This window comes from Parasphingopyxis sp. CP4 (genome assembly GCF_013378055.1).
Taxonomy (GTDB): domain Bacteria; phylum Pseudomonadota; class Alphaproteobacteria; order Sphingomonadales; family Sphingomonadaceae; genus Parasphingopyxis.
This window is the reverse complement of sequence record NZ_CP051130.1, coordinates 2894548-2948344: the sequence shown is the minus strand read 5'-3', so window position 1 is coordinate 2948344 and position 53797 is coordinate 2894548. Positions and strand designations below refer to the sequence as shown.

Sequence of the window (53797 nt, the reverse complement as noted above, 5' to 3'; positions counted from 1 at the left end):
TCACGACACCCTCTTCAATTGCCGCCGCCATGGTGATCGGTTTGAACGTTGAGCCGAGCTCGTAAAAGCCCATCGTCGCCTGGTTGAAGCGCGCGCGATCGCTCGATTGGTTGGCGGCATTGGGGTTGAAATTGGGCAGGGATGTCAGCGCCAGAAGTTCACCGGTGTTGGCATCAAGAACAATCCCGGCCGCACCGATCGCATTGAACCGCCGCATAGCGGTTGCCAGTTCGACCTGCACAGCAGCTTGGACACGGCTATCGATTGATAAGGCGACGGGTTCGGTCCGCTGCGCGGGATCCATCAGGCGATCTTCGAGCACGGCCTCCATGCCGGTAACACCCTGGCCATCGAGATTGACCCAGCCCAGGACATGGGCGGCCAAATTGGTCTGCGGATAAAGGCGCTCCGGCTCGCGCAGATATTCCATCGCGGGTTCGCCAAGCGCGTTCACCTGCGCAACAAGCTCAGGCAGCGCCCGCCTCCGCAGATAGGAGAAACTGCGATCAGAGGTGAGAATCTCGGTATAGTCTTCGGCGCTGCGCTCCGGCATCAGATCATGAAGATTGGCTGCAAGCTCTTCGGGATCACTGATGATGCGATCAGGATGGACGGCGATTGACCAGGCATCGATTGTGCGGGCCAAGGTCACTCCATTGCGGTCGACGATATCGGCACGCGGCGGAATGTTGGGGTCTGTGCTGGCGGCATAGGCTTCACCGCCTGTCATCATGGTCAACCAGCCAATGCGAACCGTCACCGCCATTACGCCAAATAGCAGCAACAACATGACGACCATCAGTCGCTGTTGGACGACCGGCTGCATTTGCCGCCGCAGGCTAACCTTGCGTACTTCAGCCGGTTTGGCGACGGGCCGGTTCATTGATCTGCGCTGGCCTCCTCGCCTTCTTCACGGGCGGCTTCGCCGGCGATTGCTCCGCGCAGCTGATCGTCAAGGAATGCAATACGTTCCCCCCGCGCGCGGTCGGCAATCTCTTCCGGGACAAGATAGGCAGCCTGCTGGATGCGCGGAATGTCTGCGGCATCAAGCTCGGGCGCCTCGAAAATTTCATCTTCAGGCAAATCTTCGCGCGTCGATTCATCGCTCGCCGAGGCCTGGCGGACCGGATCATCCGCGACCGGCCGATCAAGCAAGCCGGCCAAGGCGATTTCGCCGTGAACGAATTGGCTGGCACCAGGCACCTCGAGCACGAAATCACGCCGGTTCCACATTTCTATCTGGCTCATCCGGCTGCGCGTCTGGAATTCAGTGTTGAGCGAAAGGATATCGTCGCGTGCCTGTTGGATATCGCGCTCGACGCTCGCCAGTGCGGTGCGCTCCGCGGCCACACGATGCGATATCAGGTAACAGCTGAGCGCCGCCGATGCGACGGCGGCAGCCCATGTCACGGATCGGAACTTGCGAGTGATCGTCATGCGGCACCCCTTTTCTGCATTGGCCAGGGCGGCGCGCTGCTGCGGCGCGCGCTTCTCAACGTGGCCGACCGTGAACGCGGATTGCGATCACGCTCTTCCGTGCTGGCCCGCTTTGGCTTTGCGGGCTTGTCAAAACTGGGCGAAGGGCCATCGGCAGCAGTTTCAGGCAAATGGCGGGAGCCACCCGGGGTCCGCCCGCTCCGTTCGCGCAAAAACTGTTTCACAATGCGATCTTCAAGGCTGTGAAAGGTGACAACAGCGAGCCGTCCGCCTGGCGCAAGTACAGCCTCGGCCGCAGCGAGCCCGTCGCGCAACTCATCAAGCTCTCGATTGAGATGGATGCGGATAGCCTGGAATGTCCGGGTTGCCGGATCCTTGGGCGCGCCCAGCCGATGGCCAACCGCTTTGCGAACAATGGAAGCCAGCTCGCCGGTTGTCTCAATCGGGCGCGCTGCGACAATGGCGCGTGCAATCCGGCGTGAGCGATGCTCCTCGCCATATGCATAGATTGTATCGGCAATCATGCTTTCGTCAGCGGTGTTGATGAAATCAGCGGCGCTTTCGCCGTCCTGTTCCATGCGCATGTCGAGCGGTCCGTCCGCCTGGAAGGAAAACCCACGCTCCGCGCGATCAAGCTGCATGGAAGAAACGCCGATATCCATCGCAACGCCGTCAACCTGATCGACACCACGCTCGCTCAGCGCTTCGTGCATTTCCGAGAAACGCTGTGGGACGAGATGCAGATAGCCGTCGCTCTGGTCGACCATCGCCTGGCCTTCGGCAATCGCGTCTGGATCGCGATCAAAGGCATAAACGGTGGCTCCGTTCGCCAGCATCGCCCGCGAATAACCACCAGCACCAAAGGTCGCATCGACATGAATTTCATCGGTCGCGATATCAAGCGCAGAAATAACCTCATCCAGCAGGACAGGATCGTGGCGAGGGTCGGTCGCGGCTGTCACAGCGCCATCCCCTTTTCACGGCACAGATGCTCAAGCACCCGGAGCAAACGTTTGTCGCCCATCGCGGCATAATGGGAATGCGCCCGGGCCGGAGACCAGATATCGAAATAGGGACCATTGCCGGTAAAGAAGGCGAAATCCTCAATCCCGCCAATTTCGCGAAGCAAGCTGGACAGGACCATCCGACCGGCCTTGTCGAACACCACACGCTGCAGCGGCGCAAAAGTTTCGGTACCGCCGCCATCGCGCCGGATCAGACTCTTGCGCCCACCGCCGCTCGTCTCGCGGGATCGCTGCTCCCGCAATTCGCCAGCCAACGCAAAATACTCGGTCTCGTCGAAGCCCGTTAGGCAGGGCAGCTCTTCGTCTTCGGCGATATAGAGTAGTTTGTCGTCGACCGGCATATTGGCATTGAGGGCCTGGGCAGCACGGCGATCGACGGTGGCACGCAGATCGGCCGGCAAGGACACGCGTCCCTTCCCGTCAACAGCATTTAGCGCCTGTCCGCCAAAAGGAATTGAAAATTCCACGCCGATCCTCTCCCCCGGCGCAAAACGATCCCGTTCGCTGAATCATGAAAATTCAACGTCAAACTTCGATGTCGGGAACGCCCTGCCCCTCTACAGGGCGATTTGCGTAACAAGGTTAACAGTGGGTATCAATACCATTTCATGGGTATTTTATGGGAATTCATACCACTCGCTAGACAAGCGTGTCAGAAAAGCCGCACAAAAGTACCGTTGTTCCTCATTTGTTTCAGATGCTTGAGGAGCGGCTAAATGATTCCGAAACTAGGGGGAAAACCCGGTCCGCGCGGAATTCTTCGTTACAGCAGCACGAGTCGTAAGGGAATCGGCGCTCTAACCGGCGCTCGAGTCGCGAAAATCAGCTGTCGTCGCCTGGGTCTTCGATGACAAGTTCGGGATCTGGCTCAGCCTCGGTTTCTTCAACCGGGCCGGTTCCGGGGGCCACGCCCAGTTCCGCGAGCGGCTCTTGGGGCAACTCTTCTTCCGCGTTGAGATTGGAATCCGGCTGAATCTGCTCAGCCATGGCCTCGGGTGTCAGTTCTGGCTCATTACTGGCAGTACCGGAGAAGGTGGCGGCGAGAAGCACAATCACGACAATGCTCGCAAGGCCGGTTGCACCAATGCGAATACGATTATTGCGTTCCTGTCGTGCGTCGACGAGATTGTCAGCAGACGGATCTGTCACCATTGCTCTCCTGCGCCAGCCAGGGCGGTACGCTCAGCCCCTTCTCGGCTAGCCACTCGGCATTATACAGCGTCGAAAGATAGCGCAAACCGCTGTCGCAGAGGATCGTAACGATCGTCTTGCCCGGCCCGAGCTCTTTCGCCAGCGCCATAGCGCCGGCAACATTGATCCCCGACGAAAGCCCAAGGCACAGACCTTCCTCTGATAACAGCCGATGCACCCAAGCCAGACCTTCTTCATCGGAAATCCGATATTGCGTATCGATTGCCGCACCTTCGAGATTAGCCGTCACGCGGCCTTGACCGATACCTTCAGCTACCGAAGAGCCTTCCGACTTGAGTTCGCCATTGGCATAATATTCATACAGCGCCGCGCCATGCGGATCGGCGAGCGCAATTTGCACATCTTCAGAGAATTCCTTGAGGCCCAAGCTGACACCGGCCAGCGTTCCGCCGGTACCGACGGCGCAGGAAAATCCGTCCACTTTACCGTCCGTCTGATCCCAGATTTCCTTGGCTGTGGTTTTGATATGGGCGCGGCGATTGGCGATATTGTCAAACTGGTTGGCCCAAAGCGCATTGTCCGTTTCTTCGGCTATCCGCCGGGACTGATGGACGAAATGGCAGGGGCTGGAATAGGGCGCCGCTGGCACCAGGACGAGCTCGGCGCCAAGCGCGCGCAACGTGTCCATCTTCTCCTTGCTCTGCGTGTCGGGCATCACGATGATCGACTTATAGCCCTTGGCATTGGCGACAAGCGCAATGCCGATACCGGTATTCCCGGCCGTTCCTTCAACGATTGTTCCACCCGGCTGCAACAGGCCCTGTTCTTCGGCTTCCTCGATTATCGAGAGCGCCGGCCGGTCTTTCACCGAACCGCCCGGATTGGCAAATTCGCATTTGCCGAGAATTTCGCAGCCACTGTCTTCTGATGGCCCGTTCAAGCGAACAAGTGGCGTGTTACCGATCAGGGCAAGAGGATGAGATATAATGGTCATGTTGGTCGGTTTACCCCAGCGGGCGCGAAACGAGCAAGAAATCTTGGCTTGGGCAGCGCAAAGCCGGAGCTTGGCCGATCCGCCCCATAGCGCCTATCGATAATAGGGTGAATCGGAAGTCATCCTTTGCGCCGGTGGTCGATCAGCGATGTCGGATTCTGATCCTGGGCAGCCTGCCAGGAGAAGCTTCGCTGCGCGCGACCCAATATTACGCGCACCCGCAGAACCGCTTCTGGGAGCTGGTCGGCAGCGCAATCGGCATCGAACTTCGCTCCCTTGCCTATGAAATACGAATAGACACGCTGCGCGACCACAAAATCGGACTGTGGGACGTGATTGCAGATGCCAAGCGTGAAGGCAGCCTAGACAGCGCGATCCGCGAGCCCCGTAACAATGATTTGCAGTCGCTGGGGTCTTCCCTGCCTGATCTGCAAGCTATTGCCTTTAATGGAAAGAAAGCGGCGATGACTGGCCGAAAACAGCTCGAACCGGCCGGCAGGCGATATCGCCTGATTGATTTACCCTCCTCCAGCCCGGCCTATGCGGCCATGCCGATTGCCGAAAAACTTTCGCACTGGGCTGTGATCGGCAGCATAGCCGGAAATCCGGAAACCGCGCAGAAATAGCTCATGAACGACGGGCGCTGAAAGCGTCCATTGGAGCGAGCTATGACTGATATTTTCTTGTCCTATGCCCGAAAGAACCGGGACCGCGTCAGCGAAATCGCGGATGGATTCACCAATGGTGGCTATGACCTTTGGTGGGATACCGCGCTTCGCGCCGGCGATAATTACGCAATCAAGATCGAAAAGGCGCTTGATGCTACAAAGAGCGTCGTCGTCTGCTGGTCGCAACAGGCGAAAGAATCGCTCTGGGTGCGCGCCGAAGCAACCGAAGCGCTCGACAATGATAAGCTGATTCAGCTGAAGCTCGACGAGAGCCGCATGCCATTGCCATTCAATGTCCTCAACATGATCCCCTTTGATGGCTGGGCCGGCGATACGTCGGCGCCAGAATGGTCGCAGCTCGAACAAGAAGTTGGCGAAAAAACTGGCCGCCTTGTCAAAGCATCGGCTGGCAATGGCGCAACGCTGACGCGCGAAGCTCCGCCTGAATTGCGCCAGCGGCTACAGGGCCTCGGTCCCGTCGCGGCAACCGGCTTTGCCATGCTGATCCTGACCCTGGGGGTCGCCATTCTCACCTTGCTCCTGGGCGAAGGCCTGATTGAGCTTGGCATGTATCGAACGCTGACCCTTGCGGGCTTCGGCACTGCCTGTTTGGGCGCAATCCTGGTCTTCTGGCGTTTTAGCCGGACCGCAATCGCAACGAGGCGATCATGAACGATAAAACTGCACATCCTATGGGACCCAATGTCCGTCGGTTCGTCCGCAGCGCATGGCTGCTTCTGATGGCCCAGCTGCTGGCTGCTGTCCTCGCGCTCAGCGCGACCGGTTGGGCTGCCTTCTATGTCGCCGATCTGCGCGCCGAACGCGATATGTTGCGTGCCCAGGTCGAGGAGTTTGTGGGAGGTGACGTTGATCCTGACATCGCCGCTCCGGTCGTCGAGCCGATCGATGATCCTGTCGAAATGGTCGATGAACCCAGCTCCCCGCCGCCCGCGCCGAGCGAACCGGAACCCGAAGCTACGACAGCGCCTGCCGTACCGGTCGTACGGGAGCCGCGCCCAGCACCGGTAGCCACGCCGACGCCGCGCCCTGCTGCGCCAACGCCGCGAACGCCTGCACCACAGCAACCGGTGGTTGAAGAACCGGCTCCGCGAGAAGCGGTGACGGAAGAACCAACTGCCCGGCGTCCCAATCGGACTTATCCCGGTGGACTGCCTGGCGATCACAGCGCCAATGCCGAGCCGCCTTATGTGCCGGGTCGTTACGTTCCCGAACGACCGACCAATCGCGTTCCGTCGATCCCCGATATCGACCTGGATGGCCTGGTGCCTCCGGCCGGTCACGACGACCCGGTCCAACGATCACCCAATGACAATCGCTTGGGTCGAGACGACCGGGTCGCAATAATTCAGAGCCGCGGATAACGACGTTCGTCGAACGATGAGCGGAAATGATCGAAGTTTCGCTAAAAACACGGTTGACGAGCTATTCCGCAATCGCGAGAAGCCGCTGCATTATGAAAAAGATTCTAAACCCCCTCGCGGTCGCTCCCATCGCGGCCATTTTCGCACTCGCTGCTTGCGGTGAACAGGAACCTGAAGTTGTGGGCGGCATGGCCGATCCCGACGCTGAAGAGCTTGAAGAGCTTGAGCCGGTAGAAATGCCGCCGATGCGCACGCGCGAAGCCAGCTTCCGCTGCGGCGACAACAGCGTCGTCTATGTCAGCTTCTACACCAATGACTCGCAGGTAGGCGTGGCTATGGAACAGGGCGCCGTCCAGACGATCCTGCCGAATGAAGCGCTTGCCGCTGCCGAAGGTGAAGAGGGCGAAGCTGCTGAAGCACCGGCTGGTCCTCCGCGCTATTCGGGCGAAGGCTATACGCTCGTCGGCGCCAGCGACGCATCGACGATTCAGTTTGGCGCTCCGGGTCGCGGAATTCAGAGCTGCAACGCCTAGACAGTATCAGTCTTACAGTAACACCGGGTCGGCAGCGCAAAGCGTTGCCGGCCCTTTTTTATGGCAAGCCTTGCCTTCACCCAGCCCCAAACCTTACGATCATCAATGATCGAGGGGGCAGAATATGAAACATTCATGGCGCACACTGGCAGTCGTGATCGCAGCCGTTGGATTGACGGGTTGTGCTTCGTTGCGAACACCAATGACGGATTTCGCCACCGACTATAACCGCGTCATCGCTGACACCCGCAATGAAATGATCTTGTTGAATATCGTTCGCGCGCGGTTTCGCGAGCCAACGCATTACTCCACCCTCAGCCAGGTCAGCGGCAATATGTCGATACGCGGCGGCGCCAATGCCGGGCTTAGCGGGATCATCGACGATATCGATGCGAGTGCCGGTGCGTCTCTAAGCGTCAGTTCGTCTCCGTCTTTCCAGTTGGTACCCTTGAACACCAATCAGTTTGCCGGCGGCATCCTTCGGCCGATCGAGCCCAATGTTGTGGCGATCTTCCTTGGACAAGGCTGGAACGAGCATCAGCTGGCCGCGCTGCTCATCGAAAGCGTTACCTGTAACGGTACCGAATATGTGAACGATCTTCGGCGCGAGATAAGCGAGGATGGCGATTCCACCCTGCTGCGCCGCGCCGATGTCTTTGCGCTGGGCTTCGAATCGGACCAGGCGCGCCCGGCAAGTGATCAGCCTGTGGCCACACTCGGTACCGACCAGGCATCTGCCCTAAATGCGGTTCTATCCAATCTGGGTGGCAATTATCGTGTAACGATCGGCCAGGATGACGAGGGTGAAGCTCGCTTCGAGATTCGCGAGCGGGTGCCCCAGGTTCTGCATGTCACGACCGGCGCCAACAGTGCGTGCGCCGGTGCGAGCCTATCGCCTGACAATTACGAGCTGCGCTCCGTCGAAGGCGTGATCTACTATCTTGGTGAAGTTGTGCGGTCCGGCAATGGACTGCGCGACGATCGCGGACGGCTGATCTTTGATGTGACGACGAGCGCACCCAATCGCAACCACACTGTCCATGTCGACCATCGCGGCCAGAACTGGTTTGTCGGTGCGGCAAATGAACCGGGCGGTGATCGGTCTATCCAGGTCATCAGCCTGATCAGCCAGCTAATCGCACTCCAGACGTCGAGCGATGCACTTGAACGCAGCCCATCGACGTTGACGATCAACTAGTCAGCAATAGAGGACCACCCCGCCGGGAGAGTTAAACAATGTTTATCGGCCATTTTGCTCCCGCCTTTGTCGCGGCTACCCATCCCAAAGCCCCAAATCTTGGTGTCTTGTTTGTCGGTGCGCAGCTGGTCGACTTTGCCTTTTTCGGGTTCGTCCTAGCAGGCATCGAGAATATGCGGATCGTGCCCGGCATCACGGTGATGAACCCGCTGGACCTATACGACATGCCCTATACACACAGCCTGGCCGGCAGCCTGGTTTGGGGTGCCGCCTTCGCGCTTCTGATTTACGCGATCACTAAAAATGCGATCGGCGCCTGGCTCGGTGGCGCGGTCGTGGTGAGCCATTGGCTGCTTGATCTTCTCGTCCATCGTCCAGATCTGACGCTGGCAGGCAGCCCGCCCATGCTGGGCTTCGGCTTGTGGAACTATCCGGCGATCGCCATGCCATTGGAGTTGCTTGTCATCGGTGGCGCTGTCGCTTTGTATCTGACGCGCACGCGCAAACTGTCCGGGCGCGGCAACGTACCTCTAATGCTGCTCATTGCCCTCCTGCTCGCCTTTCAGGCTATCGATTGGTTTGGGCCACCGCCCGAAAGTTTCGATCCAAGCATCGCGGTGACGGCTTTGCTGGCCTACGCACTGGCTTCGATCGCGGCTTGGTGGCTTGGCAGGAGCCGCGAACCGGCCGGTGATACCCAGCCCGATGCCGCTACGCTCTAGCGGGATCGCGTCGACGCCGCTAAGGCGCACCCATGTCCGATTCAGCCCTTAAGTCGCCCCCCGCAATCACCCCTGAAGTCGTCGCCGAACATGGCCTGAACGACGAAGAGTATCAGCGTATTCTCGCGGCCCTTGATCGCGAACCGAATATCGTGGAGCTCGGCATATTCTCGGTCATGTGGTCCGAGCATTGTTCGTACAAAAGCTCGCGCCGCCATCTGAAGAAACTGCCAACCCAAGGCCCGCAAGTGATTTGTGGTCCCGGCGAAAATGCCGGTGTCATCGACATTGGCGACGGACAGGCTGCGATCTTCAAGATGGAGAGCCATAACCACCCCTCCTTCATCGAGCCCTATCAGGGTGCAGCAACGGGCGTAGGCGGAATATTGCGCGACGTGTTCACCATGGGCGCGCGACCGGTGGCGAATATGAATGCTTTGCGTTTTGGACGGCCCGACCATCCCAAGACGCGGCATCTCGTCTCCGGCGTCGTCGCCGGCATTGGCGGCTATGGCAATTGCGTCGGAGTACCGACAGTGGGCGGCGAGGTGAATTTTCACTCGGCCTATGACACCAATATCCTCGTCAATGCGATGACGGTGGGCATCGCAGACGCGGACAAGATTTTCTATTCGGCGGCCTCGGGCGTCGGCAATCCAATCGTCTATGTCGGTTCGAAGACCGGCCGCGACGGCATCCATGGCGCGACCATGGCAAGCGCGGAGTTCGGCGAGGACAGCGAAGAGAAGCGGCCGACAGTTCAGGTCGGTGATCCGTTCACCGAGAAGCTGCTGATCGAAGCCTGTCTCGAGCTGATGGCATCTGATGCGATCGTCGCGATCCAGGACATGGGTGCCGCCGGGCTGACCAGCTCGTCTGTGGAAATGGCGACGAATGGCGAGGTCGGCATCATCCTCGACATGGACAAGGTCCCGTGCCGCGAAGACGGTATGACGCCCTATGAGATGATGCTGTCCGAGAGTCAGGAACGGATGCTGATGGTCCTGCAGCCGGGTCGCGAGGATATGGCCCGGGCGATTTTCGAAAAATGGGAGCTGGATTTCGCCGTAATCGGCGAGGTGACCGACACCCGCCACATGGTGCTGACCTTCGAGGGTGAGACCGTGTGCGACATCCCGCTCGGTCCGCTAGCCGCCGATGCACCCAATTATGATCGTCCGCATGTGCCGACACCGGCCCAGCCACCACTAACCGATATCCCGACGAGCGATGATATCGGCGCTGACCTCCTCACACTCATGGCCTGTCCGGATCTCGCCTCGCGGCGTTGGGTCTGGGAGCAATATGACCATATGGTGATGGCCGATACGGTTCAGCGCCCGGGCGGCGATGCGGCCGTGGTCCGCGTCCATGGCTCGAACAAAGCGCTTGCGATTAGCACCGATTGCACGCCGCGCTATTGCAAGGCTGATCCGGTGGAAGGCGGCAAGCAAGCAATCGCCGAATGCTATCGCAACCTGACAGCGGTCGGCGCAAAGCCGCTTGCCACGACCGACTGCATGAATTTCGGGAACCCGGAAAAACCCGAAATCATGGGCCAGTTTGTTGGGTGTATTGAGGGCATGGCCGAAGCGTGCGCAACGCTCGACATGCCAATCGTCAGCGGCAATGTCTCGCTCTACAACGAAACCACAGGGTCGGACGGCAAAGCGACGCCCGTCCTGCCGACACCCGCAATTGGCGGCGTTGGTCTGCTCGATGATATCGACACGATGGCAACTGTGGCCTTCAAAACCGAAGGTGATTGTTTGGCGGTAATCGGCGCCAGTTATCCGGAAATCGGCCAATCGCTCTGGTTGCGTGAAGTCCATGGCCGCGAAGACGGACCGCCACCGCGCGTAAATCTGGATGACGAAAAACTGCATGGCGACATTGTCCGGCGGCTGATCCGCGAAGGAGCAGTGACTGCGGTCCACGATATTTCCGATGGTGGACTATTGGTGGCGGCAGCCGAGATGGCGCTTGCTGGAAATCTTGGTGTTGAGCTTGACGCGATGGACGCTCCCTTTGCATTCAATGAGACGCAGGCGCGTTATCTTGTGACCTATCCGGCCGATGCGCCGCTTGATCGCAACGCCGTGCCGTTTGAGAAAATCGGTACGGTGGGTGGCAATGCAGTCGTCGTAAACGGCAGGGCAATCGCCCTCGATGAGCTGCGCGCGGTAAATGAAAGCTTCTTCTCAGATTTGATGGGCCGGTAATCGGCGGCCCGGGGGTCCAATTCCATGCCTCCATCAATCGAGTTTCTTCAGTCTGCCCTGCATATCTTCGGACATGCCGTGCTGCCGTTTGTTATCGCCTGGATTCTCTGGCGCGAGCAATGGGTGCGCGCCGGATTGATAATAGCCGCAACGATGCTGATCGATGTCGATCATCTGCTGGCCGATCCCATCTACGATCCCAATCGCTGCAGCATCGGCTTCCATCCGTTGCACACCGTTTGGGCAGCGCTCGCCTATGCAGCACTGCTGATCATTCCCAATTGGAAGGTGCGTGCTGTCGCCGTCGGCTGCCTGGTGCATCTCGCCACCGATGGCGGCGATTGTGTCATGCAGGCCTATTGATTGCGGCTAAGCCGGCTGGGCGAGTTCGCTGCTTTCTTGCGCGACATTCTTGCCGAGAATATCATAGGGATCACGTCCCTCTTCCCGTAAAATGCGATGCGCCTCGTGATAATAGGTCGGCGCGCCGATGTTCAAGCGTTCCCGAACCTCTTCAAGCGGCTCGGCGAGCAGTTCGGCAATCGGCATTTCCCAGATTCGCGGGCCGGCATTGCCATGCCGCTTGGCCTGATTGATCGCGCGGAAGATAGGAGCCTTTGTGCGCGTAACCTTCTTCATGTTGATGCCACCGGCATAGGCAATGAAGAGGTGCGCAAGAGACGGATCCTGGCCATAGGTGAAGGCGAGCACGCATTGTTCGCCCAGTCCATCGCGGCCATAACCGGTAAGCACGTGCAAGAGGTCATGGGTGTCGCGATTGCGATTGCCATACCATTGGATCAGGTCATTATAGCGCGGCTTGTCCATCTTCTCGCCCTCGGCGACAAGCCCAGCGGCAGTCAGCCCTTCGGCTTCCATGAAATCGCAATAGGCGTGGCCGACACTGCCTTCCGGCATCGCGCGCAGCCGCTCATGATCGTCGAGCAAGTCAGGCAAATAGCGCTCGCTCGCATAGATGGCGCGCCCCTCTTCGCTCGTACCAAAGCGCAGCGCATCATCACGGAAGGATTGCCGCGGAAGCGCTTCGAAGATCCAGAATACCTGTTCGGTATCCTCCTTATCCTTCAGCAACTCGCGAAAATGATGCAACGCCTTGCGCGGGCGCTTGCGCAGTTTTGGCCGATCCGGATGGACCGGAATCGGCATTTCCATATGATTTGGATCAATAGCCATGGTGATTTGATGCTATCTACTGACATTGATGTCAACAGTCTGACCCTTTGCGCCGTTCAACCAACGGGCTAAAGCGCGCGGCATGACAGACCATGACACCGTCCCCTATTCCGAGCTACCTGATTATTCCGACCCGGACCGGCTCGCACGCGCCAAAGCCTTTTACGAGGCTATCAAGACACGCCGCACCTGCCGACAGTTCAGCGATGCGCCGGTTCAGCGCGAAGTGATAGAACAGGCGATACTGGCGGCTGGCTCCGCGCCCAATGGCGCCAACCACCAGCCCTGGCATTTTGCCGTGATCTCTTCGCCAGATAAGAAGAAAGCTGTTCGCGAAGCGGCCGAAGCCGAAGAGAAGACGTTCTATGAGACAAAGGCCAGCGACGAATGGCTCGAAGCACTTGCCCCGCTTGGTACAGATGAGGTCAAACCCTATCTCGAAATCGCTCCTTGGCTGATTGTGATTTTCGGCCAGCGGCGCGGGGGACCCAATCCGGGCGATGACAAACAGAATTATTATGTGACCGAATCTGTCGGCATTGCGAGCGGCTTCCTGATCGCCGCGCTCCACGATGCCGGTCTGGCTACGTTGACCCACACCCCCAATCCGATGAAATTTCTCAACGAGGTGTGCGATCGGCCACCCAATGAAAAGCCGATGATGATCGTTGTTGCCGGCAAGCCTGCTGACGATGCTACCGTGCCGGTCCATGCGCTCAGCAAGAAGCCGCTAGAGGCGATTTCGAGCTGGCTCTAGATCGCCGACAGAAAGTAGGGGGAACTTATGACTGACGCGCCAGCGCCGATGGACAGCCGCTTCGTCAGCCTCGACGTGGTGCGCGGAATTGCCGTCATGGGCATCCTGCTCATGAACATCGTCGCCTTCTCCATGCCGCAAGCAGCATATTTCACTCCCATCGCCTATGGCGGAACCGTGCCGCCGGATATCGCGGCGTGGGCGACCAACTTCATCTTTTCCGACGGGAAGATGCGCGGACTCTTCTCGGTCCTGTTCGGTGCGTCAATGCTGCTCGTCATCCAGCGGGCCGAGGCCAAGGATGAAAGCCCGGCCCTCACCCATTATTCACGGATGAGCTGGTTACTGCTGTTCGGCGCACTCCATGCTTATGCAATCTGGTTTGGCGACATATTGATGCTCTATGCGGTGATCGGCTCGGTCGCCTTCTTCTTTCGCAAAATGGAAACCCACAAGCTGGTCGTACTGGGGCTAATCCTGATCGTCACCCAAGCGATATTGCTGGGGCTCGTGGCGGGATCGATCTGGATGATGCGGGAAGCGGCGTTGGCACCTGATGCTGATGCCGAGCTGATCACACAATGGCAGGAGTTTGCCGCGCAGTTCGGCGCCATCCCTCCTGACAAGCTCGCTGAGACAATGGCGATTCACCGTGGCGATTATGCAGGCCTACTTGCCCATCGCCTGGGACCCGCTTTCTGGGATCCGATTGTCGGCAACCTGACGGCGTCCCTCGAGACATTGGGACTTATGCTGCTCGGCATGGCTGGCCTAAAAAGCGGTTTCCTGACCGGTGAATGGGAGCGCGCACGCTACGCACGATGTGCGAAGATCGGCTATCTAATCGGGTTGCCGCTTCTGGCCATTCTCGCATTCCTGATCATTCGCAGTGGATTTGAACCGGTGACCTTGTTTGCATTGGACTTTGCCGGGCAGACGCTGATCAATCCTGCAGTGGTTCTCGCCCATGCCGCGCTCGTCCTCTATTGGGTCCAGTCGTCACCTGGAAGCGCGCTGATGGCGCGCGTGGCAGCCACGGGACGCGCGGCCTTTACCAACTATCTCGGTACCAGCATTGTCTGCACAATGATCTTTTATGGCTATGGGTTCGGCTTTTTTGGCGAGCTAAGCCGCGCATCGATCTATATTGTCGTGCCCGGCATATGGGCGCTGATGCTGCTCTGGTCCAAAGCCTGGCTCGATCGTTATCGTTATGGTCCGCTCGAATGGCTCTGGCGTTCACTGGCCCGTCGCGAACTCCAGCCAATCCGGAAAAAATAAACAGATACGCCACTTTTACTATTGCGAATTAATCTCAATAGACATATCTCGGTCGCATGGTTGTTTGTATTTGCAACGCGATTCGGGAAAAAGACTTGCGCGCTGCCGCAAAGAAGGGCGCGTCGACCCCCTGCTCTGCCTATCAACAGATGGGTTGCAAGCCGCGTTGCGGACAATGCGTATCGTTCGCACGTGAGATCATTCAGTCCGAAACTGCGACTGCTTAGCATAACCATCTGAAACCCGCAGAAAACATGGGTTTTTAGGGGTTCTCGCCGCAACGAATCATCGCTATATACCGCCGGACTGAACAAGGAGATCCGGTATGAAAGGTGACGAAAAAGTCATCGAGTTCCTCAATGAGGCGCTGAAGAATGAACTGACGGCGATCAATCAATATTTCCTGCATTACCGGATGCTCGACAATTGGGGCATCAAGAAGCTTGCCCAGTTCGAATATGGCGAGTCCATCGACGAAATGAAGCATGCCGACCAGTTGACGGAACGCATTCTTTTCCTTGATGGATTACCGAATTTTCAGTTGCTGGGGCGTCTCCGGATCGGCGAATCCGTAGAAGAGATTCTCAAGGCTGACCTTGAGCTCGAAAATGATGCGATTCCCCTCCTCAAAGACGGAATCGAGCATTGCGAAAAGGTCCGCGATTTTGTCAGCCGTGACTTGATGGCCAGCATCCTTGCGAGCGAAGAAGACCATGTTGATACGCTTGAGCAGCAGTTCGATATGATCGAACGCATGGGCATCGACAATTATTGTCAGTTGCAGTCGGAAGATCCGGCCGCGGGCTAGAAATTGCGCTTAAAGGCGACCGAAGGTCTGGTTGGCAACGGCCTGATCATCGTCCGCCTGACGGCGCTGAACCAATGGGTTTGTGGCCTTTTCAAGGTCTGCCATCGTTGCATCGAACAACGGTCGCAGCCGTGCAGCCTCAGGAACCAGTTCTTCGGGCGTCTGTTGGATTTCGACGAGATGGCGCGCAGACATTTCAATCTTTTCGGCCAAGGCGCTGAGCTGACGCGCGCCAAACTGCGCGGCCTCGCCCTTGAGCGTGTGCGCCGGCACGATCAGTGCGACCGTAACTTTTTCATGCATAGCCTGTTCGATAGACTCGACCGACTTGATCCCGTCTTCGCTGAAATAACGCAAAATGCGCGCAAAATTTGCACCCAATTGTTCGCGAACGGCTTCAAACTCGGTCCAATCGACCAATTTGTCTTCCTGGAGCGCCACCAGTGACCCCTTTCACTTGTTCCGAGACTGGCTGTAATGGGAGTGCGTAAACAACCAGTTTACCGAAGTGTCAGATTGGGCCCAAATCTGGGGTTTTTGCGATCAAACGAGCCAAAGCGCTGAAAAAGCTAGCGTGAAACTCGCCAGCCATTGCCAATTTGGGTGGCAATTTCTTCGATTGTCCAGTCATTTTCCGCTGCCAAAGCGGCAATCTCCGATGGTGCGATAGGATCATCTGCGACGATAGCCACATTGTCGATATCGCGCATCGCTCGCGCCAGCCGGAGCGCTGGCCACGGGCATTTCAGACCGCGAGCGTCGATATCGACATCACCGCTGCTATCCCGCTCAGCGATCATCCCCGCCATCCTTGTAGGGGTTTTTCGGCGCACGCATCGTCAGTCGCACGGGCACCGCACCAAAACCCAGATCATTGCGAATACCATTGAGCAGATAGCGTTGATAGCTCATCGGCAAATGATCGACACGGGTTCCGAACAGCACAAAACTGGGCGGCCTTATCCGTGCCTGCGTCATATAGCGCAATTTGATCCGCTTGCCCTTTGGCGCAGGCGGCGGGTTGCGTTCGATTGCATCGCGGAACCAGCGATTAAGCTGGCCGGTCGTCACGCGACGTGACCAGGCCTCACGGGTGGCGAAGGCCGCTTCGAGCAGCTGGTCTATTCCCTTGCCGGAAATCGCGGAGATCGAAACAAGCGGCACGCCGCGTACCTGCGCCAGACCTTCGCTGAGGGCCGTCTCGATACCTTCGAACAGCTCCTTCTTATCTTCGGCGACATCCCATTTGTTGATCGCAATGACGATCGCCCGGCCTTCGTCTATCGCATGAGCCGCGATCTTCAGATCCTGCACCTCAAGGCCTTTGGTTGCATCGAGCAACAGGACAACAACTTCGGCAAAATCAACCGCTCGAAGTCCGTCCGCCACCGACAGCTTTTCCAGCTTGTCCTGCACCTTGGCCCGCTTTCGCATGCCGGCCGTATCAATGAGTTCGACCTCCCGGCCCTTCCATTCCCAAGGCACGGATATGGAATCGCGCGTGATGCCAGCTTCAGGCCCGGTGATCAGGCGATCATCGCCAAGCATCTTGTTGATGAGAGTTGATTTCCCGGCATTTGGGCGCCCTACAATGGCAAGCTTTAACGGACCGTCCGCTGCCTCCTCATCCCCATCGTCAGGCTCATCTTCACGCTCGACATGCGGCAGGAGGTGCTGAAAAAGATCTGCGATTCCCTCGCCATGCTCCGCACTGAGCGGGACCGGATCGCCAAGCCCGAGGCCATAGCTCTCGTAGAGACCAGCATCGCCGGCTTTCCCTTCGGCCTTGTTGCCAACCAGGATGATGGGAGTTTCAGTCCCCCGCAGCCAGCGCGCAATTTCTTCGTCAAGCGGAGTCAGGCCTGCCCGGGCATCAAAGAGAAACAATGCGGCGTCTGCGTCGGCAACCGCGCGTTCGGTTTGCTGCCGCATCCGACCAGGCAGGCTTTTCGGATCTTCATCCTCATACCCAGCCGTATCGATTACCCGAAAATCCAGTCCGAAGAGATGGGCATCGCCCTCACGCCGATCGCGCGTTACGCCCGGTCGGTCGTCAACAAGCGCAAGCTTCTTGCCGACCAGCCGATTGAACAGCGTCGATTTGCCGACATTGGGGCGGCCGATGATTGCAATAACGGGCAGCCGCGCCATGGCCGAAAAGCCTTTCTAAAAAGCTAGCGCCAAGCGCTGAGCTCACCATCAGTATCGAGCAGGTAAAGGGTATTGTTGGCCACGATTGGCGGCAGCTCTACGCCCTCATCTAATTCTTCCATCCGGCTTACAGCGCCGGTTGCAGGATCAATAAAGGCAAGATGGCCACGCGTAGATACGAGGATCAACTGACCACCAGCAAGAACCGGCCCGCGCCAAAAGATTGGCCCTTTGCGGTCTTCCTCGTCACGAAACCGCGGTAGCTGGCTGATCCAGCGGATCCGACCGTTGGTGCGCGCAATGGCAAGAACACGGGCATCATCGGTTACGGCAAACATCCAGTCGCCAGCGATCCAAGGTGTCGAAAGCCCGCCGGCATTCACTTCCCAGAGTCGTTCACCCGTAATCAGCCTCAATGCGACCATGCGCCCACCCTGGCCGATTGCATAAACGAAGCCGCTATCGATTACCGGACTGGCATCAATATCGGACAGGGTCGACACAGACGTGGAGATGCTGGTGCGGTTCAAGCCGTCCTGCCAAACAATCTGGCCGTTCTCATAACGATAAGCGATTAGCTCACCCGACGAAAAACCGGCCACAAGCGTTCCCTGAGCGGAAGCGGGAGCGGCCACGCCGAAGACGCCAGACACTTCGAGCGTGCCGGAGACATTCCAACGCGTTTCACCGGTTGCCGGATCAAGCGCAAAGACCTGGTTGTCCTGGGTCAGCACGTAGACATTGTTGTTCGCAATGGTTGGCGCCCCACGTAGCGGACCACCCGGTCGTACTTTCCAGATCTGGCTGCCATCAGCGACATTCAATGCGCCAGCATAACCAACGCCGTTCGTGACATAGAGGCGATCACCAGAAACGCTCACGCCGCCACCGAAGAGCGCGGAATTGCTGCCGATCTCACTGCCAAAGCGTGTCGACCAGACTTCCGCACCGTTTTGCGCATCAAACGCACGGACCGTTGCATCCGTATCGATGGTGAATACACGCCCATTGGCGACAACCGGCGCCGCGGCAAGACGCGCCCGCGATCCACCGGCATCACCGATCGACTGGGACCAGGCTTGGGTCGGAACATTGCTAAGCGCCAGATGGCCGAGCGACTTGCTCGCGCTTCCGCCAGGTTGCACCCAACCGGCATTCACGGTCGCCGGTGGCAGTACCACCGGCACTGTCGCAATTTGCGGATCGATCTGGACATCATTTTCGGAAACCAGAATCGGAGTACGGTTTCCGATGGTCGGCGTCGCATCGCCGTCACCGCCAAACAATCCGCAACCGCTGAGCAGCAATGCTGCACAAATGGGAATCAGAATAGACTTCATGAAGTTGGTTCCTCCGCTGCATCCGCAGCCAATGGCTGAGCAGGCGCAGCCTGTTCGTCCGTAATCTCTACCGGTTCGTCCGGCACCGCATCCACACCCAATACGCCGGCCATCTGAACGGCACGTGTCCGGAGTGTTTCTGGCGCATTTTCTTCATTGGCGATCTGCGCGAACAGCGCACCCGCTTGCTCGTCATTTCCCTGTTGCATCAGGGCGATCGCCGTCAATTCGCCGGCACTTCCAAACCACGGGTTTCCAGGTACCGCGAGGCCAGCCATACGATCAATCACCGCTTGTGGCTCAAGACCGTCAAATTCCACCGCAGTCTGACGGATAAGGGCAAGATCGCGAAACTGCTGTGGCAGCCCGTCATCGGCAACTATCGCCGAAAATCGTTCAACTGCGGCATCACGATCACCCTCCTCTAGGGCTAGCGCCGCCTGGGTCAGCATTGCTTCTGCACGGATTATCGGTCGTTGGGATTCGGCCAGCGGCGCCAGCGCCTCGTCAACATCGGTTGTCGTTCCCTCATTCAGGTTCTCGAGCAGTTGCGCCAGCTGTTCGGTTTCTTGCTCGGCAGCTGCAACCTGTTGGTTGGACCAATAGAGCCAACCACCAAAGGCCGCGAGGCCCAGAACCACGAGCATGGCAATCCATTTGCCCCACCGTTCCCAGAACTCCAACGCCTGTTCCTTGCGGACTTCCTCGTCCACTTCGCGCATGAATGCGGAATTATCTTGCGGCGCAATCGCCAATTATCGTCTCCAAACCGTTATGGCGGCGGACCTTAGCGGCGCGCCACGCCTAGGGAAAGTGATTGTGACCGCGCAATCGACACGCGAACGTTATTTCTTGGGTTGATAGGTCTGTGTCTCTTCCGGGAAACTCCGATTGCGCACACCTTTTGCATAGGATTCAACGGCTTTCGTCACATGGGCCGCCATATCATCGAACTTTTTCACAAAGCGCGGAACCCGATCAAACATGCCCAGCATATCTTCAGTCACCAATACCTGGCCGTCGCATTGCGCCGATGCCCCAATACCAATGGTTGGGCACGACACAGCGCGCGTGGTTTCGATCGCGATCGGTTCGATGACGCCTTCGATAACCAGGGCAAAGGCCCCCGCCTCATCAATCGCTTTTGCATCGGCGACCACCTTGGCTGCGGTCGCCTCGTCCCGGCCCTGTACCTTGTGCCCGCCCAGGACATTCACAGCCTGCGGCGTAAGGCCGACATGGCCCATCACCGGAATACCGCGTGCCGACAGGAACGCGACAGTTTCGGCCATCGCTTCTCCGCCTTCCATCTTGATGGCGGCGGCACCGGTTTCCTTCATCACGCGGGTTGCCGACCGGATCGCGTGCTCGGGGCTTTCTTCGTAGGATCCAAACGGCATGTCGACGACAACCAAGCTGTGGTAGCTGCCACGGACCACGGCCGCGCCATGGGCGATCATCATGTCGAGACTGACCGGAATCGTTGAATCGAGGCCATAGACAACCTGCCCCAGTGAATCGCCGACGAGCAACATATCGCAATGCGGATCAAGCAGTTGCGCCGTGCGGACCGTATAGGCGGTCAGCATGACCAGCGGTTCGCCACTTTTCCCATCCGTCTTGCGGCCACGAATGGCCGGAACCGTCAGCCGTTTCATCGGCTTGGGTGTCGGGTGGGCGCGGTCCGTCTTCGTATCGAGTGTATAAGTTGTCGACATGCCGACTATTTAGCCCGCAAATTACGGCTTGGCCAGCAATCCCGATGCGTGCCTAACTGACCTCTACGCCCCGCCAAAAGGCGATATGATCCTTTATTGATGCCGCTTTTTCCTTGGGATCAGGATAATACCAGGCCGCGTCCTGATTCTCTTCGCCATCGACGCTGAGCGAATAATAGGAGGCAGTGCCCTTCCAGGGGCAAAAGCTCGTCGTTTCGCTATCGGTCAGCAAATGCTCATTCACCGCAACGCGCGGGAAATAATGGTTGTTCTCCACCACAATCGTCGCATCGCTCTGGGCAATGACCTGACCGTTCCAGCGTGCGGTGACCATCACTCCGGCTCCAGTCCGAGGGCCGTTTCATATTCGCCCCCCTTAAAGCCAACGATCAGCGGACCTTCACTTTCGAGCACCGGGCGTTTGATCATCGAGGGATGGGACAGCATCAGCGCGACCGCAATATCCTCGTCGACATCGGCCTTCATCTCGTCAGGCAGCTCACGGAACGTCGTTCCGCGCTTGTTGAGCAACACTTCCCAGCCAATTTCGCCCGACCATGCGCGCAGCTTTTCTTCGGTGATCCCGGCCTTTTTATAATCATGAAAGGCATAGTTGACGGCGCGGCGTTCCAGCCATTTGCGCGCTTTCTTGATGCTGTCGCAATTCGGGATGCCATAGAGAACCGGATCCATCTATTCGTCTCCATATTCGATTGTGACGCAAGATGCGGCGTCTATTGCCGCGTCGCGCGCCTGTTCGACACTGCCTTCATCCAGTCGGGCCAGGGCAACGCCCATGCGTCGCCAGGGCCGCGTCACCGGTTTGCCGAACAGCCGGACGTCGATATGGCATTCAGCGTCCGCCTTGCCCAGCGCCTCGTCCACACCCGTGATCGCGAAGTCTTCAGACTCGCGATCGGCCAAGATTACCGCGCTAGCCGAGGCCCCTCTGGCCGCCACGTTGGTGATCGGCAAGCCCAATATCGCCCTGGCGTGCAGATCAAATTCATTCAGGTCCTGCGATACCAGGGTCACCATACCAGTATCATGTGGGCGGGGCGATAGTTCGGAAAAGATCACCGCATCGCCTTTGACGAAAAATTCTACGCCAAAGATCCCATAGCCGCCAAGGGCATCGACAACCTTGGTCGCCATTTCCTGAGCCTGGCTAAGCGCCAGGTCTGTCATTGCCGCAGGCTGCCAACTTTCGCGATAGTCACCGCGTTCCTGGCGATGGCCGATCGGCGGGCAGAAATGCACGCCATCCTTGGCCCGGACGGTCAGGAGAGTGATCTCATAATCGAAATCGACAAAGGCTTCGGCGATGACGCGCCGGCGATCACCGCGCATGCCCTCCGCCGCATAATCCCATGCTGCATCAATATCACCAGCTTCGCGGACACTGCTCTGGCCCTTGCCCGAAGATGACATGACAGGCTTTACGACCAGCGGCAGGCCCACGGCCTCAGCCGCCGCATGCAGTTCTTCCCGGCTTTCGGCGTAACGATATTCCGATGTGCGCAGTTTCAGCTCTTGGGCGGCGAGATCGCGAATGGCATCGCGATTCATTGTCATCTGCGCGGCCTTGGCCGACGGCACGACGTTAAAGCCCCTGGCTTCATAGTCGGCCAGTACTTGGGTGCGGATTGCCTCGATCTCCGGCACGATGAACCCCGGGCGGTGCCGCGCGATCACCTCGCCCAGTGCATCGCCATCCAGCATCGAGAATATCTCGCATTCATCGGCAACCTGCATAGCGGGTGCGCCGGCATAGCTATCGCAGGCAATCACATGGCAGCCGAGCCGCTGGCAGGAGATCACAAACTCCTTGCCGAGCTCTCCTGAACCCAGAAGCAGGATCTTGGCGGTCGGTGTCACGGCGATTTAGTCCTTCTCGGCAAATTCGGCGACGATACGCGAGCCGCAATTGAGGAGCTCGCCCTTGGAGTGATCGGCACAGGCCTGTTCAGCCTCTTCCACCGTCGGGAAAGTGCCGAGCGTCTTCCAGCCCCAAAAACCCTTATGCTGGGCGAGATACCATTCAGTCCAGGAACGGCCGCGCGCCAGCGCCTGCCACACAGATTTGGATTGATGGATGACCCGATATTTGACCTTCATGCTGGTTCGTTACGCTCCCGTCCAAATTCGCTCAACCCCTGGCTCCACCTTGAGCGCGAATATGCCTAAAGCAGCCAGGCAAAGGCCTGCCGCAAATAGTCCGCCCCATCTTCTCGGGCGATCTCTCCATGCGCCATCACAACTCGCCGTGGGTCCGCCGCAATCAGGTCGTGCAGTTTTGCCCGGGCAGTCTGGCGATTGCGAAACGTGGCGCGCAATTCGAGGGGCGCATAGCCCTTGCCTTCGACGATCGACCAGAGCCGCGCGATCGGCCGCTGCCACCATGACCAGTGTTTCTCGAGGAACGCGGCGCTGAAATTCTCGGACAGATCGGCAAAGATGACGGTCGATGAGGCGCGATGGAAAAAGGCGACCTCTTCCAAGAACTTTGAATTTGTGAACAGATATTGATCAATCTGGCCCTGCCAGGCGGGCGGGGCATCGTCGGTTAAACTCCCGGCAAAGGTCAGATCCTCTCGCTTGGTCACGGTGGATTCGGGGCCCCAAAGTTGCGCTTCTGGATAGGCGGCCTGCCATTCGGACAGAAACAGATGGTGGATCTTGTTGGGGCTCACCAGATGTTTCACCGGCCCCAGCGCGTTCACAGCGCCCGCCAGCTCCTCCGTCAATGCGACAGGCGACCAAATCCACAGATCGCCAATATCGAGGCGGATGATCGCCATCCGGGTCGGATAGGCGAAACCGTAAAAGTCGACGATGCCGCCATCCGCCAACCAGATATTCGCTCCCAACGGATCCAGCATCACGCGCTCCTAGCTCCTATTGTTCAGGCCTGGCTGCCACCGTCCAGCCGCCGGCCCAATGTTACCACGTCCTGCCGCTCCAGCCCAAAGGCCTCGTAAAAAGCGATGACATCCTCATTGTCGCTGCGCACCATCAGCTGGATCTTCGGCGCGTCGCGCTCCCGCAGCCAGGTCTCGGCCGCCTCCATCATATCCCCGCCCAGTCCCTTTCGGCGATGCTCGGGATGGACAGCGAGGTAATAGACCCAGCCCCGGTGCCCATCATAACCAACCATCACACTGGCAATCAGGACATCGCTGTCGTGAAGCACCAGGATATCGGACGTGACCGTTGCGATGGCCCGATCAAAATCCGCCACCGGATCGTTCCACGGCCGCGTCAGATCGCACGCTTGCCATAGGGTGATCACGCTATCCCGATCCATATCGTTAGCGATTCGTGATTTCGAAGCGCGCTGTGGTGTACCCCCTACTCCCACTCGATCGTGCCGGGTGGTTTGGACGTATAGTCATAGACCACCCGGTTGATGCCCTTCACTTCATTCACGATGCGTGTTGCGACGCGGGTCAGGAAGCTGGCGTCAAAAGGATAGACATCGGCGGTCATGCCATCGGTGCTGGTCACCGCACGCAGGCCGCAGACGCTGTCATAGGTTCGCCCATCGCCCATCACGCCGACGGTCTTTACCGGCAACAGCACGGCAAATGCCTGCCATATTGCATCGTACAACCCGGCATTGCGGATCTCTTCGAGATAGATCGCGTCCGCCTTGCGCAGGATATCGCACCGCTCCTTGGTCACCTCGCCGGGAATGCGGATCGCAAGACCGGGTCCGGGAAACGGATGGCGACCGACAAAGGCATCCGGCAGGCCGAGTTCACGACCGAGCTCGCGGACTTCGTCCTTGAACAGTTCGCGGAGCGGTTCGACCAGCTGCATATTCATGCGTTCCGGCAATCCGCCGACATTATGGTGCGATTTGATAGTGACAGAAGGCCCGCCGGTGAAGCTCACGCTTTCGATGACATCGGGATAGAGGGTTCCCTGGGCAAGGAAGTCCGCGCCGCCCGCCTTGTTTGCTTCATCCTCGAACACGTCGATGAAGGTCTTGCCGATAAATTTGCGCTTCTTCTCGGGGTCCGTCTCGCCTTTGAGACCGTTGAGGAACAATGTCTCCGCGTTCACATGGACGAGCGGGATGTGATAATGGCCCTTGAAGAGCGAGACGACCTGTTCCGCCTCATCCATCCGCATCAAACCATGATCGACAAAAACACAGATGAGCTGGTCGCCAATCGCCTCATGGATCAGGACGGCGGCGACCGCACTGTCGACGCCGCCAGATAGGCCGCAAATCACCTTGCCATCGCCCACCTGTTCGCGGATTTCTGCGATCTTGGTGGCCTTGAACTCGGCCATCGTCCAATCACCAGCACAGCCGCAAACATGGCGGACAAAATTGGCGAGCAACTTGGCGCCATCCGGCGTGTGCACCACCTCCGGGTGAAATTGCGTGCCATAATAGCGTCGTTCATCATCGGCGATCAGCGCGAAGGGCGCGCCTTCCGTTGTCGCAACGATGCGAAACCCTTCGGCAAATTGCGTGACCTTGTCGCCATGGCTCATCCAGACCTGATGTGTTTCGCCGGTCTTCCAGAGCCCGTCGAACAGCACGCATTCGTCCGAAATCTCAATAAAGGCGCGACCAAATTCGCCGCTGTCGCCAGCTTCGACAGTGCCGCCGAGCTGATGCGTCATCACTTGCTGGCCGTAACAGATACCGAGAATCGGGAGGCCGCTTTCGAAAATGATATCCGGCGCGCGCGGGCTGCCTTCTTCAGGAACTCCGGCCGGGCTACCGGACAGGATGATGCCCTTGGGCTTGAGGCGATTGAACGCCTCTTCGGCCGCATTGAATGGCGCAATTTCAGAATAGACGCCGGCCTCGCGGACGCGGCGCGCAATCAGCTGCGTCACCTGACTGCCAAAGTCGACGATGAGAATGGATTCGGATGGCTGGATTGTCATGGCAAGCAAATAAGGAGCCGAACGCTGAGTGTCCAGCCGTCAGGCGTCCAGCGGGTGGAGCAGTATGACCTTAGTTGCGACCCGGCTCAGCGGAACAAGAAAGAGCGCCGTCGCTTGCCTTGATTTTCCTTGTTGAAGCGTTTGATCCAGGCAGCGTTGATCTTGTTCGGGAGTTTGGCGACCCGTGTCTCGAGCGGCAGGTCCGCGGGCATCTCGAAGTCCAGGAAATCACACACGCCAGACAAGAACCGGGTGGGATCGGCAACAATGTCTTCATAATAGACCGTGTGCGGCGTGGCATTGAACAGCTCGAGCACCTTTTCATGGCGCTCATAGATAGAAGCGATCTTGGCACAGCGATTACTGATCATGTCGAAATCATAATCGTCCACCGTCACCTTGTTGGCGGCGTCCTGAAAGCTGTGAAATTTCCCGCTAAGTTGGGCCTTGGCCATCGAGACAGCCTGGGCGGTAACATCACGGCGACGCAGCAGGACAAAGGACAGGCGATCGCGGAACTGCGAAAGAAGACCCGTCACTGCAGCACTGGCGAGGCCGATCTGTGTGCATCGAAACCCAAAGGCTTGCCGCGATCTGTTAGTTATGATGCTTTGCACGGCCTCGGTATGATAGGTCAGATCAAGTTTGGTCCGCTCTCGTTCCAAAGCCCGGGGGTTGAGGCTTTCGGTAACCGTCCCGAAATATGGCAGGTTCTGAATCAGCGAGCCTGTATAGGTGCTTCCAGCGCGGGCGGCGAAAAGCATGACCACAATCTTTTCGGCCTTAAGCTCATAATCCGGCTCTTTTTCCGGAAGAACAAGCTCATGGGCAGTTTTCGCAAGGACTTCCAAGCCCATATGCGGCAGCAGATCTGAAACAAGTTGTTCGGATTCGGCCTTTCGGATCATCGGTTCCCTCAAAAATATCGACCAAAATTGTACCCTGATTTGCCTTGCCACACTGGCAGATCGTGTTTCGGCAGTGATGGCGGGTAGCAGTACGTCACGAAACCGGCAAATATGCTTAACGCTTGGTTAGGGTATCGCAACTATCACTAATCTCCAGATTACTGGGGAATATCCATGCCGAGACGGATCAAAGCCCTGCTCGACCTGCTCGAAGACGAAACCGGGCGTTACGCAGCGGCTAGTGACAATATCGCGCAGCAAACCAAGATGCTTGCCCTGAACGCGACGATCGAAGCGGCGCGGTCGGGCGAAGCGGGCCGTGGATTTGCCGTTGTCGCCCAGGAAGTGAAGTCTCTTGCCAGTAGCGCCGCAAATGCGGCCAGCGACTTTCGCCAGACAATCATGGACCGCCTCGCATCGACCGCGCGCATCGTTGATGAGCTCGTCGATGAGCTGGAAGGTGCGCGCCTGGCCGATCTGGCTCAAACGATCAACGACCTGGCATTAAGCGGCCTATCGGCCCGCAGCGTGGATTTGAGGATATTGGCAACCGAACCCTGTATCCGGTCTTATCTTGGCGACCCCGGCGACGCGAGGAAAGAAGCCGATGCACGCGAACGTCTGAATGCGCAATTCGCGTTTTCGGATTTTTACAGCAATGCGTTCCTCGTCACGACAGATGGTGTGATCCGGCTCAGCATTGAAGACAATCCGACATTCATGGCCTTCAACCTGAAGGGCCAACCGCAATTCGAACGCGCAATCCATACGGTCAGTGCTGACCAATGGTCCGGCGATGAAATCTGGCTCAACCCCCAAGGCAATGATCGCCCCTGCGTGCTGTTCGTCTGCGGTGTCCGTGAGCATGGCTTGGAAGGCGGCGATGTGATTGGTGCGCTTTACTTGGAATATGATTGGGGCCGCTATGCAGATTCGATCATTGGGATGCATTCCATGCTCCACCAGAATAATCGCAAGGGCGATCGGTTCTTGCTGCTCGACCAGGAGAGCAAGATCGTCGGCAGCTCCGCAGGCGATGCTTTTGGGACGCATTACCCGCTGCCGAAAAACGAAGAGCAACGGGCGACCTTTGTGCAGGGCCAGACCAGCATTTCCTATGCTCGTGGTGAGATCGAAAACGGATTTGGCGGGTTGGAACTGTGCAGCGTGATCGAACGTGAAATGCGCAGCCCCGAAGAGATCCTTGCGATACTCGGGCTTGGCGACGAAGCGAATCTACCCGCCGCCATGCGAAAAGATCGCGCCGCCTAAGCAATATTTTAGCCCGGACAGAAGAAAGGGCGCGGAGCCCATGCCTGCTCCACGCCCTCTCCTGTGGCCAGCTCAGTCTAGTTGAGCCCGCGCACTCTCAACCTGTCGATCTGGCCGTAGCGGACCCGGCAGCTAAACCGGCCACGATCATAATCGGCCGTCCGGTAGCCGCGGCGGCCATAGCGACCCTCTTCCACGAGCAACCGGCCGCGAACCCGATATCCATCGCTTCTGCGATCAACTTCGGTAATCTCGGTCACCTGGGCACGACCGTAGCGTGATGCCTCCTGGCGAGCCGCTCGACGGCAGCGATTTACTGCCTGGCGCGGTCTCAGCCTTTGGCCCTGGCGATAGTCACCCCGGCGATAATCGCCGCGATAGTTATAATCTCCATGGCGGGTATGATGTCGCTCATAGCGGTTATCATCATTGCCATCGATAGCGGCGGCCACGGCTGCAATCCCGCCAAGGACGAGAACGCCGGCTATGACATCGCCGGCATCAATGCCGTCATTGTCCCGGGCCTGGGCAGGGGCTGCAACTGCGAGCGCAGTCGCGGCAGTGGCCCCCATCAAAGTCTTTCCAATTGTGTTCATCGCGCTGCTCCTTTTTGCACATAGTTCCGTGAAGAACTGAGTGTGGTTTAGAGCAGTCGCTGTGAGCGGGTACTGAACTCGCTTGTAGGGCCTTGTTAATGTAAAATGCGTTTTACATTAACGTACAAGATATTGAGAATCTGCATTATTCAGCTTCAGGGACCTCTAATCCGGTCCAGCGCGCGGTAAAGGCCCAGAGGTCGGCATATTCAGCAATCAGCTGGCTGGTCGGCCGTCCCGAGCCATGGCCGGCCCGGGTTTCGATACGAATCAGATGGGGCCGATCACCCAGATCAGCATGCTGAAGCGCGGCGGTATATTTGAAGCTATGGCCGGGCACGACCCGGTCATCCGTATCCGCCGTCGTGACCATGATGGCCGGGAAATCGCCGGTCTCGGGAATGTTATGATAGGGCGAATAGGCGAGCAGCGTCCGGAAGTCCGGCTCGCGATTGGGATAGCCATAATCATCGACCCAATAACGCCCCGCCGTAAACCGATCAAAGCGCAGCATATCCATCACGCCCACTGCCGGAAGGCCGACGGCAAACAGATCCGGGCGCTGGTTCACAACCGCCCCGACAAGCAATCCGCCATTGGAACGCCCCTGCACCGCCAGCTGGTCCGCCGAGGTGATCCCTTCAGCGATCAGATACTCGCCAGCGCCGATCATATCGTCGAACACATTCTGCTTGTTCTGAAGTCGGCCCGCATCGTGCCAGGCCGCACCATATTCACCGCCGCCGCGCAAGGTCGCGAGCGCAAACACGCCGCCCATTTCCATCCATTGCAACCGGCCCGGATTGAAGCCCGGCGTCTGGGAAATATTGAAGCCGCCATAGCCATAGAGCAGTGTCGGGCGCGTTTCGGCATGGTCGAGATCGGCACGGTGGACGATGAACATCGGCACCCGGGTTCCATCCCGCGAGGTGAAAAAGCGTTGGGCAACCACATAGTCTTCGGGATTAAACGGCACCTCCGGCACGGCAAAGGGCGATACTTCGCCGGTGGCGCTGTCATAACGATAGATGGCCGTGGGCGTTGCAAAGCTGGTGAAGGAGAAGAAGGTCTCCGGATCGCCGAGCTCACCGCCAAATCCGTCCGTACTGCCAATACCCGGGAGATCGACAGTTGCCACCTGGGTGCCGTCCCGTTCGAATACCCGCGCTTCATTGCGCGCATCGACCAGATAATTGGCGATCAGGCGGTCGCCGACCAAGGATGCGCCTTCCAGCGTTGCCTCATTTTCGGGGACAATCTCGGTAATCGTCGGCGTTTCACCGGACACGTCCATCCGGACAATCCGCTCGCGCGGCGCATCGCTATTGGTCACAAAGTAAAGCTGGTTCCCATCCGAACCCGCCAACTCCCAATTATGCTCGAAACCGGAAATGATCGTGCGCGTCGGTACCGTATATTCCGACAAGTCACCTAGCGTGAGCTCATAGCGATCATCGGTGCCTTCCGATGAGTAGATCAGCAGCCAGCGCTTATCGTCCGTCACCTGCGCAAAATGATTGAGGTTCGGGCGGTCCGGCGTCGCATGAATCAACCGATCCTCGGTCTGGGCGGTATTGATCGCGTGGAAATAGACCGCATGGTTCATGTTGAGTGACTGGAACTCACTATCCGCATCGGGCTCTGGGAAGCGCGAATAGAAGAAGCCGACATTATCAGCGGCCCAAGTGATGCTGGTGAATTTCGCCCATTCGACGGTATCGCTCAGCGTCTCGCCGGTTTCGACATTGAGGACGCGGATCGTCCGCCAGTCAGTCCCGCCGTCCTGGACTCCATAAGCAATAAATTGACCGTCAGGAGACGGCACCCATTGGGCCATTGCCGTTGCGTCATCTTCGGACCATTCATTGGGATCGATCAGCAGCTGCGGCTCACCATCCAGGCCTTCGCGCATATAGAGGACCGACTGGTTCTGAAGGCCGTCATTACGGGTGTAGAAGTACCGATTGCCGCGCTTCACCGGAACGCCCACGCGTTCATAATTCCACAGCTCGGTCAGCCGTTCGGCAATGGTGTCGCGCCCCGGCAGAGTCTCCAGATAGGCATCCGTCACCGCATTCTGCGCCGTTACCCAGTTGCGAACATTCTCATCGACACGCACATCATTTTCGAGCCACCGATAGGGATCAGCGACCGCCACGCCGAACTGTTCTTCGACAACATCGCCGCGTTCGGTTTCAGGGTAGGTGATCGGCGTTTCCATGGATGAAGATCCTTGAGCGGCGATCATCGCCGGGGTGGCAAGCAGCATGAGCGGCAGGAACAAGCGGGCAGCAGTCATCGGACACCTCAAAAGCAAAGGGGACCGCGAGCCTAGCACCCGCGATCCCCTTGGAAAATACCGAACTGGTGTCGGATAGTCTGCCGTTAGGCGGCGACCTCGTCTGCAAAGACTTCGTCGACTTCGACCGGACCGGAATCCTGGCCTTTCGCCTCTTCGTCACGATCAACAAGCTCGATGACTGCCATCGGCGCGGCGTCCGACTGACGATAGCCAGCCTTGATCACCCGGCTGTATCCACCGTCGCGATCGGAATAGCGCTCACCCAATACGTCAAACAGCTTTTTGAGCTGGGTTTCGTCCATCAGGCGGGACATGGCGAGACGACGGTTAGACAGGCCGCCCTTCTTCGCCAGCGTGATCAGCTTCTCAACATAGGGCCGCAATTCCTTTGCCTTGGGCAAGGTCGTCAGGATCTGCTCATGCTTGATGAGGCCAGCCGCCATGTTGCGGAGCATCGCCTTGCGATGGCTCGACGTGCGATTGAGTTTACGGTGCGCTTTTTTGTGACGCATGGTTCTTATCCTTTGTTCGTTCAGGGGCCGTATCAGGTACCCAAGACCAGGCGACGTTTCAGGGGTGTCGCCCTTTCCCCTATTGTGCTCCGGCGAAGGCCGGAGCCTAGGCCTATGGAAGGAACTGGGCTCCGGCCTTCGCCGGAGCACATATTCCCTTTAGCCGAGCAGTTCCTGCTCAAGCTTCTTGGCCATTTCCTCGATATTTTCAGGCGGCCAGCCGGGGATATCCATGCCGAGGCGCAGGCCCATAGTGGCGAGGACTTCCTTGATCTCATTGAGCGACTTGCGGCCGAAGTTCGGCGTGCGCAGCATCTCGGCTTCGGTCTTCTGAACCAGATCGCCGATATAGATGATGTTGTCGTTCTTGAGGCAGTTGGCAGACCGGACCGACAGTTCCAGCTCGTCGACCTTTTTGAGGAGGTAACGGTTGAGCTGGTTGGTATCGCCCTCTGCAGCGGCGCCGCCGAGCATGCCCGGGGTCGCGGCTTCGCCGATAGCCTGGGTCGGTGCCGGCAGTTCTTCGTCGAAATGGACGAACAGCTGCAGCTGGTCCTGAAGAATGCGCGCGGCATAAGCGAGCGAATCTTCCGGGGTCACCGTGCCATCGGTTTCGATGGTCAGCGTCAGCTTGTCATAATCGAGTTCCTGCCCAACGCGGGTGTTCTCGACCTTGTAAGCCACCTGCTGAACCGGCGAATAGAGGCTGTCGACCGGGATCAGACCGATCGGCGCATCGGCCGGGCGGTTCTGGGCCGCCGGAACATAGCCTTTGCCGGTACTGGCGGTCAGTTCCATGTTGAGCGTCGCACCTTCATCGAGATGGCAGATAACGAGATCCGGGTTACGGATTTCGATATCGCCCGATGTGGTGATGTCGCCAGCCTTTACTTCAGCTGGGCCAGTGGCGGAAAGCTGGAGGCGCTTGGTGCCTTCGGCTTCCATCGCAATGGCAACCTGCTTGATGTTCAGGACGATGTCGGTGACGTCTTCGCGCACACCGGCCAGCGACGAGAATTCGTGCAGGACGTTTTCGATCTTGATCGACGTGATGGCCGCACCCTGAAGCGAAGACAGCAACGTGCGGCGCAGCGCATTGCCGAGCGTCAGGCCAAAGCCACGCTCAAGCGGTTCAGCAACGAAGGTCGCTTTGCGCGATGCATCGCCGCCGCTCTTCTTTTCCAGACCATTGGGCTTTTTGAGCTCTTGCCAGTTTTTCATGTTGACGGACACGGTATTCCCCTTGGCGGTTTGGCGGAGGCGGGGCTGGCCTCTGCCTGTAAAAACATTCTTGTGCGAGAGAGCGGAGCCCACCGCCTCCCGTTGTGCATTTAGACGCGGCGGCGCTTGGCCGGCCGAACGCCATTATGCGGGATCGACGTCACATCGCGGATGGATGTGATCGTGAAGCCAACTGCCTGCAATGCGCGGAGCGCCGATTCACGACCCGAGCCCGGGCCCTTCACTTCGACTTCCAGCGTACGCACGCCATGTTCCTGAGCCTTCTTGCCGGCATCCTCAGCTGCAACCTGCGCAGCATATGGGGTCGACTTGCGGCTACCCTTGAAGCCCATCATGCCGGCCGAAGACCAGCTGATCGCGTTGCCCTGGGCATCGGTGATCGTGATGAGTGTGTTGTTGAACGTGGCATTCACATGGGCGACGCCCGATGTGATGTTCTTCTTTTGCCGGCGCTTTACCCGTTGCGGTTCGCGAGCCATGGTTCCAATTCCTACCTAGATATCCTGAGAAGCGGTTCGGGCGGCGGCGGTACCGCGCCCGGAAACGCTGACTATTTCTTCTTACCAGCGATCGGCTTGGCCTTGCCCTTGCGGGTGCGCGCATTGGTGTGCGTGCGTTGGCCACGAACCGGCAAGCCTTTGCGATGACGCAGGCCGCGATAGCAGGCGAGGTCCATAAGCCGCTTGATGTTCATTGCCGTTTCGCGGCGAAGATCGCCTTCAACGGTATGATCGGCATCAATGGCTTCACGGATCTGCACGACTTCGGCGTCGGTCAGGTCCTGGACTCGGCGCTCGAAAGGAATTCCGAGCTGTTCCGTCAGCTTTCTGGCCGTTGTGGGGCCAATGCCATGGATATAGGTGAGCGCGATTTCAACGCGCTTATGGGTCGGGATGTTGACCCCAGCGATACGTGCCACGTGGTTTGTCTCCTGCTCCACAGACGGTTTGGCTACCGCCCATCTCAAAGCTTCATGAACCGAAAACGAACGAACCCGACGGACGCACGAATCGCGCCGCCGGGTAGACCGGTGTCTTCGGAGTGAGGGTGAAATAGGATTTCGACCCTATTCTGTCAAGCCATCAGTCCGGATTTGCGGCGTTTTCAATCGAGTGCCGGGACGGCCTACTCGGCGCTCGGCTCCGGGGCCGGTTCGCGCGCTTTCTTGATCAACGACCAGATACTGTAAATTACCAGCAAGGCGATGATCGCATAGACCCACCAAGCGAGGTTCTGGCCGGCAAAAATCAGGTAAATATAGGCTGACATGGCTAGAAATCCGGCGATTATGAGTTGGAAGGTGATCGATTCACCGCGCCGCTTCCGGCGGACCATCCAGCCAACCGTGGCCAGGAAAAAGGGCACGGCACCAACATAGATCCCGCCGAAGATGTAAGGATTAACGCCATAGTCCGCGCCCAAACTCAAAAACCATTCATTAATTGCTTCGAACATTGCTGCCTCCCTGGCAGTGTAAATTGCCTATGCCAGTCTATTCGCTGAACCGGACGTCGCGGTTACACCGGCGAACCGTGTCGCAGATTCGCGCTAATGGCCAGCCCTGACGCTGATCAGAGAGCGATGTGTTGTGGCATCAATGAGTTCGCTGTGCTTGCCGTCAGCAATCAATCAGCTGGGCTGGTTCCGGCCAAATCGGCAATGATGCTTTCGAGCGCGGGATCTCGGCCATTCAGATAGTCGTCCCAGCTCGCACTTTGCGGGATATCTGGGTCAAGCGTGTCGATATCGACCTGCAGGCAGTAATTCTTGTCCGGGCATGGCGCACCGGAATAGCGATGCGCGCCATTGGCAAAATGCGCATTCACGCGCGAATTGGGCAGAATGATATTCCCGCCTTCCGCCCAATAGTCCAACACATCGCCCACCGGTTCGCCGACAAGGGTCACGCGGCCGGCCTCGCGCCATTCTGCGGCCACCAGTATTCCGGCCGAAAATGTTGCCCGGCCCGTGATGATGTAGCGGCGCATATCGGTGGATTCAGCCTGCAATGTCTCCATCAGATCTTCGAGCAGGCTGGCATTGCCGCCGGTGTTGAAGCGCAGGTCAATCACCAATGCCAGGTTTGGCTGCGCGCGAAAGGCGGCGAGCAGGGCTTCAGAGAAATCGCCGAAATCCTGATCGCCCATCGCTTCGGCGCGATTGAGCTGAACGTAGAATATGCCCTGATCTTCGAGACGCTGATACCAATGCAGATTGTCCGGCTGGCTCAGATAGAGTGGTAAGCTGTCGGTTCGATCGGCCAAGGCTTGCACGCGGCCATGCTGGGCAGCAAGAAAGGGAGACAGCTCCCACCACGCTTCAACCGGATCGTCGGATCGTTCTAGTGGCAACGCCGAAACTGCAACGATCGGCCCAGCCCCGCATTCCGACACGCCCAGCTCTACCGGTGCGTCGGGCGCTGCCAGGCCGAGGCCGTGCAATGTTTCCGGGCTCGATAGAAGATAAGTTGATTTGTAATTTGCCCAGGACGCATTGCCGGACACGGCAGTCGCGGCAATCTCCCGCGCCTGCAATGCCGATGTGCTAGCTATCATATCGACTTGGCAGCCGAGCAGATGCCGATGATCTTCGTTCGCGCTGACCACGCGGAGGCTGTCTCCGAACCACCAGAAACGAATTGGCAGGCGCCGGAAGACCGTCCGGTTTCGCAACATATAGAGCCGCGTATGGGCATTATCGGCCAGCGCCACCGCGCGCGAAAGCGCGATCACGATCTCGCCATCGCTCATATCGGCGACGTGATCGCGCAGCGTGGCGAGACGGCGCCGAAACTCCGCGCGTGCCTCCGCATCAAAGCTGCGATCAAATCGGAGGAAGCGGGTATCGAGCGTGTCGATATCCTGCAACCAGGCCGCCGTGCGATCATCCGGGGTCGGCAAGTCCGGCACCCGTCCAAGCCACATCGGATAGTGGCTATCTTCCTCCTGCCAGTCGCCAACCAGGCCGTCATCGGTCTGGCGCAGATGGATACGCGGCGTGATCGACCAGGGGCCGATCAATGACACGGTCAGCGTCTCGCCATCATAGCGCGGATCGCCAAGCTCAATCGTCTGTCCCAATGTGTAGATCGATCCGACAGGATCAGCTGACAGATCGAGACTGATATGCAGATAGGCGGGCCAGCGGGGCGGCGCCATTTCGCCTTCCCAGTTGCCGCTGAAAAACTGGGCTGTCTCTTCGGGAACAGGCGCTTGCGCTTGGGCGGTCGCGCCAGCGACTGACATTCCAGCCAATGATGCGGCGATCAGCCACGCAATTCCCGTCTTCATCCCGTCTCCTGTTCCGTGCAAACGCACGGGCTAATGCTATCGACTACATCTGTAGTCGATAGCATTAGCGAGATCAAATTTACGGGCTTGCCAGGCTGACAGTTGCCGCTAGACGACCCCGAAGGCCAGCATCGCATCGGCAACCTTTTTGAAGCCGGCGATATTCGCGCCCTTCACATAGTTGACGTAACCGCCATCTTCGTCGCTGCCATATTCGGCCGATTTTTCGTGAATATCCTTCATGATATCCTGGAGCAGATCGCCGAGGCGCTCGGTATGCCAAGAAACGCGTTCTGAATTCTGGCTCATCTCAAGGCCAGACACGGCAACCCCGCCTGCATTGGCCGCCTTGCCCGGCGCATACATGATATGGGCGTCATGGAAGACATCCACGCCTTCCAGGGTTGTCGGCATATTCGCCCCTTCCGAAACCGCAATCACGCCATTCTTGACCATGGCCCGCGCTTCATCGCCATTGAGCTCGTTCTGCGTGGCGCACGGCAGCGCCAGTTCTGCCTCAACCCGCCAGGGCCGCGCGCCTTCATGAAAGGTCGCGTTGGTGAAATGATCGGCATATTCGCTGATCCGGCCGCGCCGCTCGGTCTTGAGTTCCTTCACCCAGTTGATCTTCTCTTGATCGATGCCGTCGGGATCATGGATGAAGCCGCCGCTATCGGAGAGAGTGAGCACCTTGCCGCCCAGCTCTACGATCTTTTCGGCCGCATGGGTGGCAACATTGCCGGAGCCAGAGATGATCGTCGTTCTGCCTTCGACATCCTGGCCCTGATGCTTGAGCATATTCTGGAGAAAATACACCGCGCCATAGCCGGTCGCTTCGGGCCGCATCTGCGATCCGCCATATTCGACCGCCTTGCCAGTGAGCACGCCCTCCCAGCGATTGGTGATCCGCTTATACTGACCGAACATATAGCCGATCTCACGCCCGCCAACGCCGATATCGCCGGCCGGGACGTCTGTATCCGGGCCGATATGGCGATAGAGTTCGGTCATGAAGGACTGGCAGAAGCGCATGACTTCGCTGTCCGACTTGCCCTTGGGATTGAAGTTGGAGCCACCCTTGCCGCCGCCCATTGGAAGCCCGGTCAGCGAATTTTTGAAAGTCTGTTCGAAAGCGAGGAATTTGAGAATGCTTTCATTGACGCTCGGATGAAAGCGAATGCCGCCCTTATAAGGGCCGATCGCATTATTGTTCTGAACCCGCCAGCCGCGCTGAACGCGGATATTATGATTATCATCTTCCCAGCAAACGCGGAACGAAACGACGCGATCCGGCTCGGCGATGCGGCGCAGGATCTGGGCTTCGTGATATTCTTCCTTGTCGGCGATAAAATCGAATATGTCCTGGGCCACTTCGCGAACAGCCTGGATGAACTCGGTCTGGCCCATATTGCGTTTTTCAACACCGGCCATGAATTGTTCGAGATTAACGTGATCGCTGACTGCCATTGTATCTCCCCCCTTAAGAAACCCAGAAGCGCAACCCTCAGGCGATTCGAGCCCGATCGGTAAGGCTGTGTAGCAGATGGAGAAAGCGGTGACAGCCAAGCGGGCGGCCTACTCGCCGACCCTCACTCCGAAGCCGGGAATAGAGCCACGAGGCGATCAAACTGTTCGCGGACGACGCTATCGACGATCGGCGCAAAGGTTTCGCGATCAAACTGCATATGGCCGCCAACGCTCATCGTCTGGGTGATGCGCGTTCCGGTATCGGTCGCATCCAGCTGCCAGGTCAAAGCTCCGGCCAGCCCTTCGCTCTGCAACGGACCCAGCGCGCCTGATAACCGCAGCATGGCATTGGGCCGCACCATCACGACGCGCATATGCTCAACCGAATTGCCCTCGCCCCAATTTTCGCAGAAACACCCGCCGCCAACCGGATCGAGCGAGAAATTCGCCGCGTCGCCCGACCAGCTATGATCGCCGCTCCAATAGCGCGCCGGTTCGACCAGCGCCGCCCAGACCTCAGCCGGGCTTGCAGACACCTCGGCGCTGTTGGACGTCACAAAGCCATGATCGGCCAATGTGACGTCGGCAGCCGCCGGCGTGGCAACCGCAATTGCCAATGCACATGCTATTGTTCGAAACATCTATCCCTCCCGATCCCTCAGGCGAAGAATAGCAAATTTGGGGAAACCCGCCAGCCGCTCGTCGAGCGAGGCCTAGCCTTGGTCGAGTACTGCGCCGATTGCGTCGCTGACCGTTTCGATATCGGCCATGCCATCGACCCGGCGTACCAGGCCCTTGGGTTCGTAATGCGGGATGATTGGGGCTGTCTTGGTGCGATATTCGTTCATCCGGGTCCGCACGGATTCCGCATTATCGTCGGCGCGGCGTTTGAATTCACTATTGCCGCACACATCGCACACGCCTTCAACCTTGGGTTGCTTGAAGGTGTCGTGATAGCCTTCGCCGCAATTGCCGCAGGTGAAACGGCCCGTAATCCGCTCAACAAGCGCGTCCTCGTCAACGACCAGTTCGATCACATGATCAAGCTTCATACCTTTGGCAGCGAGCAGCTCGTCGAGCGAATGGGCCTGGGCTTCGGTGCGCGGATAGCCATCAAGGATGAAGCCACCCTTCACATCGTCTTCATCGAGACGATCGGAGAGAATGCCGGTAACGATTTCGTCGGAGACCAGATCACCGCGGGCCATCACATCCTTGGCCTGGAGCCCAACCGGTGTTTCTGCTGCTACGGCCGCGCGTAACATGTCGCCGGTAGAAAGCTGGATCATGCCGCGCTCATCCTCAAGCTTCGATGCCTGAGTGCCTTTACCCGCACCTGGCGGGCCCAACAGAATGATATTCACCGGCGCTGTCCCCCGCCTTTCAGTTTAGCCTTCTTGATCAAATCACCATATTGGTGCGCGAGCAAGTGGCTCTGGATCTGGCTGACGGTATCGATCGTCACATTGACCACAATCAGCAAGCTGGTGCCGCCCAACACAAAGGCCTGGATGCCCGCCTGGGTCGACAGGAATTCCGGTATCAGACAGATCAATGTCAGATAGGCTGCGCCGACCACGGTGATGCGCGTCAGCACATAATCGAGATATTCCGCCGTCCGTTCGCCGGGGCGAATGCCAGGGACGAAACCGCCATAGCGCTTCAGATTGTCCGCCGTTTCTTCCGGGTTGAAGACAACCGCCGTGTAGAAGAAGCAGAAGAAGATGATGAGGCCGGCATAGAGCATCAGGTACAGCGATCCGCCGCGGCCCAGCGCGTTGGTGATCGTCAACATCAGCTCGTTACTGGTAGACGCCGTATCGCCGCCAACACCGCCTGTCATGAACTGCGCCACGGTCAGCGGCATCAGCAGCAGCGACGAAGCGAAGATCGGCGGGATAACACCAGCGGTGTTGATCTTGAGCGGCAGGTGCGATTTTTCCTGCGTCATGCCGCCGCGCTGTTGTGCGCGTTTCGGATATTGAATGAGCACCCGGCGCTGCGCCCGCTCCATGAAGCAGATGCCGAAGATCAGGCCGACGAACAGCAGCAGGAAGCCGACGACATAGCCGGTCGGGATCGCGCCAGTCTGGCCAGATGCGAAGAGCTGGATCAGCTCGGTCGGCATCATCGCAACGATACCGGCCATGATGATCAGTGAAACACCATTACCAACGCCGCGCGAGGTGATCTGTTCACCCAGCCACATCAGGAACATCGTGCCCCCGACCAGGCTGACAACAGCACCGATACGGAACAGCATGTAACTATCGCTGACAATAACCTGTTGCCCCTGCGCAGTGGCAAGCGTTTCAAGGCCGACAGCCAGGAAATAGCCCTGAACGGCGGTCAGGCCGACAGTACCATAACGGGTATATTGGTTGAGCTTTTTGCGGCCGCTTTCGCCCTCTTTCTTGATCGCATTGAGCGTCGGCGAGAGAGCCGCCGCCATCTGCACGACGATCGAGGCCGTAATATAGGGCATCACGCCGAGCGCGATGATACTCATCCGCTCCAGCGAACCACCGGAAAATGTATTGAAGACATTCAGGATGCCGCCGCCGCCCGTATTGTCCTGGGTCAGGTTGACGACATCTTGCAGGGCAACTGGATCGATTCCGGGCAGTGGCACAAAGCTCAGCAGGCGGAAAATGATCAACGCGCCGAGCGTAAACCAGATGCGCTGGCGCAGTTCGGTGGCCTGGGCGAATTTGCCCAGATTCAGTCCTGCTCCAACATTGGCGTTACTGGCCATTATCTATCCAATCCCCGTATCCGCGAAGATCGCTATATCGGGGCGCGACCTGCCAACGGCAAGCCCTACCCCGCTATTGCTACTCGCTGTCGGCTTTTTCTGCTTTAGGCGCAGCCGAGATTTCGACCTTGCCACCAGCCTTTTCAACGGCTTCCACAGCGCCTTTCGAGGCACCGGCAACCGCAAAATTCACCTTGGCGGAGATTTCGCCCTTGCCGAGCAGACGGACACCGTCTTTGCCGCCACGGGTCAAGCCAATCGCTTCGAGCGCGGCCTGATCAACGGTCTTCTTGGCGTCGAGCTTCTTCTCGTCGATGGCCTTCTGCACAGCGCCGATATTGACGATGGCATAGTCCTTACCGAACGGATTGTTGAAACCACGCTTCGGCAAACGCATGTGAAGCGGCATCTGGCCGCCCTCGAAACCATTGATCGAGACGCCTGAACGGCTCTTCTGGCCTTTCATGCCGCGACCACCGGTCTTGCCTTTGCCCGAGCCAATACCCCGGCCAACCCGTGTGCGCAGCTTGCGCGCACCCTTATTGTCGTTGAGTTCGTTGAGTTTCATGTCTTGCACTCGCTTTCGCTTGTTTCGCGCTATCGCCTCCGTGATGGAGACGGGATTTAGCTGTCCTGTACCTCGACCATATGGCGAACCTTATGGATCATGCCGCGTACTGCAGGCGTGTCTTCCAGTTCAACGGTTCGGCTCATCTTGCCGAGCCCGAGACCAACCAGCGTTGCGCGCTGGCTCTTCTCGCGGCGGATCGGGGAGCCCGTCTGGGTTACCGAGATCAGTTTCTTCTTTGCTGCGGCCATTATTCTACTCCGTTACCGCCTCGGCTTCAGCCTTGGCTTCTTCGGCACCGACATCGCCGCGGCGACGCACCAGTTCGGCAATCTTCATACCGCGCCGTGCAGCCACTGATTTCGGGCTCGACTGATCCTTGAGCGCCTCAAAGGTTGCCCGGATCATGTTGTAAGGATTGGATGTTCCAACCGACTTGGTCACAACATCGGCAACACCGAGGCTTTCGAACACAGCACGCATCGGACCACCGGCGATAATACCGGTACCCGGAGGCGCCGACCGCACGGTCACATTACCTGCGCCGAAACGGCCCTGGCCATCATGGTGCAGCGTGCGACCATCCCGCAGCGGCACACGCATCATGCTTTTCTTTGCAGCGGCGGTTGCCTTTTGAATGGCCTCCGGAACTTCGCGAGCCTTGCCATGACCGAAACCGGCGCGGCCTTTGCCGTCGCCCACGATCATCAGAGCGGCAAAGCCGAAACGCTTACCACCCTTAACCGTTTTCGAGACGCGGTTGATATGAACGAGCTTCTCGATCAGATCTTCGCCATCATCGTCACGGCGATTGTCACGACCGCGACCGCGACCACGACCGCCACCACGATTGTTTCCGCCACGTCCGCCCCGCGGTCCACGACCACGCGGCTGTGCGTCTGCAGCTGGTGCTGCGTCGGCAGCCGGCTTTTTCGCAGCAGGCTTTTCTTCAGCAGCGGCTTCGGCAGGCTTGTCTTCGGCAGCAGCCTCAGCAGGCGCGGCTTCTTCAGCCGGCTTGTCTTCGGCAGCAGCTTCAGCAGGCGCGGCGTCTTCGGCCGGTTTCTCTTCAGCAGCGGCTTCGGCAGCAGGTGCCTTGGCTTCGGTTTCTTCAGCCTTCGCTTCTTCAGGAGCCTCTTTCGGGGCTTCTTCAGGCGCGGCGTCCGTCTTTTTATCGTCGGCCATCATTAAAACTCCAGTCCGCCATCACGAGCGGCATCCGCGAGCGCCTTGACGCGCCCATGAAACAGAAAGGCACCACGATCGAATACAACCCGCTTGATGCCAGCTTTGGTCGCCCGTTCGGCAATCCGCTTGCCAACATCGGCAGCCGCTTCAACATTCGCGCCGCTCTTGCCCTTATAATCACCATCCAGCGTCGAGGCTGCGGCAACCGTGCCTCCAGCCTTGTCGTCGATGACCTGGGCATAGATATGCCGGCCAGACCGATGGATCGACAGCCGCGGACGATCGCCCGCCTTGCGGCGGAGAGCCACACGGACGCGCTGACGGCGTTTCTCGAAAGGAGTAAGTCGCTTTGCCATGGCTTACTTCTTCTTTCCTTCTTTGCGGAAAACATATTCCCCGCGATATTTGATGCCCTTGCCCTTGTAAGGCTCAGGTTTCCGCCATTTGCGGATTTCGGCGGCCACTTGGCCAACCTGCTGCTTATCCATGCCGCTGATCTCGACCGTGGTCTGATCCGGGGCTTTGATGTCGATGCCTTCCGGGATCGCATAATCCACGTCATGGCTGAAACCGAGCTGCAGCTTGAGCGTCTTGCCCTGAACCGAAGCGCGATAACCAACGCCGGTGATTTCGAGCGTCTTGGAGAAGCCCTCCGTCACACCTTCGACGAGATTGGCTGCGAGCGTCCGCTGCATGCCCCAATAGGAGCGTGCCCGGCGGGTGTCGTTGGCGGGATTGATCTGAATCTCGCCATCAGCAACCTTGCACTCGACATCGTCGGACATGGTCATCGACAAGGAGCCCTTGGGCCCTTTGACGCTGAGCTCACTGCCCTGAACTTCTGCGGTGACACCATCGGGAAGTGCAACCGGCCTTTTTCCGATACGGCTCATCTTAGAATACCTCCGCCAGCACTTCGCCGCCGACATTCTGCTCACGCGCTTCCGCATCGGAAAGCACGCCGCGAGGTGTCGAGACGATGGTGATGCCAAGGCCATTACGCACCCGCGGCAGATCCTTCGATCCGCTGTACACGCGGCGACCCGGGGTCGAAACGCGCGCCAGATGTTGAATGGCCGGCTGGCCTTCGAAATATTTCAGCTCGATCCGCAAGCCTTTATGCTTGCCAAGCTCTTCCTCGCTGTAACCGCGGATAAAGCCTTCACGCTGCAGCACCTCAAGGACGCGCGCACGCAGGCCGGAAGCCGGGCTCGTTACCGAGTCCTTCTTCGCCTGTTGGCCGTTGCGGATACGGGTGAGCATATCACCCAGGGGATCAGTCATCGACATATCGCTACCCCTACCAGCTCGACTTCGTCACGCCGGGGATCAGGCCTTTATTGGCCAGATCGCGGAGTGCGATGCGCGAGAGTTTAAACTTGCGGTAATAGCCGCGCGGACGACCAGACAGCTCGCACCGGTTACGGATGCGGGTCGGGTTCGCGTTGCGGGGAATTTCCGCCATTTTGAGACGTGCAATCAGTCGCTCGCTATCGTCGAGTGACTTATCGTTCGCCTGTGCTTTCAGCTTCGCGTATTTGGCCGCGTATTTCTTGGCCATCCGCTTACGCTTTTCATTCCGTTCGATGGAACTCAGTTTCGCCATGACTTAAGTTCTCGCTCCTTGTTGCGAGAAGGAATGGGCTTACGCCGCTTCCTTCTGCTCTTCGTTATCGGTTTCGTCGTCGGACGTTTCTTCCGGCGGGAAGGGGAAGTTGAACAGCCGCAGCAGTTCGCGTGCTTCCTCATCCGTTCGCGCGGTCGTCGTGACGATCACATCCATGCCGCGGACTTCGTCGACATCGTCATATTTGATCTCCGGGAACACCATCTGTTCCTTGAGACCCATTGCGAAGTTGCCGCGCCCGTCGAAACTCTTCGGGTTCAGGCCGCGAAAGTCGCGAACCCGGGGCAATGCAATAGTGACAAGCCGGTCGACAAATTCGAACAAACGATCGCCGCGCAGCGTGACCTTGCAGCCAATCGGCATGCCTTCACGCAGCTTAAAGCTTGCGATCGACTGTTTCGCGAGCGTGATTACCGGCTTCTGGCCAGCAATCTTCTCCATCTCGTCAGCTGCCTTCTGGACGCGCTTCTTGTCGTCCACGGCCTTGCCGACACCCATGTTGATCACGATCTTTTCGATCCGCGGGACCTGCATGTGATTTGTGTATCCGAACTTTTCCGTCATCGCCTTGACGATACGGTCTTTATATTCGGTGCGTAGACGCGGCGTATAATCAGCCATCGATCGTCTCCCCGGAACGCGTTGCAACGCGCACCTTCTTGCCATCCTTGGTTTCCATGCGGACCCGGGTCGGCTTGCCGGTCTTCGGGTCCTCGAGTGCGACATTCGAGATGTGCAGCGGGGCTTCGCTGCGCTCGATGCCGCCTTGCGGGTTCTGCTGGGTCGGCTTGCGGTGACGCACGGCGATATTCACGCCGTCGACGAGCACCTTGTCCGATTTCGGCAGGACCTTGCTGACTGTGCCATGCTGGCCTTTGTTCTTCCCGGCCAGGATGACGACCTTGTCGCCCTTTTTGATCTTGGCTGCCATGACTAGAGAACCTCCGGTGCCAGGCTGACGATTTTCATGTGCCGTGCGGCGCGCAGTTCGCGAACCACAGGGCCAAAGATACGCGTACCGATCGGCTCTTTATTAGCGTTCACGAGCACAGCGGCGTTGCTGTCGAAACGGATCGTCGAGCCGTCGGGACGCTTCACATCCTTGCGGGTACGCACGATCACAGCGCGATGGACATCGCCCTTCTTGACCTTGCCGCGCGGCGCCGCTTCCTTGATCGAGACAACAATGATGTCGCCTACGGTCGCGGTACGACGCTTTGAGCCACCCAGCACCTTGATGCACTGGACGCGCTTGGCACCGCTGTTATCGGCGACGTCGAGAACTGACTGCATCTGGATCATCGATCCGTTCCTTCTTCCTCATTTCCCGCTCCAGGCAGGAAAACCTTCTAAAATCTATGCTTCGGCCTTGGTGTCCGCAGCAGGATCACGAGCCGCTTCAAGATCGACGGCATCGGTTTCGGCAATGTCGATCTTCTCAACATGCTTCGGCGCGCTGCTCACATCGACGCGATCAAGAACCTTCCAGGTCTTGAGCTTCGAAATCGGCTTCGTTTCTTCGATCCGCACCGTTTCACCGATGGCGAATTCATTTTTCTCATCATGGGCGTGGTATTTTTTCGAACGCCGGATGATCTTGCCATACAGAGGGTGCTTCACCTTCCGTTCGACATTCACCACAACCGTCTTGTCGGTCTTGTCCGACACAACCATCCCGGTCAGCACGCGCTTTGGCATTGCAATAAACTCCTTAAGCCGTTTCAGCGGCCGCGCGAGCGCGTTCGCTCTGCAGCGTTTTGATACGGGCGATCGTCCGCCGAACCTCGGTAACCCGAGTCGGGTTTTCGAGCTGGTTGGTTGCCGACTGGAAGCGCAGGTTGAACTGCTCACGCTTCAGATCAGCAAGATCCGCTGCCAACTCATCGTCATTCTTGACCCGAAGGTCCTCGATTGGCCGTGCCATCGCTCGTGCCTCCTAGTAAATCGACTCGCCAAGGCGGGCGACCACCTTGGTCTTGATCGGCAGTTTCTCGGCTGCGCGCTCAAACGCCGTGCGTGCGAGCGGACCGGGAACGCCGTCCAGTTCAAACAGGATACGACCAGGCTTTACCCGAGCCGCCCAATATTCAGGCGAACCCTTACCCTTACCCTGACGGACCTCGGCCGGCTTCTTGGAAACCGGGACGTCCGGGAATACGCGGATCCACAATCGGCCCTGACGGCGAATGTGACGCGTGATCGCACGGCGAGCCGCTTCGATCTGGCGCGCAGTAATCCGCTCCGGCTCCAGGGCCTTCAGGCCGAAAGCGCCGAAATTCAGGTCCGTACCGCCAGGGGCGTTGCCCTTGATCCGGCCCTTAAAGGCCTTGCGGAACTTGGTGCGTTTGGGTTGCAGCATCGTGCCGTACCTTCCTCAAAAACTCTTATCGCTGCGCCGGGCGAACGCCCGAAGTCTGTGCTTCGACCATCAACCGGTCTTGCGCCGTCGGATCATGGGCCATGATTTCACCCTTGAAGATCCAGCATTTCACGCCGCACACGCCATAGGCCGTGTGAGCAGAAACTTCGGCATAATCGACATTGGCGCGCAGGGTGTGCAACGGCACACGGCCTTCGCGATACCATTCGGTCCGGGCGATTTCCGCACCACCGAGACGACCACCACAAGTGATCTTGATACCTTCTGCACCGAGACGCAGCGCCGACTGAACGGCGCGCTTCATGGCGCGGCGGAATGCGATCCGGCGTTCCAGCTGGTCTGCGACCGACTGGGCAACGAGACGCGCATCGACTTCCGGCTTGCGGATTTCGACGATGTTCAGCGACACATCGCTGTCCGTCATCTCACCGAGCTTCTTGCGCAGCTTTTCAATGTCCGCGCCCTTCTTGCCGATGATCACACCGGGACGAGCAGCATAGACAGAGATGCGGCACAATTTGGCCGGACGCTCGATCACCACCTTGGAGATCGCTGCCTGGGGCACCGTATCCATGATGTATTTGCGGATCTTGAGATCTTCCATCAGCAGCCGACCATATTCATGGCCTTCGGCGTACCAGCGGCTGTCCCAGGTCCGGTTGATCTGGAGGCGCATGCCTATCGGGTTGGATTTATGACCCATTACGCGTCTTCCTCTTCACGAACGACAATGCGGATGCGGCTGAACGGTTTGACGATCCGGGCCGAGCGGCCACGAGCACGGGCACGCCAGCGCTTCATCGTCATATGTTTGCCGACACTCGCTTCGCTGATGACCAGCGCATCGATATCGAGATTGTGGTTATTCTCTGCATTGGCGATTGCCGACTGCAGAACCTTTTTCACGTCAACCGCCATGGCGCGCTTCGAGAAGCTCAGCACGTTCAGCGCATCTTCGGCTTTCTTGCCGCGGATCAGACCGGCGACCAGATTGAGCTTTTGAGCGGAACCGCGGATCGAGCTGCCGACCGCAAATGCCTCATTCTCTTCGACGCGACGGGGATTAGTCTGCTTACCCATGACTAACGTCCCTTCTTATCGGCCAAGTGACCGGGGAAGTAACGGGTCGGAGCGAACTCGCCGAGCTTGTGCCCGACCATATCCTCATTCACCGAAACCGGCACAAATTTGCGGCCGTTGTAAACGTTGAAGGTCAAGCCAACGAACTGCGGCAGGATCGTCGAACGACGCGACCAGGTCTTGATCGGCTTGTTCGAGTTTTCGTCCTGCGCCGTTTCGGCTTTCTTCAGGAGATGAAGGTCTACAAACGGACCTTTCCATACGGACCGGGCCATGACTACCTCTTCTTCTTCTTGTGCCGCGAACGGATGATCATTTTGTTCGAAGCAGCCTTGGGATTACGAGTACGAGCACCTTTGGTCGGCTTGCCTGTCGGTGAAACCGGATGACGGCCACCTGAGGTCTTGCCTTCACCACCACCATGCGGGTGATCGACCGGGTTCTTTGCGACACCGCGGGTCAGCGGCTTCTTGCCACGCCAGCGATTGCGACCGGCCTTGGCGAAATAGGTGTTCGCATTGTCCGGGTTCGAAACCGCGCCGACCGTGCCCATGCAATTGGCAGGGATGTAGCGCTGCTCACCCGATTTCAGACGAACCATGACCATGCCGCGGTCACGACCGACGACCTGGACATAAGTACCGGCAGCGCGGGCGATCTGCCCACCCTTGCCCGGGCGCATTTCGATATTGTGGCAGATCGTGCCGACCGGCATCTGGCCGAGCAGCATGGCATTGCCAGGCTTGGTATCGACCTTTTCGCCAGCGATGACCGTGTCACCTACGTCGAGACGCTGCGGTGCAATGATATAGGCAAGTTCGTCATCGGTATATTTGATGAGCGCGATGAACGCCGAACGATTGGGATCATATTCGATCCGTTCAACCGTGGCTTCCATATCCCATTTGCGACGCTTGAAATCGACTTTGCGATATTTCTGCTTGTGACCGCCGCCGATGCCACGCGACGTGACATGACCCATATTGTTGCGGCCACCCGTCTTGCGCTTGCCTTCGACGAGCGCTTTGACCGGTCCGCCCTTATACAGGCCCGACTTGTCGACAATGACGAGATGGCGCCGGCCAGGACTCGTCGGTTTGGCTGATTTAAGTGCCATGACTAGATCCCCGTGGTCACGTCAATGGAGTCGCCATCCGCAAGGGTGACAACTGCCTTTTTAAGGTCGCTGCGCTGATAGGGGCGACCCCGCCAGCGCTTCGATTTGCCCTTCTGGATCAGCGTGTTGACCTTCTCAACCTTGACGTCGAACAGGGCTTCCACCGCTGCTTTGATCGCCGGTTTCGTCGCGTCCTTGCTGACCTGGAAAACAACCGCGTTGTTTTCGCTCAGGAGGGTCGATTTCTCGGTGATGTGCGGACCCTTGATCACGTCGTAGTGATCGAGTGCGACCGCTTCTTTCTTTTTAGCCATTGAAGCGCGCCTCCAGCTGCTCAACCGCTGCGCGGGTCAAAACCAGCGTCTCATGATTGAGGATGTCGTAAACATTCGCGCCGATCGCAGGCATCACATCGACGCCGACGATATTGGCCGAAGCCTTGCGGAAATTGTCGTTCACGCCTTCGCCGTCGATAACCAGCGCCGATTTGCCCATGCCGAGCTTGTCGAAATGGCCTTTGAGCGCCTGTGTCTTCGCATCCTTGAGATCGATATTCTCAACGACGATCAGAGTGTCATTCTTGGCTTTGGCGGACAGCGCCATTTTCAGGCCGAGCGCACGAACCTTCTTGTTCAGCGACGGATTGAAATCACGCTTACGTGGACCGTGGGCTTTACCGCCACCGATAAAGATCGGGGCACGACGATCGCCATGACGGGCGGTACCGCCGCCCTTCTGCTTGCCGTACTTCTTGCCGGTGCGATTAACGTCCGAACGCTCCCGAGCGGCACGTGCGGTCGGCCGGCGCTTTTCGAGCTGCCAGTTGACTACGCGATGCAGGATGTCGGCGCGCGGATCGAGACCGAAAATCTCATCTTTGAGATCGATATCGCCCTTGGCTTTAGCGTCGAGGGTTTTGACCTTGAGCTTCATGGCTTAGCCCTCCTTCTGCTCGTCATCGCCAGCATCGTCAGCCTTGTCTTCGGCTGGCGTTTCGGCGGGAGTTTCAGCAGCTGCTGCTTCGATTTCAGCATCGGTCGGACCGGTATCGGCTTCCTGAACGGCGCCTTCTTCGATCATGCCGGCCGGTGCATCTTCGGTAGCCGTTTCATCGGCATTGCGGCGCAGGCCGCCTGGGATCGGTGCATCGGCGTGCAACGGAACCTTGACGGCATCGTTGACGATCAACCATGCCCCTTTGTGACCCGGAACCGAACCCTTGATGAAGATGAGGCCGCGCGACGCATCGGTGCGGACAACTTCGAGATTCTGCTGGGTGCGCTGACGGTCGCCCATATGGCCGGCCATCTTCTTATTCTTGAAAACCTTGCCCGGATCCTGGCGGTTACCCGTCGAACCGTGCGAACGGTGAGAGATGGAAACACCGTGGGTTGCACGCAGACCGCCGAAACCGTGTCGTTTCATGGCGCCCGCAAAGCCCTTGCCCTGCGTCTGCCCGGTCACGTCGACTGTCTGGCCGGCAACGAAATGATCCGCCGTCAGCGTCGCACCGACAGGAAGCAATGCATCCTCATCGACACGGAACTCAACGACGCGAGCCTTGGGCTCGACTTCACTTTTCGCGAAATGGCCGCGGACCGGCTTCGAAACATTTTTGGGCTTGGCAACGCCAGCGCCCAGCTGAACGGCGGTATAGCCGTCGCGCTCTGCTTCACGGACCGACACAACCTGGCAATTGTCCAGCTGCAGAACGGTAACCGGCACGTGCCGACCGTCCGCCTGGAACAGGCGTGTCATTCCCATCTTCTTCGCGATAACGCCACTGCGCATCACTGTACGTCTCCTCAACAGAGGCCCACCGCGCAAATGCAGCGGGCGTGATCAACCCAAATTTCCATGCATCGCCCCGTCCGGGCTGAGTGCCGCGCGACATTAAGCCGCGAAGCTGACGGGGGACGCAGACCACAGCATTGCTGCGCGGTATCCCAATTTTTAAAACCGCCCCGATGGAGCGGCGCGCTAGCTAAGCCAGCTTAATCTCAACATCGACACCGGCGGCCAGATCGAGCTTCATCAGCGCATCGACCGTCTGCGGTGTCGGCTGCACGATATCGAGCAGCCTTTTATACGTACGAACCTCAAACTGCTCGCGCGACTTCTTGTCGACATGCGGGCCACGGTTCACCGTGAACTTTTCAATCTTGGTCGGCATCGGAATAGGACCGCGAATAAGCGCGCCCGTGCGGCGAGCCGTATCGGCGATGTCGCCGGTTGCCTGATCGAGCACACGATGATCGAATGCCTTCAGACGAATACGAATATTCTGCGTTTCCATGTCCAACTACCGATAAGAAAGAGCCAGAACCCGACCAAAGCCGGGCCCATTAAACCAATTAAAACAAAAACAAGCCGCCCGACTCCCCGAGGGGAATCGGGCGGGCTTGCGGAGCCTATACTATGCAGTGATGTCGCCGACAACCCCTGCGCCGACCGTCCGGCCACCTTCGCGAATTGCGAAGCGCAGACCCTGGTCCATGGCGATCGGAGCGATCAGTTTGACACCAAGCTTAACATTGTCGCCCGGCATGACCATTTCGGTGCCTTCCGGCAACGTGATTTCACCGGTAACGTCCGTCGTGCGGAAGTAGAACTGCGGACGATAGTTGGCGAAGAATGGCGTGTGACGGCCACCTTCGTCTTTCGACAGAACGTAAACCTCTGCAGAGAATTCCGTGTGCGGAGTGATCGAACCCGGCTTGGCCAGAACCTGGCCACGCTCAACGCCCTCACGCTCAACACCACGAAGCAGCGCGCCGATATTGTCGCCGGCACGGCCTTCGTCGAGAAGCTTGCGGAACATTTCAACACCGGTGACAGTCGTTTTCGACGTGTCTTTGATGCCGACGATTTCAACTTCGTCGCCCGTGTTGACGATTCCGGTTTCAACACGACCGGTAACAACCGTACCGCGACCCGAGATCGAGAACACGTCTTCGATCGGCATCAGGAACGGCTTGTCCAGCGGACGATCCGGCTGCGGGATATATTCGTCGACAGCGGCCATCAGCTCGCGGATCGAGTTTTCACCGATTTCCGGATCGCGACCTTCGAGAGCGGCCAGAGCCGAACCCTTGATGATCGGAATATCGTCGCCCGGGAATTCATAGCCCGAGAGAAGTTCGCGGATTTCGAGCTCAACGAGTTCGAGCAGCTCTTCATCGTCAACCTGGTCGACCTTGTTCATGTAGACGACCATGGCCGGCACGCCGACCTGCTTGGCGAGAAGGATGTGCTCGCGGGTCTGCGGCATGGGGCCATCAGCAGCGTTCACAACCAGGATCGCGCCGTCCATCTGGGCAGCACCGGTGATCATGTTCTTCACATAGTCAGCGTGGCCCGGGCAATCGACGTGTGCATAGTGGCGCGCGTCGGTTTCATATTCGACGTGAGCCGTCGAAATCGTGATGCCACGCTCACGCTCTTCAGGAGCCTTATCAATGTCGGCAAAATCAACTGCCGCATTCAGCACCTTGGTAATCGCAGCCGTCAGCGTCGTCTTACCATGGTCGACATGGCCGATCGTGCCGATGTTGCAGTGCGGTTTAGTCCGCTCAAATTTTTCCTTCGACATTATTTGTTCCTCGTCTTTGTACGTCTCTTAAAAACTCAACTCATCTCGCTTAGGCAAGTTTCGCCTTAACTTCGTCGGCTACCTGCTGCGGCACTTCCTCATAATGAGAGAACTGCATCGTATACTGGGCACGGCCCTGTGAGAACGAGCGCAGCTCATTAACGTAGCCGAACATATTCGCAAGAGGCACGATGGCATCGACTGTCTGGGCATTGCCCCGGCTGTCTGTACCCTGCACCTGTCCACGGCGGCTGTTCAGATCGCCGATTACGTCGCCCAGATAGTCTTCTGGGGTCACAACCTCAACCTTCATTACCGGTTCGAGCAATTTGATACCCGACTGCTGCGCCACTTCACGCATTGCAGCCCGGCCAGCAATCTCGAATGCCAGTGCTGATGAATCGACGTCATGATATTTGCCGTCGATCAGCTCAATTGCGAAATCGATGATCGGGAAGCCGATCAGCGAACCGGTTTCCGCAGTTTCGCGCATACCCTTTTCAACCGACGGGATATATTCCTTGGGAATATTACCGCCCTTGATCGAATCTTCGAACGTGATGCCCGAACCGCGCTCACCAGGAGCGATGTTGAGCTTCACTTCGGCGAACTGACCGGAACCGCCCGACTGTTTCTTATGCGTATAAGAAAAGCCTTCGACAGCCCGCTTCAGGCTTTCGCGATAGGCAACCTGCGGCGCGCCGACATTGGCGTCGACCTTGAACTCGCGCTTCATGCGATCGACGAGAATCTCGAGGTGGAGCTCGCCCATCCCCTTGATGATCGTCTGGCCCGATTCTTCGTCGGACGTTACGCGGAAGCTTGGATCTTCGGCAGCCAGGCGATTGAGCGCGATGCCCATCTTTTCCTGGTCGGCCTTGGTCTTCGGCTCGACAGCAACTTCGATAACCGGATCCGGGAATTCCATCCGTTCCAGAATGATCGGAGCGTTTGACGCGCACAGCGTATCACCGGTGGTGACATTCTTCAGGCCGGCGATGGCGACAATGTCTCCTGCATGGGCCGTTTCAATGTCTTCCCGGTCATTCGCATGCATAAGCAACATGCGGCCGATTTTCTCTTTCGAATCCTTGACCGAATTCATCACCTGGTCCGCGCGATCGAGCTTGCCCGAATAGACGCGGCAGAAGGTCAACGTACCGACAAACGGGTCGGTCATGATCTTGAAGGCGAGAGCGGAGAACGGCGCTTCATCACTCGATGCGCGCGATTCTTCGATTTCTTCTTCGTCTTCACGCTGGCCCGGCTTGATGCCCTTGATGGCTTCAACGTCGGTCGGTGCCGGCAGATAGTCGACAACTGCGTCGAGCAGCGGCTGAACACCCTTGTTCTTAAAGGCCGAACCACAGAGCACCGGAACAAATGCCTGCGCCAGCGTACCCTTGCGGATCAGCTTGCGGAGCGTATCGGCGTCCGGCTCGGTGCCTTCGAGATAGGATTCCATGATATCGTCGTCTTGCTCGACGGCGAGTTCCATCATGGTTTCGCGCGCTGCAGCAGCGGCATCAGCCATGTCGGCAGGAATATCTTCGATGACGAATTCAGCGCCCAGAGATTCATCCTTCCAGATGATCGCATTATTGTTCACCAGATCGACGACACCTTTAAGATCGGCTTCGAGGCCGATAGGCAGGGTCAGCACGATCGGGGTCGCGCCCAGCCGGTCAACGATCATTTCGACACACATGTCGAAGTTCGCGCCCGTGCGATCGAGCTTGTTGATGAAGCACATCCGCGGCACATGATAGCGATCGGCCTGGCGCCAAACTGTTTCGGACTGCGGCTCTACGCCGGCAACGCCGTCGAATACGGCAACCGCGCCATCGAGCACACGCAGTGCACGTTCAACTTCAATCGTGAAGTCCACATGGCCCGGGGTGTCGATGATGTTGATGCGATGATCGCGCCAGAAGGTCGTCGTTGCAGCAGACGTGATCGTGATCCCGCGCTCCTGCTCCTGCTCCATCCAGTCCATCGTCGCGGCGCCGTCATGGACTTCGCCGATCTTATAGGACTTGCCGGTATAGTAGAGGATGCGTTCGGTCGTCGTCGTCTTGCCAGCATCGATGTGCGCCATGATGCCGATATTCCGATACATTTCGATCGAGGTATCGCGGGCCATTGTAGTGCTCCATTGCCGGTATCGAACCGGCGAGTCAGTGTTTTGTGATTACCAGCGGTAATGCGAAAAGGCGCGGTTGGCTTCGGCCATCTTATGCGTGTCTTCACGCTTCTTGACCGCATTGCCGCGATTGTTGGCTGCATCCATCAGCTCGCCGGACAGACGCGCTGCCATGGTGTTTTCACCACGCCCGCGAGCTGCACCGATCAGCCAGCGAATGGCCAGCGCCTGTGCGCGTTCGGGGCGAACTTCAACCGGCACCTGATAG

At 58.3% G+C, this 53797-nt stretch carries 69 protein-coding genes and 1 pseudogene (2 of these 70 running past the window's edge); 13 read left to right on the top strand and 57 right to left on the bottom strand.

The genetic code is table 11. The features are described 5' to 3' along the window. From HFP51_RS14580 to HFP51_RS14555, 6 genes are all read right to left on the bottom strand, one after another. Positions 1–883, bottom strand: the 5' portion of a protein-coding gene (locus tag HFP51_RS14580; protein WP_176876448.1) for a penicillin-binding protein 2. 818 nt of this gene lie to the left of the window's left edge; the window shows 883 of its 1701 coding nt (coding positions 1–883); it begins with the start codon at positions 881–883; its stop codon lies off the left edge, out of view. Then, positions 880–1437, bottom strand: coding sequence for a hypothetical protein (locus tag HFP51_RS14575; RefSeq protein ID WP_176876447.1), 558 nt, complete (start codon positions 1435–1437; stop codon positions 880–882). The genes HFP51_RS14580 and HFP51_RS14575 overlap by 4 nt, the downstream gene beginning before the upstream one ends. Beyond that, complete coding sequence (gene rsmH / locus HFP51_RS14570; protein WP_176876446.1) at positions 1434–2399, bottom strand: 16S rRNA (cytosine(1402)-N(4))-methyltransferase RsmH; 966 nt, start codon at positions 2397–2399, stop codon at positions 1434–1436. Before rsmH ends, HFP51_RS14575 begins: the two co-directional genes overlap by 4 nt. Continuing rightward, entirely contained in the window at positions 2396–2929 is a 534-nt protein-coding gene (locus HFP51_RS14565; protein ID WP_176876445.1) for a division/cell wall cluster transcriptional repressor MraZ, read from the bottom strand. Before HFP51_RS14565 ends, rsmH begins: the two co-directional genes overlap by 4 nt. 355 nt (positions 2930–3284) lie before the next feature. After that, on the bottom strand, positions 3285–3614 hold the full coding sequence (locus tag HFP51_RS14560) for a hypothetical protein (protein WP_176876444.1): 330 nt from the start codon (positions 3612–3614) through the stop codon (positions 3285–3287). Further along, on the bottom strand, positions 3592–4608 hold the full coding sequence (locus HFP51_RS14555; protein ID WP_176876443.1) for a cysteine synthase A: 1017 nt from the start codon (positions 4606–4608) through the stop codon (positions 3592–3594). The genes HFP51_RS14560 and HFP51_RS14555 overlap by 23 nt, the downstream gene beginning before the upstream one ends. 107 nt (positions 4609–4715) lie before the next feature. On the opposite strand from HFP51_RS14555, the gene HFP51_RS14550 reads away from it, so the two are divergent. The 8 genes from HFP51_RS14550 (at position 4716) to HFP51_RS14515 (ending at position 11696) form a co-directional block, all read left to right on the top strand. Then, the gene (locus HFP51_RS14550) at positions 4716–5234 is read left to right on the top strand and encodes a DNA-deoxyinosine glycosylase (protein ID WP_176876442.1); all 519 of its coding nucleotides are present in this window, start codon (positions 4716–4718) and stop codon (positions 5232–5234) included. A gap of 42 nt (positions 5235–5276) precedes the next feature. Next, positions 5277–5948, top strand: coding sequence for a toll/interleukin-1 receptor domain-containing protein (locus HFP51_RS14545; protein WP_176876441.1), 672 nt, complete (start codon positions 5277–5279; stop codon positions 5946–5948). Beyond that, the gene (locus HFP51_RS14540) at positions 5945–6658 is read left to right on the top strand and encodes a hypothetical protein (RefSeq protein ID WP_176876440.1); all 714 of its coding nucleotides are present in this window, start codon (positions 5945–5947) and stop codon (positions 6656–6658) included. The genes HFP51_RS14545 and HFP51_RS14540 overlap by 4 nt, the downstream gene beginning before the upstream one ends. A 92-nt stretch (positions 6659–6750) precedes the next feature. Next, on the top strand, positions 6751–7191 hold the full coding sequence (locus HFP51_RS14535; protein WP_176876439.1) for a hypothetical protein: 441 nt from the start codon (positions 6751–6753) through the stop codon (positions 7189–7191). Positions 7192–7315: 124 nt separating this feature from the next. Next, on the top strand, positions 7316–8389 hold the full coding sequence (locus tag HFP51_RS14530) for a hypothetical protein (RefSeq protein ID WP_176876438.1): 1074 nt from the start codon (positions 7316–7318) through the stop codon (positions 8387–8389). A gap of 38 nt (positions 8390–8427) precedes the next feature. After that, positions 8428–9111 (top strand): hypothetical protein, encoded by a 684-nt coding sequence (locus HFP51_RS14525; protein WP_176876437.1) that lies wholly within the window; start codon positions 8428–8430, stop codon positions 9109–9111. 32 nt (positions 9112–9143) lie between these two features. Next, positions 9144–11333 (top strand): phosphoribosylformylglycinamidine synthase subunit PurL, encoded by a 2190-nt coding sequence (gene purL, locus HFP51_RS14520; RefSeq protein WP_176876436.1) that lies wholly within the window; start codon positions 9144–9146, stop codon positions 11331–11333. Between the two features lie 24 nt (positions 11334–11357). Continuing rightward, positions 11358–11696 (top strand): DUF6122 family protein, encoded by a 339-nt coding sequence (locus tag HFP51_RS14515; RefSeq protein ID WP_176876435.1) that lies wholly within the window; start codon positions 11358–11360, stop codon positions 11694–11696. Between the two features lie 6 nt (positions 11697–11702). Here HFP51_RS14515 and HFP51_RS14510 read toward each other — a convergent pair whose 3' ends face one another. Then, positions 11703–12527: a Coq4 family protein gene (locus HFP51_RS14510; protein ID WP_176876434.1), complete on the bottom strand. Its 825-nt coding sequence runs from the start codon at positions 12525–12527 to the stop codon at positions 11703–11705. 82 nt (positions 12528–12609) lie between these two features. On the opposite strand from HFP51_RS14510, the gene HFP51_RS14505 reads away from it, so the two are divergent. From HFP51_RS14505 to bfr, 4 genes are all read left to right on the top strand, one after another. Beyond that, on the top strand, positions 12610–13284 hold the full coding sequence (locus tag HFP51_RS14505) for a nitroreductase family protein (protein WP_176876433.1): 675 nt from the start codon (positions 12610–12612) through the stop codon (positions 13282–13284). 27 nt (positions 13285–13311) lie between these two features. Next, positions 13312–14565: a DUF418 domain-containing protein gene (locus HFP51_RS14500; protein ID WP_176876432.1), complete on the top strand. Its 1254-nt coding sequence runs from the start codon at positions 13312–13314 to the stop codon at positions 14563–14565. A gap of 56 nt (positions 14566–14621) precedes the next feature. Next, a complete protein-coding gene (locus tag HFP51_RS14495) occupies positions 14622–14792 on the top strand; it encodes a bacterioferritin-associated ferredoxin (protein WP_176876431.1) in 171 nt (56 codons plus the stop codon). 98 nt (positions 14793–14890) lie between these two features. Next, complete coding sequence (bfr, locus tag HFP51_RS14490; protein ID WP_176876430.1) at positions 14891–15373, top strand: bacterioferritin; 483 nt, start codon at positions 14891–14893, stop codon at positions 15371–15373. 9 nt (positions 15374–15382) lie between these two features. Here bfr and HFP51_RS14485 read toward each other — a convergent pair whose 3' ends face one another. From HFP51_RS14485 to HFP51_RS14420, 14 genes are all read right to left on the bottom strand, one after another. Further along, positions 15383–15814 carry an Hpt domain-containing protein gene (locus tag HFP51_RS14485; RefSeq protein ID WP_176876429.1) on the bottom strand — a complete coding sequence of 144 codons (432 nt, stop codon included), beginning with the start codon at positions 15812–15814 and terminating at the stop codon, positions 15383–15385. Positions 15815–15942: 128 nt separating this feature from the next. Next, entirely contained in the window at positions 15943–16173 is a 231-nt protein-coding gene (locus tag HFP51_RS14480; protein ID WP_176876428.1) for a sulfurtransferase TusA family protein, read from the bottom strand. Continuing rightward, positions 16163–17524 carry a ribosome biogenesis GTPase Der gene (gene der, locus HFP51_RS14475; RefSeq protein WP_176876427.1) on the bottom strand — a complete coding sequence of 454 codons (1362 nt, stop codon included), beginning with the start codon at positions 17522–17524 and terminating at the stop codon, positions 16163–16165. The genes HFP51_RS14480 and der overlap by 11 nt, the downstream gene beginning before the upstream one ends. 23 nt (positions 17525–17547) lie before the next feature. Next, a complete protein-coding gene (locus tag HFP51_RS14470; RefSeq protein WP_176876426.1) occupies positions 17548–18864 on the bottom strand; it encodes a PQQ-binding-like beta-propeller repeat protein in 1317 nt (438 codons plus the stop codon). Beyond that, entirely contained in the window at positions 18861–19586 is a 726-nt protein-coding gene (locus HFP51_RS14465; protein WP_255454699.1) for a tetratricopeptide repeat protein, read from the bottom strand. Before HFP51_RS14465 ends, HFP51_RS14470 begins: the two co-directional genes overlap by 4 nt. Before the next feature lie 123 nt (positions 19587–19709). Continuing rightward, positions 19710–20582 carry a 3-methyl-2-oxobutanoate hydroxymethyltransferase gene (panB, locus tag HFP51_RS14460; protein ID WP_176876424.1) on the bottom strand — a complete coding sequence of 291 codons (873 nt, stop codon included), beginning with the start codon at positions 20580–20582 and terminating at the stop codon, positions 19710–19712. 52 nt (positions 20583–20634) lie between these two features. Then, entirely contained in the window at positions 20635–20916 is a 282-nt protein-coding gene (locus HFP51_RS14455; protein ID WP_176876423.1) for a DUF427 domain-containing protein, read from the bottom strand. Next, entirely contained in the window at positions 20916–21275 is a 360-nt protein-coding gene (locus HFP51_RS14450) for an ArsC family reductase (RefSeq protein WP_176876422.1), read from the bottom strand. Before HFP51_RS14450 ends, HFP51_RS14455 begins: the two co-directional genes overlap by 1 nt. Next, the gene (gene purT / locus HFP51_RS14445; protein WP_176876421.1) at positions 21276–22460 is read right to left on the bottom strand and encodes a formate-dependent phosphoribosylglycinamide formyltransferase; all 1185 of its coding nucleotides are present in this window, start codon (positions 22458–22460) and stop codon (positions 21276–21278) included. Between the two features lie 6 nt (positions 22461–22466). Then, positions 22467–22700, bottom strand: coding sequence for a hypothetical protein (locus HFP51_RS14440; RefSeq protein WP_176876420.1), 234 nt, complete (start codon positions 22698–22700; stop codon positions 22467–22469). Positions 22701–22765: 65 nt separating this feature from the next. Then, the gene (locus HFP51_RS14435; protein WP_176876419.1) at positions 22766–23464 is read right to left on the bottom strand and encodes a DUF4336 domain-containing protein; all 699 of its coding nucleotides are present in this window, start codon (positions 23462–23464) and stop codon (positions 22766–22768) included. Positions 23465–23487: 23 nt separating this feature from the next. Continuing rightward, a complete protein-coding gene (locus HFP51_RS14430) occupies positions 23488–23889 on the bottom strand; it encodes a GNAT family acetyltransferase (protein WP_176876418.1) in 402 nt (133 codons plus the stop codon). A 44-nt stretch (positions 23890–23933) separates the two neighbouring features. Then, complete coding sequence (gene guaA, locus HFP51_RS14425) at positions 23934–25493, bottom strand: glutamine-hydrolyzing GMP synthase (protein WP_176876417.1); 1560 nt, start codon at positions 25491–25493, stop codon at positions 23934–23936. 86 nt (positions 25494–25579) lie between these two features. Beyond that, a complete protein-coding gene (locus HFP51_RS14420) occupies positions 25580–26401 on the bottom strand; it encodes a Stf0 family sulfotransferase (RefSeq protein ID WP_176876415.1) in 822 nt (273 codons plus the stop codon). Between the two features lie 249 nt (positions 26402–26650). Between HFP51_RS14420 and HFP51_RS14825 the strand changes: the two are divergent. Then, positions 26651–26789 (top strand): annotated as a pseudogene (locus HFP51_RS14825) (methyl-accepting chemotaxis protein); the annotation flags it as partial. Positions 26790–27750: 961 nt separating this feature from the next. On the opposite strand, the gene HFP51_RS14410 reads toward HFP51_RS14825, so the two are convergent. The 36 genes from HFP51_RS14410 to rpsG all read right to left on the bottom strand — a co-directional run. Continuing rightward, positions 27751–28269 carry a hypothetical protein gene (locus HFP51_RS14410; protein WP_176876411.1) on the bottom strand — a complete coding sequence of 173 codons (519 nt, stop codon included), beginning with the start codon at positions 28267–28269 and terminating at the stop codon, positions 27751–27753. A gap of 145 nt (positions 28270–28414) precedes the next feature. Beyond that, complete coding sequence (locus tag HFP51_RS14405) at positions 28415–30568, bottom strand: prolyl oligopeptidase family protein (RefSeq protein ID WP_176876409.1); 2154 nt, start codon at positions 30566–30568, stop codon at positions 28415–28417. An 86-nt stretch (positions 30569–30654) separates the two neighbouring features. Then, positions 30655–31083 (bottom strand): 50S ribosomal protein L17, encoded by a 429-nt coding sequence (gene rplQ, locus HFP51_RS14400; protein ID WP_176876407.1) that lies wholly within the window; start codon positions 31081–31083, stop codon positions 30655–30657. Positions 31084–31242: 159 nt separating this feature from the next. Further along, positions 31243–32316 carry a DNA-directed RNA polymerase subunit alpha gene (locus HFP51_RS14395; protein WP_176876406.1) on the bottom strand — a complete coding sequence of 358 codons (1074 nt, stop codon included), beginning with the start codon at positions 32314–32316 and terminating at the stop codon, positions 31243–31245. 98 nt (positions 32317–32414) lie between these two features. Next, on the bottom strand, positions 32415–32804 hold the full coding sequence (gene rpsK / locus HFP51_RS14390) for a 30S ribosomal protein S11 (RefSeq protein ID WP_176876404.1): 390 nt from the start codon (positions 32802–32804) through the stop codon (positions 32415–32417). 71 nt (positions 32805–32875) lie between these two features. Beyond that, the gene (gene rpsM, locus HFP51_RS14385) at positions 32876–33244 is read right to left on the bottom strand and encodes a 30S ribosomal protein S13 (RefSeq protein ID WP_176876398.1); all 369 of its coding nucleotides are present in this window, start codon (positions 33242–33244) and stop codon (positions 32876–32878) included. 206 nt (positions 33245–33450) lie between these two features. Continuing rightward, a complete protein-coding gene (locus HFP51_RS14380; protein ID WP_176876397.1) occupies positions 33451–33780 on the bottom strand; it encodes a hypothetical protein in 330 nt (109 codons plus the stop codon). A gap of 170 nt (positions 33781–33950) precedes the next feature. Next, positions 33951–35615 (bottom strand): hypothetical protein, encoded by a 1665-nt coding sequence (locus tag HFP51_RS14375; RefSeq protein WP_176876396.1) that lies wholly within the window; start codon positions 35613–35615, stop codon positions 33951–33953. Positions 35616–35723: 108 nt separating this feature from the next. Continuing rightward, positions 35724–37082 (bottom strand): NADP-specific glutamate dehydrogenase, encoded by a 1359-nt coding sequence (gene gdhA / locus HFP51_RS14370; RefSeq protein WP_176876395.1) that lies wholly within the window; start codon positions 37080–37082, stop codon positions 35724–35726. Between the two features lie 122 nt (positions 37083–37204). Beyond that, complete coding sequence (locus tag HFP51_RS14365; RefSeq protein ID WP_176876394.1) at positions 37205–37723, bottom strand: SRPBCC domain-containing protein; 519 nt, start codon at positions 37721–37723, stop codon at positions 37205–37207. A 72-nt stretch (positions 37724–37795) separates the two neighbouring features. Next, positions 37796–38446, bottom strand: coding sequence for an adenylate kinase (locus HFP51_RS14360; protein ID WP_176876393.1), 651 nt, complete (start codon positions 38444–38446; stop codon positions 37796–37798). Beyond that, positions 38443–39837 (bottom strand): preprotein translocase subunit SecY, encoded by a 1395-nt coding sequence (gene secY / locus HFP51_RS14355; protein WP_176876392.1) that lies wholly within the window; start codon positions 39835–39837, stop codon positions 38443–38445. The genes HFP51_RS14360 and secY overlap by 4 nt, the downstream gene beginning before the upstream one ends. Positions 39838–39916: 79 nt before the next feature. Further along, positions 39917–40405, bottom strand: coding sequence for a 50S ribosomal protein L15 (gene rplO / locus HFP51_RS14350; protein ID WP_176876390.1), 489 nt, complete (start codon positions 40403–40405; stop codon positions 39917–39919). Positions 40406–40461: 56 nt separating this feature from the next. After that, a complete protein-coding gene (gene rpmD / locus HFP51_RS14345) occupies positions 40462–40656 on the bottom strand; it encodes a 50S ribosomal protein L30 (protein WP_176876389.1) in 195 nt (64 codons plus the stop codon). Between the two features lie 4 nt (positions 40657–40660). Continuing rightward, the gene (gene rpsE, locus HFP51_RS14740; protein WP_255454695.1) at positions 40661–41590 is read right to left on the bottom strand and encodes a 30S ribosomal protein S5; all 930 of its coding nucleotides are present in this window, start codon (positions 41588–41590) and stop codon (positions 40661–40663) included. Further along, positions 41590–41946: a 50S ribosomal protein L18 gene (rplR, locus tag HFP51_RS14335; RefSeq protein ID WP_176876387.1), complete on the bottom strand. Its 357-nt coding sequence runs from the start codon at positions 41944–41946 to the stop codon at positions 41590–41592. The genes rpsE and rplR overlap by 1 nt, the downstream gene beginning before the upstream one ends. 3 nt (positions 41947–41949) lie before the next feature. Continuing rightward, the gene (gene rplF, locus HFP51_RS14330) at positions 41950–42483 is read right to left on the bottom strand and encodes a 50S ribosomal protein L6 (RefSeq protein WP_176876386.1); all 534 of its coding nucleotides are present in this window, start codon (positions 42481–42483) and stop codon (positions 41950–41952) included. Position 42484: 1 nt separating this feature from the next. Beyond that, positions 42485–42880 carry a 30S ribosomal protein S8 gene (rpsH, locus tag HFP51_RS14325; RefSeq protein ID WP_176876385.1) on the bottom strand — a complete coding sequence of 132 codons (396 nt, stop codon included), beginning with the start codon at positions 42878–42880 and terminating at the stop codon, positions 42485–42487. Positions 42881–42890: 10 nt separating this feature from the next. Further along, complete coding sequence (rpsN, locus tag HFP51_RS14320) at positions 42891–43196, bottom strand: 30S ribosomal protein S14 (protein ID WP_176876384.1); 306 nt, start codon at positions 43194–43196, stop codon at positions 42891–42893. A 39-nt stretch (positions 43197–43235) separates the two neighbouring features. Continuing rightward, positions 43236–43838, bottom strand: coding sequence for a 50S ribosomal protein L5 (gene rplE, locus HFP51_RS14315; RefSeq protein ID WP_176876383.1), 603 nt, complete (start codon positions 43836–43838; stop codon positions 43236–43238). Continuing rightward, positions 43831–44148 carry a 50S ribosomal protein L24 gene (rplX, locus tag HFP51_RS14310; protein WP_176876382.1) on the bottom strand — a complete coding sequence of 106 codons (318 nt, stop codon included), beginning with the start codon at positions 44146–44148 and terminating at the stop codon, positions 43831–43833. The genes rplE and rplX overlap by 8 nt, the downstream gene beginning before the upstream one ends. Before the next feature lie 2 nt (positions 44149–44150). Next, positions 44151–44519 carry a 50S ribosomal protein L14 gene (gene rplN, locus HFP51_RS14305; protein ID WP_176876381.1) on the bottom strand — a complete coding sequence of 123 codons (369 nt, stop codon included), beginning with the start codon at positions 44517–44519 and terminating at the stop codon, positions 44151–44153. Between the two features lie 54 nt (positions 44520–44573). Beyond that, a complete protein-coding gene (gene rpsQ, locus HFP51_RS14300; protein ID WP_176876380.1) occupies positions 44574–44915 on the bottom strand; it encodes a 30S ribosomal protein S17 in 342 nt (113 codons plus the stop codon). 13 nt (positions 44916–44928) lie between these two features. Continuing rightward, positions 44929–45141, bottom strand: a complete 213-nt coding sequence (rpmC, locus tag HFP51_RS14295; RefSeq protein ID WP_176876379.1) for a 50S ribosomal protein L29 — start codon at positions 45139–45141, stop codon at positions 44929–44931. A 12-nt stretch (positions 45142–45153) separates the two neighbouring features. Further along, a complete protein-coding gene (rplP, locus tag HFP51_RS14290; protein ID WP_176876378.1) occupies positions 45154–45576 on the bottom strand; it encodes a 50S ribosomal protein L16 in 423 nt (140 codons plus the stop codon). A 25-nt stretch (positions 45577–45601) separates the two neighbouring features. Further along, positions 45602–46300 (bottom strand): 30S ribosomal protein S3, encoded by a 699-nt coding sequence (rpsC, locus tag HFP51_RS14285; RefSeq protein WP_176876377.1) that lies wholly within the window; start codon positions 46298–46300, stop codon positions 45602–45604. Continuing rightward, positions 46300–46677, bottom strand: coding sequence for a 50S ribosomal protein L22 (rplV, locus tag HFP51_RS14280; RefSeq protein WP_176876376.1), 378 nt, complete (start codon positions 46675–46677; stop codon positions 46300–46302). The genes rpsC and rplV overlap by 1 nt, the downstream gene beginning before the upstream one ends. A gap of 2 nt (positions 46678–46679) precedes the next feature. Next, positions 46680–46952 carry a 30S ribosomal protein S19 gene (gene rpsS / locus HFP51_RS14275; RefSeq protein WP_176876375.1) on the bottom strand — a complete coding sequence of 91 codons (273 nt, stop codon included), beginning with the start codon at positions 46950–46952 and terminating at the stop codon, positions 46680–46682. 2 nt (positions 46953–46954) lie between these two features. Beyond that, positions 46955–47794 (bottom strand): 50S ribosomal protein L2, encoded by an 840-nt coding sequence (gene rplB, locus HFP51_RS14270; RefSeq protein ID WP_176876374.1) that lies wholly within the window; start codon positions 47792–47794, stop codon positions 46955–46957. Positions 47795–47796: 2 nt separating this feature from the next. Further along, positions 47797–48108 carry a 50S ribosomal protein L23 gene (locus tag HFP51_RS14265; RefSeq protein ID WP_176876373.1) on the bottom strand — a complete coding sequence of 104 codons (312 nt, stop codon included), beginning with the start codon at positions 48106–48108 and terminating at the stop codon, positions 47797–47799. Beyond that, the gene (gene rplD / locus HFP51_RS14260) at positions 48101–48727 is read right to left on the bottom strand and encodes a 50S ribosomal protein L4 (protein ID WP_176876372.1); all 627 of its coding nucleotides are present in this window, start codon (positions 48725–48727) and stop codon (positions 48101–48103) included. Before rplD ends, HFP51_RS14265 begins: the two co-directional genes overlap by 8 nt. A 3-nt stretch (positions 48728–48730) precedes the next feature. After that, positions 48731–49585, bottom strand: a complete 855-nt coding sequence (rplC, locus tag HFP51_RS14255; protein WP_176876371.1) for a 50S ribosomal protein L3 — start codon at positions 49583–49585, stop codon at positions 48731–48733. Positions 49586–49778: 193 nt separating this feature from the next. Continuing rightward, positions 49779–50090, bottom strand: coding sequence for a 30S ribosomal protein S10 (gene rpsJ / locus HFP51_RS14250; RefSeq protein WP_176876370.1), 312 nt, complete (start codon positions 50088–50090; stop codon positions 49779–49781). Between the two features lie 120 nt (positions 50091–50210). Beyond that, positions 50211–51386: an elongation factor Tu gene (gene tuf / locus HFP51_RS14245; RefSeq protein WP_176876369.1), complete on the bottom strand. Its 1176-nt coding sequence runs from the start codon at positions 51384–51386 to the stop codon at positions 50211–50213. A 49-nt stretch (positions 51387–51435) separates the two neighbouring features. Beyond that, positions 51436–53529: an elongation factor G gene (gene fusA, locus HFP51_RS14240; protein WP_176876368.1), complete on the bottom strand. Its 2094-nt coding sequence runs from the start codon at positions 53527–53529 to the stop codon at positions 51436–51438. Positions 53530–53577: 48 nt separating this feature from the next. Continuing rightward, on the bottom strand, positions 53578–53797 hold the final stretch of the coding sequence (gene rpsG / locus HFP51_RS14235; RefSeq protein WP_176876367.1) for a 30S ribosomal protein S7. It continues 251 nt past the right edge of the window; the window shows 220 of its 471 coding nt (coding positions 252–471); its start codon lies off the right edge, out of view — the gene reads right to left on this strand; it ends in the stop codon at positions 53578–53580.

What these genes read in the sequence shown, in the direction of transcription:
- HFP51_RS14540 (WP_176876440.1), top strand. Translation starts at nt 5,945, where the DNA reads ATGAACGATAAAACTGCACATCCTATGGGACCCAATGTCCGTCGGTTC.
- rplE (WP_176876383.1), bottom strand. Translation starts at nt 43,838, where the DNA reads ATGGCTGATTATACGCCGCGTCTACGCACCGAATATAAAGACCGTATC.
- HFP51_RS14495 (WP_176876431.1), top strand. Translation starts at nt 14,622, where the DNA reads ATGGTTGTTTGTATTTGCAACGCGATTCGGGAAAAAGACTTGCGCGCT.
- rpsQ (WP_176876380.1), bottom strand. Translation starts at nt 44,915, where the DNA reads ATGCCAAAGCGCGTGCTGACCGGGATGGTTGTGTCGGACAAGACCGAC.
- HFP51_RS14535 (WP_176876439.1), top strand. Translation starts at nt 6,751, where the DNA reads ATGAAAAAGATTCTAAACCCCCTCGCGGTCGCTCCCATCGCGGCCATT.
- rplV (WP_176876376.1), bottom strand. Translation starts at nt 46,677, where the DNA reads ATGGGTAAGCAGACTAATCCCCGTCGCGTCGAAGAGAATGAGGCATTT.
- HFP51_RS14430 (WP_176876418.1), bottom strand. Translation starts at nt 23,889, where the DNA reads ATGGATCGGGATAGCGTGATCACCCTATGGCAAGCGTGCGATCTGACG.
- der (WP_176876427.1), bottom strand. Translation starts at nt 17,524, where the DNA reads ATGGCGCGGCTGCCCGTTATTGCAATCATCGGCCGCCCCAATGTCGGC.
- HFP51_RS14515 (WP_176876435.1), top strand. Translation starts at nt 11,358, where the DNA reads ATGCCTCCATCAATCGAGTTTCTTCAGTCTGCCCTGCATATCTTCGGA.
- rplP (WP_176876378.1), bottom strand. Translation starts at nt 45,576, where the DNA reads ATGCTGCAACCCAAACGCACCAAGTTCCGCAAGGCCTTTAAGGGCCGG.
- rplD (WP_176876372.1), bottom strand. Translation starts at nt 48,727, where the DNA reads ATGAAGCTCAAGGTCAAAACCCTCGACGCTAAAGCCAAGGGCGATATC.
- HFP51_RS14410 (WP_176876411.1), bottom strand. Translation starts at nt 28,269, where the DNA reads ATGAACACAATTGGAAAGACTTTGATGGGGGCCACTGCCGCGACTGCG.
- rplF (WP_176876386.1), bottom strand. Translation starts at nt 42,483, where the DNA reads ATGAGCCGTATCGGAAAAAGGCCGGTTGCACTTCCCGATGGTGTCACC.
- HFP51_RS14545 (WP_176876441.1), top strand. Translation starts at nt 5,277, where the DNA reads ATGACTGATATTTTCTTGTCCTATGCCCGAAAGAACCGGGACCGCGTC.
- HFP51_RS14505 (WP_176876433.1), top strand. Translation starts at nt 12,610, where the DNA reads ATGACAGACCATGACACCGTCCCCTATTCCGAGCTACCTGATTATTCC.
- rplN (WP_176876381.1), bottom strand. Translation starts at nt 44,519, where the DNA reads ATGATCCAGATGCAGTCAGTTCTCGACGTCGCCGATAACAGCGGTGCC.
- HFP51_RS14420 (WP_176876415.1), bottom strand. Translation starts at nt 26,401, where the DNA reads ATGATCCGAAAGGCCGAATCCGAACAACTTGTTTCAGATCTGCTGCCG.
- HFP51_RS14440 (WP_176876420.1), bottom strand. Translation starts at nt 22,700, where the DNA reads ATGAAGGTCAAATATCGGGTCATCCATCAATCCAAATCTGTGTGGCAG.
- rpsK (WP_176876404.1), bottom strand. Translation starts at nt 32,804, where the DNA reads ATGGCTCGCGAACCGCAACGGGTAAAGCGCCGGCAAAAGAAGAACATC.
- HFP51_RS14405 (WP_176876409.1), bottom strand. Translation starts at nt 30,568, where the DNA reads ATGACTGCTGCCCGCTTGTTCCTGCCGCTCATGCTGCTTGCCACCCCG.
- HFP51_RS14560 (WP_176876444.1), bottom strand. Translation starts at nt 3,614, where the DNA reads ATGGTGACAGATCCGTCTGCTGACAATCTCGTCGACGCACGACAGGAA.
- HFP51_RS14455 (WP_176876423.1), bottom strand. Translation starts at nt 20,916, where the DNA reads ATGGTCACCGCACGCTGGAACGGTCAGGTCATTGCCCAGAGCGATGCG.
- HFP51_RS14465 (WP_255454699.1), bottom strand. Translation starts at nt 19,586, where the DNA reads ATGCGCGAAGTGGACGAGGAAGTCCGCAAGGAACAGGCGTTGGAGTTC.
- gdhA (WP_176876395.1), bottom strand. Translation starts at nt 37,082, where the DNA reads ATGGCAGTCAGCGATCACGTTAATCTCGAACAATTCATGGCCGGTGTT.
- rplO (WP_176876390.1), bottom strand. Translation starts at nt 40,405, where the DNA reads ATGAAACTCAACGAACTCAACGACAATAAGGGTGCGCGCAAGCTGCGC.
- rplX (WP_176876382.1), bottom strand. Translation starts at nt 44,148, where the DNA reads ATGGCAGCCAAGATCAAAAAGGGCGACAAGGTCGTCATCCTGGCCGGG.
- HFP51_RS14575 (WP_176876447.1), bottom strand. Translation starts at nt 1,437, where the DNA reads ATGACGATCACTCGCAAGTTCCGATCCGTGACATGGGCTGCCGCCGTC.
- fusA (WP_176876368.1), bottom strand. Translation starts at nt 53,529, where the DNA reads ATGGCCCGCGATACCTCGATCGAAATGTATCGGAATATCGGCATCATG.
- bfr (WP_176876430.1), top strand. Translation starts at nt 14,891, where the DNA reads ATGAAAGGTGACGAAAAAGTCATCGAGTTCCTCAATGAGGCGCTGAAG.
- rpsE (WP_255454695.1), bottom strand. Translation starts at nt 41,590, where the DNA reads ATGATGGCCGACGATAAAAAGACGGACGCCGCGCCTGAAGAAGCCCCG.
- HFP51_RS14480 (WP_176876428.1), bottom strand. Translation starts at nt 16,173, where the DNA reads ATGATCGCTGAGCGGGATAGCAGCGGTGATGTCGATATCGACGCTCGC.
- secY (WP_176876392.1), bottom strand. Translation starts at nt 39,837, where the DNA reads ATGGCCAGTAACGCCAATGTTGGAGCAGGACTGAATCTGGGCAAATTC.
- HFP51_RS14525 (WP_176876437.1), top strand. Translation starts at nt 8,428, where the DNA reads ATGTTTATCGGCCATTTTGCTCCCGCCTTTGTCGCGGCTACCCATCCC.
- HFP51_RS14450 (WP_176876422.1), bottom strand. Translation starts at nt 21,275, where the DNA reads ATGGATCCGGTTCTCTATGGCATCCCGAATTGCGACAGCATCAAGAAA.
- HFP51_RS14555 (WP_176876443.1), bottom strand. Translation starts at nt 4,608, where the DNA reads ATGACCATTATATCTCATCCTCTTGCCCTGATCGGTAACACGCCACTT.
- HFP51_RS14530 (WP_176876438.1), top strand. Translation starts at nt 7,316, where the DNA reads ATGAAACATTCATGGCGCACACTGGCAGTCGTGATCGCAGCCGTTGGA.
- rpsH (WP_176876385.1), bottom strand. Translation starts at nt 42,880, where the DNA reads ATGTCGATGACTGATCCCCTGGGTGATATGCTCACCCGTATCCGCAAC.
- HFP51_RS14510 (WP_176876434.1), bottom strand. Translation starts at nt 12,527, where the DNA reads ATGGCTATTGATCCAAATCATATGGAAATGCCGATTCCGGTCCATCCG.
- rplR (WP_176876387.1), bottom strand. Translation starts at nt 41,946, where the DNA reads ATGGCAAAGCGACTTACTCCTTTCGAGAAACGCCGTCAGCGCGTCCGT.
- HFP51_RS14365 (WP_176876394.1), bottom strand. Translation starts at nt 37,723, where the DNA reads ATGTTTCGAACAATAGCATGTGCATTGGCAATTGCGGTTGCCACGCCG.
- rpsS (WP_176876375.1), bottom strand. Translation starts at nt 46,952, where the DNA reads ATGGCCCGGTCCGTATGGAAAGGTCCGTTTGTAGACCTTCATCTCCTG.
- HFP51_RS14265 (WP_176876373.1), bottom strand. Translation starts at nt 48,108, where the DNA reads ATGGCTAAAAAGAAAGAAGCGGTCGCACTCGATCACTACGACGTGATC.
- rplC (WP_176876371.1), bottom strand. Translation starts at nt 49,585, where the DNA reads ATGCGCAGTGGCGTTATCGCGAAGAAGATGGGAATGACACGCCTGTTC.
- rpsJ (WP_176876370.1), bottom strand. Translation starts at nt 50,090, where the DNA reads ATGGAAACGCAGAATATTCGTATTCGTCTGAAGGCATTCGATCATCGT.
- HFP51_RS14435 (WP_176876419.1), bottom strand. Translation starts at nt 23,464, where the DNA reads ATGCTGGATCCGTTGGGAGCGAATATCTGGTTGGCGGATGGCGGCATC.
- HFP51_RS14500 (WP_176876432.1), top strand. Translation starts at nt 13,312, where the DNA reads ATGACTGACGCGCCAGCGCCGATGGACAGCCGCTTCGTCAGCCTCGAC.
- panB (WP_176876424.1), bottom strand. Translation starts at nt 20,582, where the DNA reads ATGTCGACAACTTATACACTCGATACGAAGACGGACCGCGCCCACCCG.
- rpsC (WP_176876377.1), bottom strand. Translation starts at nt 46,300, where the DNA reads ATGGGTCATAAATCCAACCCGATAGGCATGCGCCTCCAGATCAACCGG.
- guaA (WP_176876417.1), bottom strand. Translation starts at nt 25,493, where the DNA reads ATGACAATCCAGCCATCCGAATCCATTCTCATCGTCGACTTTGGCAGT.
- rpmC (WP_176876379.1), bottom strand. Translation starts at nt 45,141, where the DNA reads ATGGCACGGCCAATCGAGGACCTTCGGGTCAAGAATGACGATGAGTTG.
- HFP51_RS14380 (WP_176876397.1), bottom strand. Translation starts at nt 33,780, where the DNA reads ATGTTCGAAGCAATTAATGAATGGTTTTTGAGTTTGGGCGCGGACTAT.
- rplB (WP_176876374.1), bottom strand. Translation starts at nt 47,794, where the DNA reads ATGGCACTTAAATCAGCCAAACCGACGAGTCCTGGCCGGCGCCATCTC.
- tuf (WP_176876369.1), bottom strand. Translation starts at nt 51,386, where the DNA reads ATGTCGAAGGAAAAATTTGAGCGGACTAAACCGCACTGCAACATCGGC.
- HFP51_RS14375 (WP_176876396.1), bottom strand. Translation starts at nt 35,615, where the DNA reads ATGAAGACGGGAATTGCGTGGCTGATCGCCGCATCATTGGCTGGAATG.
- HFP51_RS14470 (WP_176876426.1), bottom strand. Translation starts at nt 18,864, where the DNA reads ATGAAGTCTATTCTGATTCCCATTTGTGCAGCATTGCTGCTCAGCGGT.
- rpmD (WP_176876389.1), bottom strand. Translation starts at nt 40,656, where the DNA reads ATGGCCGCAGCAAAGAAGAAACTGATCTCGGTAACCCAGACGGGCTCC.
- rpsN (WP_176876384.1), bottom strand. Translation starts at nt 43,196, where the DNA reads ATGGCGAAACTGAGTTCCATCGAACGGAATGAAAAGCGTAAGCGGATG.
- rplQ (WP_176876407.1), bottom strand. Translation starts at nt 31,083, where the DNA reads ATGCGTCACAAAAAAGCGCACCGTAAACTCAATCGCACGTCGAGCCAT.
- purL (WP_176876436.1), top strand. Translation starts at nt 9,144, where the DNA reads ATGTCCGATTCAGCCCTTAAGTCGCCCCCCGCAATCACCCCTGAAGTC.